The organism is Enteractinococcus coprophilus (genome assembly GCF_006716305.1).
GTDB classification, from domain to species: domain Bacteria; phylum Actinomycetota; class Actinomycetes; order Actinomycetales; family Micrococcaceae; genus Yaniella; species Yaniella coprophila.
In genome coordinates, this window is the sequence record NZ_VFOU01000004.1 from 288,358 (window position 1) to 337,490 (window position 49,133).

The 49,133-nt window shown below is 56.0% G+C and carries 55 protein-coding genes (1 of these 55 running past the window's edge); 8 read left to right on the forward strand and 47 right to left on the reverse strand.

Going from position 1 to position 49,133, the window contains the following annotated elements:
* Positions 1-873, reverse strand: partial view of an EamA family transporter RarD gene (gene rarD, locus FB556_RS12620; protein ID WP_141868264.1) — the 5' portion only. The gene continues 120 nt to the left of window position 1, outside the view; 873 of the gene's 993 nt are visible here — the first part of the coding sequence; it begins with the start codon at positions 871-873; its stop codon lies beyond the left edge, outside the window.
* Between the two features lie 82 nt (positions 874-955).
* Between rarD and coaA the strand changes: the two genes are divergently transcribed.
* From coaA to mscL, 3 genes are read left to right on the forward strand one after another with little or no spacing between them, the layout of a single operon-like run.
* Complete coding sequence (gene coaA, locus FB556_RS12625; protein WP_141868266.1) at positions 956-2,032, forward strand: type I pantothenate kinase; 1,077 nt, start codon at positions 956-958, stop codon at positions 2,030-2,032.
* 2 nt (positions 2,033-2,034) lie between these two features.
* A complete protein-coding gene (locus FB556_RS12630) occupies positions 2,035-3,075 on the forward strand; it encodes a D-alanyl-D-alanine carboxypeptidase family protein (RefSeq protein ID WP_141868267.1) in 1,041 nt (346 codons plus the stop codon).
* A gap of 58 nt (positions 3,076-3,133) precedes the next feature.
* Positions 3,134-3,523, forward strand: coding sequence for a large conductance mechanosensitive channel protein MscL (mscL, locus tag FB556_RS12635; RefSeq protein ID WP_141868269.1), 390 nt, complete (start codon positions 3,134-3,136; stop codon positions 3,521-3,523).
* 65 nt (positions 3,524-3,588) lie between these two features.
* Here the strand turns inward: mscL and FB556_RS12640 are convergent, their stop codons facing one another.
* Both FB556_RS12640 and glmM read right to left on the reverse strand, forming a co-directional pair.
* Positions 3,589-3,876 carry a hypothetical protein gene (locus FB556_RS12640; protein WP_141868271.1) on the reverse strand — a complete coding sequence of 96 codons (288 nt, stop codon included), beginning with the start codon at positions 3,874-3,876 and terminating at the stop codon, positions 3,589-3,591.
* Positions 3,873-5,216, reverse strand: a complete 1,344-nt coding sequence (glmM, locus tag FB556_RS12645; RefSeq protein ID WP_141868273.1) for a phosphoglucosamine mutase — start codon at positions 5,214-5,216, stop codon at positions 3,873-3,875. Before glmM ends, FB556_RS12640 begins: the two co-directional genes overlap by 4 nt.
* A 689-nt stretch (positions 5,217-5,905) precedes the next feature.
* Between glmM and FB556_RS12650 the strand changes: the two genes are divergently transcribed.
* Together FB556_RS12650 and FB556_RS12655 are read left to right on the forward strand one after the other, a co-directional pair.
* Positions 5,906-7,366 carry an ABC transporter substrate-binding protein/permease gene (locus tag FB556_RS12650; RefSeq protein WP_141868275.1) on the forward strand — a complete coding sequence of 487 codons (1,461 nt, stop codon included), beginning with the start codon at positions 5,906-5,908 and terminating at the stop codon, positions 7,364-7,366.
* Positions 7,366-8,142, forward strand: coding sequence for an amino acid ABC transporter ATP-binding protein (locus FB556_RS12655; RefSeq protein WP_141868277.1), 777 nt, complete (start codon positions 7,366-7,368; stop codon positions 8,140-8,142). The genes FB556_RS12650 and FB556_RS12655 overlap by 1 nt, the downstream gene beginning before the upstream one ends.
* 62 nt (positions 8,143-8,204) lie before the next feature.
* On the opposite strand, the gene FB556_RS12660 is transcribed toward FB556_RS12655, so the two are convergent.
* From FB556_RS12660 to rplM, 7 genes are all read right to left on the reverse strand, one after another.
* Positions 8,205-9,512 carry a D-arabinono-1,4-lactone oxidase gene (locus tag FB556_RS12660; RefSeq protein WP_141868279.1) on the reverse strand — a complete coding sequence of 436 codons (1,308 nt, stop codon included), beginning with the start codon at positions 9,510-9,512 and terminating at the stop codon, positions 8,205-8,207.
* A 15-nt stretch (positions 9,513-9,527) separates the two neighbouring features.
* A complete protein-coding gene (locus FB556_RS12665) occupies positions 9,528-10,748 on the reverse strand; it encodes an alanine racemase (protein WP_141868281.1) in 1,221 nt (406 codons plus the stop codon).
* 8 nt (positions 10,749-10,756) lie between these two features.
* Positions 10,757-12,199, reverse strand: coding sequence for an aldehyde dehydrogenase family protein (locus FB556_RS12670; RefSeq protein ID WP_141868283.1), 1,443 nt, complete (start codon positions 12,197-12,199; stop codon positions 10,757-10,759).
* 198 nt (positions 12,200-12,397) lie between these two features.
* The gene (locus tag FB556_RS12675; RefSeq protein WP_141868285.1) at positions 12,398-14,017 is read right to left on the reverse strand and encodes a hydantoinase B/oxoprolinase family protein; all 1,620 of its coding nucleotides are present in this window, start codon (positions 14,015-14,017) and stop codon (positions 12,398-12,400) included.
* The gene (locus FB556_RS12680) at positions 14,014-16,050 is read right to left on the reverse strand and encodes a hydantoinase/oxoprolinase family protein (RefSeq protein WP_141868287.1); all 2,037 of its coding nucleotides are present in this window, start codon (positions 16,048-16,050) and stop codon (positions 14,014-14,016) included. Before FB556_RS12680 ends, FB556_RS12675 begins: the two co-directional genes overlap by 4 nt.
* A gap of 170 nt (positions 16,051-16,220) precedes the next feature.
* A complete protein-coding gene (rpsI, locus tag FB556_RS12685; RefSeq protein ID WP_141868289.1) occupies positions 16,221-16,718 on the reverse strand; it encodes a 30S ribosomal protein S9 in 498 nt (165 codons plus the stop codon).
* A 22-nt stretch (positions 16,719-16,740) separates the two neighbouring features.
* A complete protein-coding gene (gene rplM / locus FB556_RS12690) occupies positions 16,741-17,184 on the reverse strand; it encodes a 50S ribosomal protein L13 (RefSeq protein ID WP_141868291.1) in 444 nt (147 codons plus the stop codon).
* A 361-nt stretch (positions 17,185-17,545) separates the two neighbouring features.
* On the opposite strand from rplM, the gene FB556_RS12695 reads away from it, so the two are divergent.
* Entirely contained in the window at positions 17,546-18,448 is a 903-nt protein-coding gene (locus tag FB556_RS12695; protein WP_170200474.1) for a LysR family transcriptional regulator, read from the forward strand.
* Here FB556_RS12695 and truA read toward each other — a convergent pair.
* The 35 genes from truA to FB556_RS12870 form a co-directional block, all read right to left on the reverse strand.
* Positions 18,426-19,289 (reverse strand): tRNA pseudouridine(38-40) synthase TruA, encoded by an 864-nt coding sequence (gene truA, locus FB556_RS12700; RefSeq protein WP_141868295.1) that lies wholly within the window; start codon positions 19,287-19,289, stop codon positions 18,426-18,428. The two genes, FB556_RS12695 and truA, sit on opposite strands and share 23 nt — an antisense overlap.
* Positions 19,290-19,378: 89 nt before the next feature.
* Entirely contained in the window at positions 19,379-19,933 is a 555-nt protein-coding gene (gene rplQ / locus FB556_RS12705) for a 50S ribosomal protein L17 (RefSeq protein WP_141868297.1), read from the reverse strand.
* Between the two features lie 60 nt (positions 19,934-19,993).
* The gene (locus FB556_RS12710; protein WP_141868299.1) at positions 19,994-20,986 is read right to left on the reverse strand and encodes a DNA-directed RNA polymerase subunit alpha; all 993 of its coding nucleotides are present in this window, start codon (positions 20,984-20,986) and stop codon (positions 19,994-19,996) included.
* Positions 20,987-21,121: 135 nt separating this feature from the next.
* Positions 21,122-21,520: a 30S ribosomal protein S11 gene (gene rpsK, locus FB556_RS12715; protein ID WP_141868301.1), complete on the reverse strand. Its 399-nt coding sequence runs from the start codon at positions 21,518-21,520 to the stop codon at positions 21,122-21,124.
* A gap of 57 nt (positions 21,521-21,577) precedes the next feature.
* Positions 21,578-21,946, reverse strand: a complete 369-nt coding sequence (gene rpsM / locus FB556_RS12720; protein WP_141868303.1) for a 30S ribosomal protein S13 — start codon at positions 21,944-21,946, stop codon at positions 21,578-21,580.
* Positions 21,947-22,172: 226 nt separating this feature from the next.
* Entirely contained in the window at positions 22,173-22,286 is a 114-nt protein-coding gene (gene rpmJ / locus FB556_RS12725) for a 50S ribosomal protein L36 (RefSeq protein WP_082911783.1), read from the reverse strand.
* Positions 22,287-22,322: 36 nt separating this feature from the next.
* Positions 22,323-22,544, reverse strand: coding sequence for a translation initiation factor IF-1 (gene infA, locus FB556_RS12730; protein WP_029629545.1), 222 nt, complete (start codon positions 22,542-22,544; stop codon positions 22,323-22,325).
* A 196-nt stretch (positions 22,545-22,740) separates the two neighbouring features.
* A complete protein-coding gene (gene map / locus FB556_RS12735) occupies positions 22,741-23,565 on the reverse strand; it encodes a type I methionyl aminopeptidase (protein ID WP_141868305.1) in 825 nt (274 codons plus the stop codon).
* 173 nt (positions 23,566-23,738) lie between these two features.
* Entirely contained in the window at positions 23,739-24,356 is a 618-nt protein-coding gene (locus tag FB556_RS12740; protein ID WP_141868307.1) for an adenylate kinase, read from the reverse strand.
* 48 nt (positions 24,357-24,404) lie between these two features.
* Positions 24,405-25,712, reverse strand: a complete 1,308-nt coding sequence (gene secY / locus FB556_RS12745; protein ID WP_141868309.1) for a preprotein translocase subunit SecY — start codon at positions 25,710-25,712, stop codon at positions 24,405-24,407.
* A gap of 194 nt (positions 25,713-25,906) precedes the next feature.
* Entirely contained in the window at positions 25,907-26,368 is a 462-nt protein-coding gene (rplO, locus tag FB556_RS12750) for a 50S ribosomal protein L15 (RefSeq protein ID WP_141868311.1), read from the reverse strand.
* The gene (gene rpmD / locus FB556_RS12755; protein ID WP_246057484.1) at positions 26,368-26,592 is read right to left on the reverse strand and encodes a 50S ribosomal protein L30; all 225 of its coding nucleotides are present in this window, start codon (positions 26,590-26,592) and stop codon (positions 26,368-26,370) included. The genes rplO and rpmD overlap by 1 nt, the downstream gene beginning before the upstream one ends.
* A 2-nt stretch (positions 26,593-26,594) precedes the next feature.
* Positions 26,595-27,329 carry a 30S ribosomal protein S5 gene (gene rpsE / locus FB556_RS12760; protein WP_141868315.1) on the reverse strand — a complete coding sequence of 245 codons (735 nt, stop codon included), beginning with the start codon at positions 27,327-27,329 and terminating at the stop codon, positions 26,595-26,597.
* Positions 27,326-27,700: a 50S ribosomal protein L18 gene (gene rplR, locus FB556_RS12765; protein WP_141868317.1), complete on the reverse strand. Its 375-nt coding sequence runs from the start codon at positions 27,698-27,700 to the stop codon at positions 27,326-27,328. The genes rpsE and rplR overlap by 4 nt, the downstream gene beginning before the upstream one ends.
* Positions 27,700-28,233, reverse strand: coding sequence for a 50S ribosomal protein L6 (rplF, locus tag FB556_RS12770; protein ID WP_141868319.1), 534 nt, complete (start codon positions 28,231-28,233; stop codon positions 27,700-27,702). The genes rplR and rplF overlap by 1 nt, the downstream gene beginning before the upstream one ends.
* 18 nt (positions 28,234-28,251) lie before the next feature.
* Complete coding sequence (gene rpsH / locus FB556_RS12775; protein ID WP_141868321.1) at positions 28,252-28,650, reverse strand: 30S ribosomal protein S8; 399 nt, start codon at positions 28,648-28,650, stop codon at positions 28,252-28,254.
* A gap of 73 nt (positions 28,651-28,723) precedes the next feature.
* A complete protein-coding gene (rplE, locus tag FB556_RS12780) occupies positions 28,724-29,305 on the reverse strand; it encodes a 50S ribosomal protein L5 (protein WP_141868323.1) in 582 nt (193 codons plus the stop codon).
* Positions 29,305-29,646, reverse strand: a complete 342-nt coding sequence (gene rplX, locus FB556_RS12785) for a 50S ribosomal protein L24 (protein WP_141868326.1) — start codon at positions 29,644-29,646, stop codon at positions 29,305-29,307. Before rplX ends, rplE begins: the two co-directional genes overlap by 1 nt.
* 3 nt (positions 29,647-29,649) lie before the next feature.
* Positions 29,650-30,018: a 50S ribosomal protein L14 gene (gene rplN, locus FB556_RS12790; RefSeq protein ID WP_141868328.1), complete on the reverse strand. Its 369-nt coding sequence runs from the start codon at positions 30,016-30,018 to the stop codon at positions 29,650-29,652.
* Between the two features lie 398 nt (positions 30,019-30,416).
* Complete coding sequence (gene rpsQ / locus FB556_RS12795) at positions 30,417-30,701, reverse strand: 30S ribosomal protein S17 (RefSeq protein ID WP_141868330.1); 285 nt, start codon at positions 30,699-30,701, stop codon at positions 30,417-30,419.
* Positions 30,702-30,718: 17 nt separating this feature from the next.
* Positions 30,719-30,991: a 50S ribosomal protein L29 gene (gene rpmC, locus FB556_RS13780; protein ID WP_141868331.1), complete on the reverse strand. Its 273-nt coding sequence runs from the start codon at positions 30,989-30,991 to the stop codon at positions 30,719-30,721.
* 2 nt (positions 30,992-30,993) lie between these two features.
* Positions 30,994-31,410, reverse strand: coding sequence for a 50S ribosomal protein L16 (gene rplP / locus FB556_RS12805; RefSeq protein ID WP_141868333.1), 417 nt, complete (start codon positions 31,408-31,410; stop codon positions 30,994-30,996).
* Positions 31,410-32,183 (reverse strand): 30S ribosomal protein S3, encoded by a 774-nt coding sequence (gene rpsC, locus FB556_RS12810; RefSeq protein ID WP_141868335.1) that lies wholly within the window; start codon positions 32,181-32,183, stop codon positions 31,410-31,412. The genes rplP and rpsC overlap by 1 nt, the downstream gene beginning before the upstream one ends.
* The gene (gene rplV / locus FB556_RS12815; protein ID WP_141868337.1) at positions 32,184-32,555 is read right to left on the reverse strand and encodes a 50S ribosomal protein L22; all 372 of its coding nucleotides are present in this window, start codon (positions 32,553-32,555) and stop codon (positions 32,184-32,186) included.
* Between the two features lie 32 nt (positions 32,556-32,587).
* Entirely contained in the window at positions 32,588-32,866 is a 279-nt protein-coding gene (gene rpsS / locus FB556_RS12820) for a 30S ribosomal protein S19 (RefSeq protein ID WP_043058742.1), read from the reverse strand.
* 14 nt (positions 32,867-32,880) lie between these two features.
* Positions 32,881-33,720 carry a 50S ribosomal protein L2 gene (gene rplB / locus FB556_RS12825; RefSeq protein WP_141868339.1) on the reverse strand — a complete coding sequence of 280 codons (840 nt, stop codon included), beginning with the start codon at positions 33,718-33,720 and terminating at the stop codon, positions 32,881-32,883.
* Between the two features lie 31 nt (positions 33,721-33,751).
* On the reverse strand, positions 33,752-34,057 hold the full coding sequence (rplW, locus tag FB556_RS12830) for a 50S ribosomal protein L23 (protein ID WP_141868340.1): 306 nt from the start codon (positions 34,055-34,057) through the stop codon (positions 33,752-33,754).
* 11 nt (positions 34,058-34,068) lie between these two features.
* Positions 34,069-34,677, reverse strand: coding sequence for a 50S ribosomal protein L4 (gene rplD, locus FB556_RS12835; protein WP_141868342.1), 609 nt, complete (start codon positions 34,675-34,677; stop codon positions 34,069-34,071).
* Between the two features lie 4 nt (positions 34,678-34,681).
* On the reverse strand, positions 34,682-35,335 hold the full coding sequence (rplC, locus tag FB556_RS12840) for a 50S ribosomal protein L3 (protein WP_043058746.1): 654 nt from the start codon (positions 35,333-35,335) through the stop codon (positions 34,682-34,684).
* Positions 35,336-35,358: 23 nt separating this feature from the next.
* Positions 35,359-35,667 carry a 30S ribosomal protein S10 gene (rpsJ, locus tag FB556_RS12845; protein ID WP_022871386.1) on the reverse strand — a complete coding sequence of 103 codons (309 nt, stop codon included), beginning with the start codon at positions 35,665-35,667 and terminating at the stop codon, positions 35,359-35,361.
* 481 nt (positions 35,668-36,148) lie between these two features.
* Entirely contained in the window at positions 36,149-37,339 is a 1,191-nt protein-coding gene (gene tuf / locus FB556_RS12850) for an elongation factor Tu (protein ID WP_141868343.1), read from the reverse strand.
* A 270-nt stretch (positions 37,340-37,609) separates the two neighbouring features.
* Complete coding sequence (fusA, locus tag FB556_RS12855) at positions 37,610-39,727, reverse strand: elongation factor G (protein ID WP_281280500.1); 2,118 nt, start codon at positions 39,725-39,727, stop codon at positions 37,610-37,612.
* Between the two features lie 90 nt (positions 39,728-39,817).
* Positions 39,818-40,288, reverse strand: coding sequence for a 30S ribosomal protein S7 (gene rpsG / locus FB556_RS12860; protein ID WP_141868345.1), 471 nt, complete (start codon positions 40,286-40,288; stop codon positions 39,818-39,820).
* 3 nt (positions 40,289-40,291) lie between these two features.
* Complete coding sequence (gene rpsL, locus FB556_RS12865; protein WP_141868347.1) at positions 40,292-40,663, reverse strand: 30S ribosomal protein S12; 372 nt, start codon at positions 40,661-40,663, stop codon at positions 40,292-40,294.
* Between the two features lie 510 nt (positions 40,664-41,173).
* The gene (locus FB556_RS12870) at positions 41,174-42,445 is read right to left on the reverse strand and encodes a carboxylate--amine ligase (protein ID WP_141868349.1); all 1,272 of its coding nucleotides are present in this window, start codon (positions 42,443-42,445) and stop codon (positions 41,174-41,176) included.
* 83 nt (positions 42,446-42,528) lie between these two features.
* Between FB556_RS12870 and FB556_RS12875 the strand changes: the two genes are divergently transcribed.
* Both FB556_RS12875 and FB556_RS12880 read left to right on the forward strand, forming a co-directional pair.
* On the forward strand, positions 42,529-43,710 hold the full coding sequence (locus FB556_RS12875) for a lipid II:glycine glycyltransferase FemX (protein ID WP_246057487.1): 1,182 nt from the start codon (positions 42,529-42,531) through the stop codon (positions 43,708-43,710).
* 169 nt (positions 43,711-43,879) lie between these two features.
* The gene (locus FB556_RS12880) at positions 43,880-44,095 is read left to right on the forward strand and encodes a hypothetical protein (protein ID WP_141868351.1); all 216 of its coding nucleotides are present in this window, start codon (positions 43,880-43,882) and stop codon (positions 44,093-44,095) included.
* A 92-nt stretch (positions 44,096-44,187) separates the two neighbouring features.
* On the opposite strand, the gene FB556_RS12885 is transcribed toward FB556_RS12880, so the two are convergent.
* Both FB556_RS12885 and FB556_RS12890 read right to left on the reverse strand, forming a co-directional pair.
* Entirely contained in the window at positions 44,188-48,078 is a 3,891-nt protein-coding gene (locus tag FB556_RS12885) for a DNA-directed RNA polymerase subunit beta' (RefSeq protein WP_141868353.1), read from the reverse strand.
* 55 nt (positions 48,079-48,133) lie between these two features.
* The coding region (locus FB556_RS12890; protein WP_484068183.1) for a DNA-directed RNA polymerase subunit beta at positions 48,134-49,133 on the reverse strand (1,000 nt) is incomplete at its 5' end.

Genomic DNA, 49,133 nt, shown 5'->3' on the forward strand with positions numbered 1-49,133 from the left:
CAAAATAAAGCCGACCCAACGGCCCGTTGACATGGCCTCTTGAAAAACAAAGTACCCAAAAATGAACTGGGCGATTGGTGCGATGTATTGGAACATTCCCACCGTGGACAGTGGTAAGCGGGCAGCCGCCCCGGCGAAGAGCACCAGTGGGATCACCGTGACGAGCCCCACCACTGGCAGCGTGAGACTCTGGACGGTATCGAAGTTCTCAAAGACCCCGATGCCTCCGGCCGTACCCAACAATCCCATCGAAGCAAGGACCAACCATAGGCTCGAAGGCACCGTTAACCACATGGTTTCCACGGTCAGGCCGGTCAGCGAATCAACCGATGGGCCAGTCTTATTCTTCACCAAGCCATAAAAGGCAAACGACAAGGCCAGTGTCAACGAAATCCAGGGCAAACGCCCGTACTCTACGGTCAAGAGGATAACGGCAAGCAGTGAAACGATCACGGCTGCCCACTGCAGGGGGCGCAAACGTTCTTTGAGGATCACCACGCCCAACACGATCGTCATGACCGGGTTAATAAAATACCCCAGGGAGGCTTCCAATACACGGTTGGTGGCGACCGCGTAAATATATACGGCCCAGTTGATGACGATCAGATGCCCAGCCAAGATGAGTAACAGGTGATCGCGTCGGGTTTTCAGCGCGATGCCCAAACGTTTCCATGCTCCGCGCATACAGGAGATCGCGACGAGGGTGACCAACAGGGCTAGCACGACTCGCCAAGCCAGTAGATCAATCGGATGTGCTGTCATGTAGTAGGTGAATACAATGGGCAGCACGCCCCATAAAAAATATGCCAGGAACGCTTGGAGATATCCGCTGTTGCGTTGAGTCGTTCTCGACTGCTGCTGAAGGTGCGCCACCAAGTTTCCTTATCTCGAATTCTGCTATATACCCTTGCCAATAGCTAAGCTGGATACCAATAATTGTCTACTATCTGGCTTGATGAGTCATAATGATGAGGTGAATTTCCACATTCGTGATGCGACCAGCCCTCATCCCGGGACCCCAGATTCACCGAACACTCCGGTGAGCCCGGTCACCGAGCCCATCAATTTCGTGGGTTCACCGCCGGTCGAGCCACAGCAGTCTTACTCGCCGTTTATTGAACTTGACCGCGCTACGTGGTCAAGACTAGCCCACGAGCTAGAACAGCCTTTCGATCAGTCTGATGTCGAACGACTGCGTGGTCTTGGCGATCAATTGTCACTCACCGAGGTCGCTGAAGTATATCTTCCCTTGTCACGCCTGTTGAGTATCTATGTAGAGGCTTCCGCGAAACTTCGGGAGGCGTCCAATAAATTCCTTGGTGAAACCACGCGTCGCACACCGTTTGTTATTGGCGTTGCGGGATCAGTGGCCGTTGGCAAATCCACGATCGCCCGTGTCCTGCAAGAGATGCTGCGCCGCTGGCCGAACACACCGAGAGTCGAACTCGTGACGACCGATGGTTTCCTCTACCCCAACGCTGAACTTCGTCGTCGCGGCCTCATGGAGCGCAAGGGCTTCCCGGAATCATTTGACCGACGCCGACTGCTGCGTTTTGTCTCGGATGTCAAAGCCGGCGTCCCCGAAGTCCGCGCACCAATGTATTCACACCTCACCTATGACATCGTGCCGAACCAACAGATTGTCGTGCGTCGTCCTGACGTGTTGATTGTCGAAGGGCTCAACGTGTTGGCTCCACCGCGGCCGCGGTCCGATGGAACCTCGGGGCTATCGGTGTCGGATTTCTTTGACTATTCCATCTATGTGGATGCACCACACGAAGCCGTGCGGAGCTGGTATGTCAAACGCTTCATGAAACTGCGCTCGGGCGCGTTCGCAGACCCGGAATCGTATTTCCACCGGTATGCGGCTCTGACCGATACCGAGGCCATTAAAACCGCCACCGGTATTTGGGATCGGATCAATGGACCCAACCTCATCCAGAACGTCCTCCCCACTCGGGGCAGAGCTAAACTAGTATTGACAAAGAACGCCGACCATTACGTCAGACGCGTCCTGATGAGGAAAATCTAACCATGCCCCGTAACACCACTGTGACCATTACCGCAGCAGCGGTCACATTGGCCTGTCTCGGGGCAAGTATCTATGCCTCCCCGCCGGTGGTTGCCGAAACCATGGGACGCCAAGTGCAGGAATTTTCTCCGCTCAAACCAGAGACGTACCCCGTTGCGACCAACGTTCAAGACGACGTCGAACCGCCGCTGGCACAAGATCGCGACCAGTCGATTGCCGCAACTGCTGACCCCGGTGACGATCCAGCACCACAAACTTCAGAATCTGTCCCCCGGCATATCGATGAAATCACACTTACCCCGGTCACCGCAGACGATAAGGTGACAAATCCCCGAAGCAGGCGATCGTCCACGGCAAGCCCACACAAGCCGTCGGAAGCTGAAGTTACCCCGCCCGAGTCGGCTTCGGACGCCTCGACCGAAGAGCCTGCTCAAACCGAATCCCATATTCCAGAAGATCTCGACTCGCCGGATTCGCTCACGGTCATCGTCAACAAACAGCGCCACCTACCCGCAGACTACGAGCCGACTGATCTGGTGGAACTATCCGCTGAGTTCAGTTCTGGCTCACAGTTACTCCGTCAAGAAGCGGCTGAGGCAGCACACGCGATGTTTGAAGCCGCCCAGCAAGATGGCATCAGCCTCACAGCCATCTCGGCGTATCGTTCATATGACTACCAAGTCGAATTGTATGACACTTACGTGCGCCAGTATGGCGCCGCTACAACGAACCATATGTCGGCACGACCGGGATATTCTGAACACCAAACCGGACTTTCGCTTGACGTTGATACTCCAGATGGCCAGCACACCTTGAAACAAAGTTTCGGCGACACGGCTGCGGGTCAGTGGGTCGCTGAACACGCCCCGGACTTTGGATTTGTTATTCGATATCCCGAAGACGAACACGATTACACCGGATTCCAATACGAGCCCTGGCATTTGCGGTACTTCGGGGAACAATATGCACAGCATATTGCTGAGCACTCTGGCGTAGCGGAACGAGAATTCGCATTAGATCCTGCACCGGATTACCAAGACTAGTCCTGTCACAATGAGTATTGCATGCTCTTATGGCAGGTCTGACTTTATACTGTGAATCATGCTCAAAGGATTTAGAGACTTCTTAGCGCAGGGTAACGTGATGGACCTTGCCGTTGCCGTGATTATTGGGGCCGCTTTCACGCAGGTCGTTACCGCCCTGACCGACTCGGTACTCATGCCGCTGATTTCTGCGCTCGTGGGTTCACCAAACTTCGATGATTTCGCCAAAGTAACCCTCAACGGTAATGAAATCGCATTCGGGGTCCTGCTCACTGCGATGGTGAACTTCTTATTCGTGGCAGCTGCCGTCTATTTCTTCATCGTGACACCAATGAACAAACTCATCGCTCTGCGGAAGCGCGAAGAAGAAGACGCAGAAGAAACTCCAGAGGACATCGCCCTACTGCGTGAAATCCGCGATGCGCTGACCAGGAATCCCCGCATCTAGCTTCCCACACCAGAAAAACACGGCATCATCCGACAGCTTCCTTGAATGGACATCGCACTGAGCGCTTAGAAATTCGGAATGCACGGCATCCAATTGTATTGCGGATTCTCACAATCAGGGACAGCCATCAGCCCGATGGCCAGGGCTGTGGCCACAACACCCGCAAGCAGGAGAATGCCAAAAACCAGGAGCCGTCGTGCCGCAAGGTTCTTTGGCGGATCCGCGGAAACATCGCGCGGGTCCTGGCCTGCTAGAACATTTGCTTCCCGGTGGAACTCGTCAACATCGCGGCGAAAGTATCCTTCGGCCGCGCGTCGTTCCTCCTCGGTCGGCTGTTCGTCTGGTGTGGTCACAGCGCCAGGTTTTCTGACACGACATCCGCTAGACGTTGTGCGTGGCTTTCTGCGGTGTCCTTATCGGCGGCTTCTACCATGACGCGTACCACCGGTTCGGTGCCGGATGGTCGTAATAAGACGCGTCCCGTTTCACCAAGCTGGGTTTCGACCTGCGCAACGGCGTCGGCGACGACCCCGTTTTTGCTGACACCATCTCGATCCACGTCTTTGACGTTGATCAGTACCTGCGGCAGTCGTGTCATCACAGTCGACATTTCGGCCAGTGTCTTGGTGGTTTCTTTCAATCGCGCGGCAAGGTGTAGCCCGGTGAGGATACCGTCGCCGGTCGTGGCCCAGTCTGCGAAGATAATGTGGCCGGATTGCTCACCACCCAGCGAGTAGGCTTTTTCGTGCATGGCTTCCAGCACATACCGGTCCCCTACTTTGGTCTCGACCACGTTGATGCCGTGATCTTGCATGGCCAGTTTCAACCCGAGGTTACTCATGACGGTGACAACCAACGTGTCGTCTTTCAGTTTGCCCTGTTCCTTGAGCGCCAGGGCCATAATCGCCATGATCTGGTCCCCGTCCACGATCCTGCCTTTATGGTCAACGGCTAAGAAGCGGTCAGCATCCCCATCCAGTGCTACCCCAAGATCAGCACCGTGTTCGAGTACAGCGGCCTGCAAGTTTTCCATGTGGGTGGAACCGTAGTTTTGGTTAATGTTCAGACCATCTGGGTCCGCGCCGATCAACGCTACCTCGGCACCGGCATCCGTAAAGACCTGCGGTGCCACGGCAGAGCCTGCACCGTGGGCGGCATCGATGACAACCTTCATACCGTCCAGACGGTTGGGTAGAGATTTCAACAGGTGAATAACATATCGATCTTCGGCATCCGAGAACCGGCGAACACGACCCACTTCCGCGCCGATAGGACGCAATGGTGGTTGGCCCAGTTGAGCCTCTATGCGTGCTTCCTGCGCGTCGGTAAGCTTATCGCCACCGCGGGCGAGGAATTTAATCCCGTTATCGGGGGCTGGGTTGTGCGATGCAGAAATCATCACACCGAAATCGGCGTTGATGTCGTCAACCAAGTAGGCAGCCGCGGGGGTAGGCATGACACCAGCGTCGTACACGTCGACGCCGGAAGAGGCGAGACCTGCAGAGACTGCTGCAGCAATAAATTCTGAGGAGATCCGTGGGTCTCGGGCTACGACTGCCTTCGGGCGTGCTCCGTTGGAGTTCTCAAACCCCAGGACCACTGCCCCAGCTTGGGCGAGTTCAAGTGCGAGTTCGACGGTAATTTTTTCGTTGGCTATGCCTCGAACACCGTCAGTACCAAATAATTGTGACATTGTTACCAATTCTGTGTGACCGGCGAACCACCCCGATACGTGCCGGGATGATTCAGTTATAGATCTTATCGAATCAGCGGGAAGCTACCGCCAAAGTCGTCGCCATACTCCCTCAACATAGACGCCGAGTCACAATTGCATGATCCCGACAGACGTGCCAAGAAAGTGTTCCTACCAGCGTAAAGCACTTTGTTCTCCACACGGTGCATTGCTTCAATGTGTGCCCGAGCCTTTTCTCGTCAGCACACGATAGTTCGTGGCCACTACGGGGCAAAAGTAGAGAAAGCGGCACATGTGATCGAGAGGTTCATTCGGTCCATCACCGTCGAGTCGCGCGCACGGATCAATATTTATCGAACCAGGATCTCTCGACACTTCGCCTGATGTCATCGGCGGGTTACCCTGGTTGAGAAATACCGCACGATGCCGCACTCAGACCCGAATTCCGTACATTATCGGCATCTTTGGCATCGGTAGTCATGGGGCAAAGAAGCCGCAGGGAGCGTCTTCCAGCTGAGAGTGTATCCCTTGGCTGTCGCAGCATGAAGATGGTCGGCTACTGCCCCTCTGAGGGTGATATTGCTGGCAGGCCTGTGATCTAGGCAACTATTCACCATCAAAAGTGGTACAACTGTACCGTGCATACATTAGCTTTGATTTCGTAGGTGATGAGGTATGGGAGTAATGAGATGAGGCAGGGCAAAACCTTTTTGTCATTCGTCTTCGCTGGGCTCATTGCACTCTTGAGTTTCTTCATGGCACCGGCTGCCCTAGCCGATAATGCCGCAGAGACTGAAGGTGGCGACCCGGAAGGCGAGGTATACGTCATCGGTACAGACACGACGTTTGCACCGTTTGAATTTCGCGATCCTGCAGGCGAACTGGTGGGAATCGACATTGACCTGATGAAAGCCATTGCCGAGGACCAGGGCTTCCGGGTCGAATTCCGATCGATGGGGTTCAATGCTGCGCTGCAAGCATTGAGCGCTAACCAAGTAGACGGAGTCATCGCCGGGGCAGGGATTACGGAAGAGCGTCAAGAGGTCTATGACTTCTCCGATCCATACTTCACCGGTGAATTGACGATCGCGGCCGTCGAGGGTTCTGGCATTTCTGGGTGGGGAGATCTTGAGGGTGAATCAGTTGCCGTCAAGACGGGCTCGCTCTCTGAAGAGTGGGCTCGCGAAATGCAACAGGACCACGACTTCGAAATCAATGCCCTGGATCAAACAACGACCATGGTGGAATCGGTCAAGTCCGGCCACGACAAGGCCCTCGTTGATGACCTGCCGATCATCGCCTATGGAATCCAACAAGGTTCCGGTCTGGAATTAGTATCAGAGCCTGAGCCAACCGGTGACTACGGGTTTATGGTGAACAAGGGTGAGAACCAAGAGCTCTTAGCCATGTTCAACGAGGGGCTCAACAACCTGCAGGAGTCCGGTGAATATCAAGAGATCCTTGATCATTACATCGGCGGGGAGTCCGGCCCGGATCCATCGACTTTCTTAGGCCTGTTGGCTACCTCAATTCCGGCATTGATGGTCGGGCTACGAAATACGCTGCTCATCACTGGCATCTCGTTTGCGATCGCCATGGCACTGGGCTTGATGTTTGGTTTCATGAAACTCTCGTCGAATATTATTCTGCGCGGGATTGCCACCACCTTCATCGCCATCTTTCGTGGGACCCCGGTTCTTGTATGGGCGTTCTTTTTCTACTTTGGTTTGCCGCAAGTGCTCGGAACGCCGATTTCCATTTGGGTCGCCGGTGCACTGACGCTATCACTGAACGGGGCGGCGTATATTGCTGAAATCGTTCGAGGATCTGTACAGTCCGTAGATCCTGGGCAGGCCGAAGCCGCCCGTTCTCTGGCGCTGACGCAGGGACAGTCGATGCGCAAAGTGGTGCTGCCGCAGGCGTTCAAGATGATGACTCCTTCATTGATCAACCAACTGGTGATCATGCTCAAAGACTCCTCATTGTTGCTGGCCATTGGCTTTGGCGAGCTGCTCTACCAGGCGCAGCAGATCTATGCGGCCAACTTCCGCACGACCGAGGTGTTGCTCATTGTCGCTGCGATCTATTTTGTAGCAATCTGGTTGCTCACCGGTCTGGCGAACTACGCGGATAGAAGGGTAAATAAGTAATGCCAAATCCAAAAACTTCTACCATCCCATTAGTGACTGATGACGAGACGAACGTGATCCGCATTGAGAATCTGCGGAAATCGTTCGGCGACCACGAGGTACTCAAAGGGGTCAACGCCAACGTCAAAACGGGCGAAGTCGTCTGTATCATCGGCCCCTCGGGATCTGGAAAATCCACGTTGCTACGCTGCATCAATGGCCTCGAAACAATTACTTCGGGCGATATCTGGCTGGGTGGGTTCAGCCTGGCAGATAACAATGTCGATCTGAATGAGGTGCGCAAGCATGTGGGGATGGTGTTTCAGCATTTCAACTTATTCCCCAATATGACGGTGTTGGAAAACATCACACTGGCGCCCACTCAGGTGAAAAAATATTCCCAGGACCGGGCGCAGCAAGAGGCCCGGGAACTATTGCATCGCGTGGGGCTAGAAGATAAAGCCGATGCCCGGCCGGACTCACTGTCCGGAGGGCAGAAGCAACGTGTTGCCATCGCCAGAGCCCTGGCGATGAAACCAGAAATCATGCTCTTTGATGAGGCGACCTCTGCCTTGGACCCCGAAATGGTAGGTGAAGTTCTTGGTGTCATCCGTAGCCTCGCCGAAGAAGGTATGACGATGGTGTTAGTGACCCACGAAATGGGCTTCGCCCGTGAGGTCGCCGACCGGGTGGCTTTCATTGATTCCGGCGTGATCCAAGAACACGGTTCGCCGGAACAAATTTTTGGCAACCCCACCTCGGATCGGCTCAAAGATTTCCTGTCGAAAGTCCTCTAACCCAGTCCAATCACGAGCCTCGCGGGGTATAGACCGGTTTCGGTCTGCACCCCGCACTGTATTTAAGGGCCCAGTACGCGGGTCACATAGGGGTTGGCGAAAACGCGCTCCGGGTCTAACTGCTCACGGATGTCTGACATCTTCGCCCACATCGGATACAGCCCCGGGAAGTCGTCGGCGGCTAGGGTGTGGAGTTTGCCCCAGTGTGGACGCCCGTCTGCAGCACGTAGGATTGGCTCAATCTGGCCGAAGTAGTCGCCAAAGTCTTGCCGAAAGTATTGGTGGGCAGCGATGTAACCCGTGGCACGACCATGATTCGTGGCCAACCACGCAGTATCTGCTGCAGCAGATCGAATCTCCAACGGGAATGCGCTACCGAGGTTCTTACGCCAAAATAGCGCGCGCAGCTCACGTACTACTTCCGGGATGGCATCCAAGGGCAGCGCATATTCCATCTCGTTGAATCGTACTCGACGAGATGATGCAAAAGCGGACGACCAGTGGGCCGTGATGTCGGATCTGCCCCATGCTCGGGTGGCGTACCGGTTGAGTGCTGGCAGCCAGCGGCTAGAACGGCGACCGAGTTGACTGATCACTGCCAGGCCGCCGTTGGACACGAGCTCCTGGTTGACCCATTGTTGTGCTCTGCGCAGTGGTGATGGGGTGTGGCGCTGGATTGACTGGCGCCGCGAGCTTTTGGTTTGGACATTATGATCGTGTCCGAACCAAAAGAACTCAAAGTGATCATGCTGGTCGTTGAGTGCCTCCCAGTTTGTTAGCACCCCCTCGAGAGATGTCGGCGCTTCGACGGTTCGTAGATCGTATTCCGGCACCAGTTGCAGTGTCACGCTGGTCAAGATGCCAAGGGCTCCCATGCTGACGCGGAGCGCATCAAGGAGCTCGGGCTCGTGCTCCTGGGAGACGCTCAGGCTGTGCCCCGTGCCAGTGATGACTTCCAAGCCCACAACCTGAGATGCTAAACCACCGTATGCGGCCCCCGTCCCATGGGTCCCGGTGGAGATGGCACCGGCGATCGACTGTTGGTTGATATCCCCAAGATTCTGCATTGCCCAGCCACTACCGTCTACAAACTGGGGTATTTGCCACAGTCGGGTGCCTGAGCGCAGGGTAATTCGTCCGGTTTGTTGGTCGAAGGCCACCGTCCCGGTGTAGTTGTCTAGATTCACTTGGATATCCTCAGCGACCGCGACGCCGGTAAAGGAGTGCCCAGAGCCCACCGCTTTGAGGCGTCGTCCCTGGGTTAACGCCTGGTGGACCGTCGTTTCCAGCGCCGCAGTGGTCCAGGGAGTCGCTACCTCAGTGGGTGTAGCAGTGACCGTCTTCGACCAATTCGACCAGGAGTGCGCCATAACAATGTGCCTGCCTTAGAGAAATGCGTAACCATCACCGCGGTACGTGGACACGCGGGCGGTGATGGATTGCTGCGTGAGAATGTAGAAATGATTGACGTGTTCGGCCAGTTCCCCGGCTTTGGTGTGCCGAAACCAGACCCGCTGTCCGATATGAAGTCTCCCCTTGTGAGATGTCAACGGGGTTTGAACTTCACCGGCGCCCTCGGTGCTGGTATAGCGCAGTCCTGGCGGATAGGTCGGTTGCGGGAGCCGGTCGGCACCGGGTGGCCCTGACGCAATCCACCCGCCACCATGCACGGTGATCATCCGGGCTCGTGGTGCACGTACGGCGTCCAGCCCAAAGAAAGCGGCCGGATGGGGTGTGAACCTTGCATAATGATCGAAGAGGTACGGACCGTAGAGCCCAGAACCGGCGGCAAGTTCAGTGACGGACTCATCGGATGTCGTGAATTCAAGCGACCCTGTGCCACCGCCGTTGACGAATTCCAGTTCCGGTACCCCGCGCTCAGTTAGTACCGCCTGCACTGCAGCAACCATGCTCGGTCTGCGAGCGCTCAGTTCAGCCATCGCGATGCGTTTGAGCGCTCTGATGGCAGGGTTGGCATCCGTGAGCCCGGCAATGTGGGCTTCGTAGCCCATCACCCCCACGAGCTGAAACTGCGGGGAGGCGGTGATATATTCGGCGGCCGCGCGGGCTTGGGAGGCTCGATGGATCGGTGATCGACGAGCGCCGATGTGGAAGGGGCCAAACTTCAATGAGGTATCCAGATCCAGACAGATTCGTACCGGCGCCACGGGTGTGCCCACGTCCTGGATGGCTCGCAGTTGATCGGGGTGATCAATCATCAGAGTAATGGTCGATAACAGTTCGGCCGAACGTAGCAAGTTGCCCAGCGCATTGGATGCGACGGTTGGATATCCTACGACGACGTCGTCGGTGACCCCCATGTGCACCAACATGATGGCTTCATCCAAACTCAACGCCAAGACCCCCGCGAACCCCTCAAGAGCCAGCAAAGCTTTGAGAACTTCTACCGAGCGGATCGACTTCGACGAGATGCGCACTGGTTTACCCCGGGCGCGAGCAAGGAGATCATGCGCATTGGCTGATAGGGCGTGCAGGTCTAGTACGGCCATTGGGGCGTCCAGGTTGTGACAGGCTGCATCCAGCCGAAGATGCTGCTGGCCGGGTAGGGGTTGACCAGGTGGTAGGAGTCGAAAACTTGTATCCATGGTCGTGGTTATTTCGGTCCCAGGGTGCGGTAGTGCTGGGCCGTTTGCCTATCGGCGACTGGGTTTTTTCCGGCTGACAGGAAACGGCGAACCAGGCCATTGGCCCAGCCGGGTATTGGTTGCGTCATGAGTTTGATGGTGTCGAATCGGGTGGGTTTATCTAACACCGCGCGTTGGTGGGTGAAGGTTTCTAGGGACCAGCGGCCATGGTACTGGCCGCGACCTGATGCGCCCACTCCGCCAAAGGGTAGATGTGGGTTGGCGACGTGCATGACCGGAATGTTGATACCGATCGCCCCAGCCACCACCTGATCGCAAAAGGAGTCTTTGATGGCCTTGGATTCGGTGAACACATAAGCCGCCAGTGGGTGGGCTCGTTGATTGATGCGATGCACTGCTTCGTCGATTCCGGTGACCTTCATGATGGGCAGGACCGGGCCGAAGAGCTCGCGCGACATCAAGGCGTCGTCTTCGGTGGTGTCGGTAATGATCGTCGGCTCAATGAAACGTTGTACCGGGTTGCTGGTTCCGCCGTACACCACGTTGCCTTGTGTGTTGTCTAGCAGTTCGACAAGCCGGCTAGTGTGGTCTGGGGTGATCATCCGTGGATAATTCGGGTTGGTCTGCGGTTGTGTGCCAAACTGTCGCTGGACCTCGGCAAGGACCGCAGTCTGGAACTGGTCCGCGACGGCTTCGTGAACATAGACGTGATTTGGTGCTACACAGGTCTGCCCGGCATTGAAGAACTTGCCCCATACCAGGCGGGTTGCAGCAGCCTTGAGATTGACGTCGTCATGGACATAGACCGGGGATTGGCCGCCAAGCTCCAGCGTGTAATCGATATGGCGTTCGGCACAGACTTGGGCAATAATCGACCCGACCCGGGCCGATCCGGTGAAAAACACGTAACCCGGATCGGTCGTGAGCATTTCATGGACGATATCTGGACCGCCGGTGACCACACGAACAGCATGTGGGTCAAGGTATTGCGGAATCAGTTCGGCCAGGGCAGCTTCGACCGCGGTGGCGACCTCGGAGGGCTTCAATACCACCGCGTTCCCCGCCGCGACGGCTCCGGCCAGCGGCGACAAACTCAGCAATAGCGGATAGTTCCACGGCGAAATCACCAACACGACGCCACGTGGTTCGTGTTGGATCGAAGACGTCGCCGGCCAGAGTGCGATCGGGGTGCGGACGCGTCGCGGTTTGGCCCAAGAGATCACGTGTTTACGTAGCGCTTTAATCTCGTGAAGCACCTGGCCGATCTCGGATACCCACGCTTCGAAACTGTTCTTGCCAAGGTCGGCTCGCAGCGCTGCCTCGATAGTCTCGGCGTGGTCCTCCAGGAGTTGTTGTAACGCGGCCAATTGGCCCAATCGCCAAGCAACGCTTCGGGTTCGTCCTGTCCGGTACACGTGTTGAACGTCGGCAAGGGTCTGTGCAGCGGTCATGTCCAACCTTTCTGGTCGTTTCCCAGCGTACTGTTACTAGCTGGTAACGAGCAACGACCGGGCGGGGAATGCCACAAGCCCTGGTACCGTCGGCCGTTGGTTCCCAGCAACGCTGGGTGGGGTGCGCGTAACTCACGCCTTGGGCCAAAGGTGTCTCCAGGCGCACATATTCTTCGGTACCCCACGAAGATCTCCTGGCTAGTCTTCGGCGTGCTCGCGGAAAGAGCTCAGGTCATCCCAGGTCCCATACCCACCACCACCGGCGGTTTGAATGGTGATCCCTTCACCGGCTTGGACTTCGAAGCGTGTCATGGATTCACGAGCTTCATCACCGTCAGCGCCGTGGCGAATGACGTGACCTGGTGTGCCATCAGCGCCTCCGGCTAGACCCCATGGTGCGGTGGTCACTCGAGAGGTTCCGGCCACCACTTGGGCTTTGCCCCGAGTGAGTGTCAAATGTCGGATCAGCCCGTCGCCGCCTGCAAACTTTCCGCTACCACCGGTGCCATCAGCGATCTGGTAAGCCTCAACTCGCAGCGGGTATTCGCGTTCAATAACTTCACATGGGGTGTTGCGCGTGTTGGTCATGTGCGTGTGCAAGGCCGAGGCGCCGTCTTGGTCTGGCATCGCCCCTTGACCGCCTCCGTAGGTTTCGACGTAGGAAAAATACTGCCCGGTGGTTTCGTCGAAGCCGCCAATGGTCATGATCGACATGGACCCTGATGAGGCGGCTGGGACGTGTGCGGGAGCGAACTGGTGAAACGCTCCTAACAGGGCATCCACGATACGTTGCGATGTTTGGATATTGCCATTGGCCACCGGTGCGGGAAACACGGCGGCCACGAGGGAGCCCTCGCGAGTTTGCACGGTGATGGGTTCCATCAATCCTGCATTCGACGGCAGAGTTGGATCGGTAAGCAGCTTAATGACGTAGGCAACGCAGCCTTCTGTCACCGCCCACGAACAGTTCACCGACCCGGCGACCTGGTCATCAGTTTGGGTAAAATCCACCGTCAGCTTTTCACCGGCGACCTCCACGGTCACCGTAATTGAAATGGGGTGCTCGCGGTTGCCATCGTGTTCGAGAATATCGGTAAAAGTGCCTTTGCCATCCGGTAGTTGGGCAATCGCGGCTCTAGTCCGGCGAGCGGCATAGTCGACCAGCGCCCGGGTGGACAAGTCAAACCGGGCGCTACCCCATTCTGCTAAGAGTTCGTGGATGCGGCGCTGCCCCAAACGGTTGGCAGCGACTTGGGCCATGATGTCGCCGCGGGTTTTGTCCTGGGTGCGAATGTTCGTCAGCAGTACCGCCAACAGTTCCCGGCGCAACTGTCCTTGGGCGAAAAGTTTGACCGGTGGAATGCGGACGCCTTCTTGGTAGATCTCGGTGGCGTGGGTGGCCATTGACCCCGGGGTCATGCCGCCGACGTCCACGTGGTGGGCCAGATTTGCCACCACTGCGATCAGTTCCTTGTGCCAGAAGACCGGCGTGATGACGCACATGTCTGGAAGGTGAGAGCCACCCAGATAGGGGTTGTTCGTGATCAGGACATCGCCGTCGACAAGATTTTCAGTGCCGTAGGCGGCCAGGGCGTTTTTGATCATGGTTGGCATGAGTCCCAGATGCAATGGGATGTGTTCTGCCTGTGAGATGAGCATCCCGTCCGGTCCGTAGATCCCGGCCGAGCAGTCGCGGCGATCTTTAATGTTCGGCGAGTAGCTGGTTTGGATCAGGGCGGTGCCGACTTCTTCGGCGATCGATTCTAAACGGTTGCGAGCGATCTCTAGTTCTATCGCGTTCAACGGCGTCTGATTCATGATTGCTCCTGGTCTGCTGCCAAACGAATATGCAGAAAATCGTAGGTGTCATTCTGCGCGAGCTGATCGGGACGAATATACGTGGTCGAGTCGAATTGTTCGATGATTGCAGGGCCTTCCACTACGGTGCCATCTCCGAAGGTGGTGCGATCATAGACCTGCACTTCGCGCCAAGCGCCATCAATGTATACGTCGCGGTGGTCTGTGGGTGTGACCTCCGGGCTGAGGGAGGCGACAGATTCTAGGGCGCCGTGTTCCACAGGTTGGGTCACCACGAGGCGGGCCACAACGACTTCCATGACCGCATCGGGATCAGCAAACCCATAGTTTTCCTCGTGGGCGCGATCAAAGATCTGACGCTGAGTGTCCCAGTCGGCATCCCAAGCGACCGTGAGTTCATAGGACTGGCCGATGTAGCGAGCATCGACCAGGAACTCGTAGTGGGTTTCGGCCTCCGGATGATCCAAATCGGCACGAGCCTGGGCTTGCATCTCGTGGTAAGTGACTTCCAAAGCGGCCAATGCGTCTGGAGCGTTGACGTTCACACTGGTCGCATAATCGTAGCGGATCGGTGCATCGAGCATACCCACGGCTGAGGCGATCCCAGGCCGTGGTGGAATAATCACCGAGCGCATGTTGAGCTCCCGAGCGAGATCGGCACCGTGCAATGGACCGGCACCACCAAATGCCATGAGCTCACAGGCCCGAAGGTCCACTCCGCGTTCGACCGAGACTTTGCGAATGCCTCGAGCCATGGTTGCGGTAACGACTTTCAGGATGCCCTCTGCGGTGTCTTCGGCCGACAGGCCAAGCTGTTTGCCCCAGTCGGTCATCGCCGCCCGTGCGGCCGGAACATCTAACGTGAATTCGCCACCGAGGAGTTCGTCGCCAAGCCGACCTAGCACGGCGTGGGCATCTGTCACGGTGAGGTGCTCGCCGCCGCGCTGATAACTTATGGGTCCAGGATCAGCACCGGCGGAATGCGGTCCCACCCGTAATCCACCACCGGAATCTAACCAGGCAATCGAACCGCCGCCGGCACCGATCGTGTGGACATCCACCGACGGCAGCTTCATAGGCAGCCCGGCGATCTCAGAGGACAGTGTCTCATCTGGGATCCCATCGCGGATCAGGGCGATATCGGTTGAGGTGCCACCAATATCAAAGGAGACGACTCGTTTCAGGTTTAAATGTTTCGCCCAGTTCGCGGCACCGACCACTCCCCCGGCCAGTCCCGATAGCACGGTGCGTGCGGGGTGTTCAGCTGCATCGCTCGGGCTGAGCAGTCCGCCCGAGGATTGCATGATGCGCCAGCCGGTTTGCACGCCAGACTCGGTCAGGCCGTGTTCCAGTTGGTGCAGATAATTCGATATTCGCGGCGACACGTAGGCATTAATAGCCGCAGTCGAGGTGCGCTCATATTCGCGCATTTCGGCAGACACATCGGTCGCTGCCACGACTTGTTGCGCGACCCCAGCTGCCTGAATAATCGTAGCTGCTCGGTGTTCGTGTTCGGGATTCACATAGGCATTGAGAAACGAGACGACGATGACATCGAGCTTGAATGTTCGCAGCTGTTCGATGGTGGTACGCAGCGCCGTCTCATCGAGGTCCACGATCACCTGTCCGGTGGCGTCCATACGTTGGTGCGCTTCAACGATGAATTTTCGGTCAATCAGGGGCTCTGGTCGTCGTTGGTGTTGATCGTAGATGGATGGGCGGGCTTGTTGCGCGATTGCCAGTACGTCGCGAAACCCTTTCGTCGTGACCATCCCGACGCGTGCGCCGTCGCGGGTAATGACCGTGTTGGTGGCTACGGTACTGCCGTGTACGAAACGGGTGAGGTCTTCCGGTGCGCCGCCGACACGGTCCAGGGCGCCTTTCAGTCCGGCGATGACCGCCTGTTCCGGTGCCTTTGGAGTGGAGGGCAGCTTCCAGACGTTCATGGTGCCATCGGCTGCGCGCACTGCCACATCGGTGAAGGTGCCGCCGGTGTCGATAGCCATGTGTAAGGATTGTTCGGTTTGACTCATGGGTGCTACATCTCATCTGTGCCGATCGGATCGTTCACAGTCGATCGTAGCCGTTTTGATGAGACCTGTGACACGGTTCCCCTGCGCGTGGTCAGGAGGCTGGCGGAGGGTGGTTAAAACAAAACATCCGCCAACATATGTTGGCGGATGTTTTGAACAGTTCGGGCGAATTAACGCTTCGAGTACTGTGGAGCTTTACGGGCCTTCTTGAGACCGGCCTTCTTGCGCTCAACTGCACGAGCGTCACGAGTCAGGAAACCAGCTTTCTTCAGCGGGCCACGGTTGTTCTCGCGGTCGATTTCGTTGAGTGCACGTGCAACGCCCAGGCGGACAGCACCGGCTTGACCGGATGGGCCACCACCGTGAACGAGAGCGACGACGTCGTATGCGCCGTTGAGCTCGAGTAGACGGAATGGGTCGTTGACTTCCTGCTGGTGCAGTTTGTTCGGGAAGTACGCTTCAAGGTCGCGACCATTGATTTTCCATGTTCCGGTGCCTGGTACCAGGCGAACACGGGCAATGGCGCGCTTGCGACGACCAACGGCCTGACCGGATTGGGTCAGTGCTGGGCGTTCGGTAGCTTCTTCTGTAGCAACTTGGGTGTCAGATTCCGAGGTGTAGCTGGTCAGCTCCTGGTCCTCAGCGATCTCATTGACGTTTTCAGTCATGGGTTCTCCTTGAACTCAGGGCCTACTGGGCGACCTGGTCGATGATGAATTCTTTTGGCTGCTGGGACGCGTGCGGGTGATCGGAACCTTCGTAGACCTTCAGTTTTTTAATAACCTGGTCGGACAGACGGTTCGATGGCAGCATGCCCTTGATGGCTTTTTCAACCGCGCGAACTGGGTTTTTCTCCAGCAGTTCAGCGTAAGTGGTTGAGGTCAGGCCACCTGGGTAACCGGAGTGACGGTAAGCCTTTTTCTTTTCCAGCTTGGCACCGGTCAACGCTACTTTCTCTGCGTTGAGGATGATGACGTAATCACCCATGTCCATGTGCGGTGCAAAAGTGGGCTTGTGCTTGCCGCGCAGCAGCGTTGCCACCTGGCTGGCAAGACGTCCCAGCACCACATCGGTGGCGTCAATGACGTGCCATTGACGATCGACGTCGTCTGGCGTTGGTGTAAACGTACGCACTATGTATTAGCCTTCGTATGTCGGTGTTCGGTCAGTGGAGTCGGATGACCGTGAGAGCCACTAGCTCGACTCCTCTGTTAAGTTGACAGTGCATCTCCGGTACACCAGGTGAGGGCTGGCGTGAAGCCGGGTCCGATCTTCCCGGTGCCGCAACGACCCTAACGACGATGCAACTGCGTCGGGTGCTGCTGCGCTTGCGATCCGGGAGGACACGCACAACAGCTACCCATGTTACTACGGATCACTTACCATCGCAAAACGACTGTGATCAGTCATGCATTACTGTCCCCACCAGCTGTGATGCTGCTGGGTATAGAGTTGGAGTGGTCGGTCTGATGGGCTCCGACCAGAAGGAATGATCGTGGAATTACGTCAACTGGAATATTTCATGGCAGTCGCCGAAGAACTGCACTTCGGCCGGGCCGCAGCGCGCCTCCATATTTCTCAGCCGCCGCTGACCGTACATATCAAGCGGTTGGAAGAAGAGCTGGGTGTTTCACTGTTTGATCGAACCTCTCGGCGCGTCTCACTCACCTCCGAAGGCTCCCGTTTCCAAGATCTTGTCCGACCAATCTTGCAGGACTTGGACGAAGCTGTTGAAGATATTCGGGAGATCAAAGCCGGACGACGGGGTCGGGTGCGGGTCGGCTTCGTGTCTTCGGCCAGTTACGAACTCATTCCGGCAAGCGTCCGAGATATGCGTCTCCAGCATCCGGGCATCCACCTGGACCTGCAGCCCATGGCCACGGGCGAACAGGTTGAGGCCTTGTTAGAAAACCGTTTAGATATCGGTATTATGCGCGATGCTCCCCTACAATCAGGGCTGCAATTTACCACTTTACTGACCGAGCAGCTGGTCGCCGTTCTGCCATCCAACCACGCGCTAGCCTCCCAGGATGAAGTTTCTTCTGAAGACCTGATCCAGTTGCCGTTAGTGCTGTTTCCGTTCCAGTCGATGCCCGGCTACGTTACGAACATTATGGAGATCTTCCATCACCTGGGACGGTCACCGAGAATCGTGCAGCGTGCCGTCAATCAAGAAAACGTCATGGGATTGGTCGCTGCAGGCGTTGGCGCGTCCATTCTGCCGGCGTCGTTCTCGTCTTTTTCATTTCCCGGTGTGGTGACCAAACCAATAGCCTCGCGCCCCACGACCCGGTTAGAACTTGTGACCGACCAACACGAAGTGACTGCCAATGCTGCTGCAGTTGTCACGGTCATTACTGAAGCGGCCCAGCGCATTAGTCGCAAGTCAGCATCCTAGGGTCACGCTTCGCGCGAGTCTGTATGGCGCGTTGGGCAACTTGATCGTCCTCTGGGTACGTGACCCGATCAAGGATCAGACCGTGTGCTGGGGCGATGACCATATTCGAATCCCGCACCGGGTTGGCCAACCGGTTGCGCAGCCAGCCTGGCTCGCGTGCCCCATCTCCTACCCGCAACAGCGCACCCACCAGTGCGCGAACCATGTGATGACAGAAAGCATCGGCGGTGAGATGGATCGTGAACACTGCCTCGTCTTGGTCGATCCGAAATTCTTGCAGTGTCCGAATCGTTGTGGCACCGGGCCGAGGTTTGCAAAACGCTCGGAAATCATGCAGGCCTGTCAATCCGTCGATCTCTTCGACCATGCGATCCACGACCAAAGGTTTACGGTGGTGATACGTAAAGTGTCTGGTGAGTGGATCAGGCTCACCAAGTGCCACAAGGTAACGATAGCGGCGTGAGATGGGCGAGAATCTGGCGTCGAAGCCCTTGGGTGCCACCCGGGCGCTCCTGATGCGGATGGCGCCAGATTCTTTGGCGAGTACGCCATTGAGTTTCGAGACCAAGGCCGCTTCTGCAGGTCGTGAAGGATGATGACCAGGTAGCTGTGCCCACAGTTCAGTGGGGATGTCGAAATGTATTACTTGATTGGCCGCATGCACACCGGCATCCGTTCGCCCCGCGACCGTGGTGGCTACCGGCTGTCGAAAGATGGTGAACAGTCCGTCTTCGATCGTTGCTTGGACGGTCGGTAAGCCGGGTTGTCTAGCCCACCCGTGGAAACCGGTCCCGTCATATGCCAAATCGACCCTGATCCGGTGCATGCTCTGGTTGTGCATACGTGCCAGTGTAGTCGGTGCCGTGACCGTGTTAAAAGTAGAAGCCCCGCACAACAGTGCGAGGCTTCTACGGATTCCGTCACGTGGACTTACTTGTCTTCTTCGTCAGCCTTTTCAGCTGCTTCAGGAGTTTCTTCGGTCTCTTCGGTTTCTACGGCGTCATCAGCTTCAACAGCTTCTGGAGTCTCAACAGTTTCTTCTGCTGGTGCTTCTTCTGCTGCGCTGCCAGCGACCGCTTCTGCTTCAGCTACAACGGCCTGCTTTGGCGAAACTGGTTCCATGACCAGTTCGATGACAGCCATTGGAGCATTGTCGCCGGCACGGTTGCCGATCTTGGTGATGCGGGTGTAACCACCGTCGCGATTTGCCATTGCTGGGCCGATCACGGTGAACAGTTCGTGCACAACGGATTTGTTGGTGCGCGAGTTCCCGGCGATCAGGCCCTGTACCTTGCGACGAGCCGGCAGGTCACCCTGTTTTGCGAAGCTGACCAGGCGCTCAGCATAAGGCTGTAGGCGCTTTGCTTTGGTCAGCGTGGTCTTGATGGACTTATGTTCGAACAGGCTGACCGACAAGTTCGCCAGCATACGACGCTGGTGTGCCGGGCCGCCGCCCAGGCGCGGTCCTTTGGTTGGGGTAGGCATGAATTCTCCTTGTATGATTTCCCGGCACTAGGTCCCGGGAATCAGTGGTTCAAATATGACTTATAGCCCGTACTCGCTTGACTCCTGGGAGTCAAAGGGCGAGTCGAAGCTTCCGGGGCCACCGTCTTTGAGCGACAGACCGAGGCCTTCAAGTTTTTCCTTGACCTCGTCGATGGATTTTGCGCCGAAGTTGCGGATATCCATCAGGTCGGTCTCGGAGCGTGCTACAAGCTCACCAACGGTGTTGATGCCTTCGCGTTTCAGGCAGTTGTATGACCGGACGGTAAGTTCCAGGTCTTCTACTGGCAATGCCAGGTCTGCCGCAACACTGGTATCGACTGGCGATGGGCCGACTTCAATACCTTCAGCTTCAACATTGAGTTCGCGGGCCAGGCCAAATAGTTCAACCAAGGTCGAACCGGCTGAGGCTAGTGCGTCGCGTGGTGCCATGGATGGCTTGGTTTCAACATCGATGGTCAACTTGTCGAAGTCGGTGCGCTGTTCCACGCGGGTAGCGTCGACTTTGAAGGTGACGGTCAATACTGGTGAGTAGATCGAGTCGACCGGGATACGGCCGATCTCTGCATCTGGTGATTTGTTCTGTGCAGCGGTGACATACCCACGGCCACGTTCGATGGTGAGTTCCATATCGAACTTGCCTTTTTCGTTCAGTGTGGCGATGTGCAGATCCGGGTTATGGACCTCGACACCTGCCGGTGGGGTGATATCAGCTGCGGTCACGACACCTGGTCCCTGCTTGCGCAGGTAAGCAACGACTGGTTCATCGTGGTGCGATGAGACCGAAAGCTGCTTGACGTTTAAGATGACTTCCGTGACGTCTTCTTTGACACCCTGGATGGTGGTGAACTCGTGCAGCACCTGATCGATACGAACCGAGGTGACAGCGGCACCTGGGATCGACGACAACAGGGTGCGACGCAGTGAGTTACCAAGGGTGTAGCCGAAGCCCGGTTCCAGTGGTTCGAGGACGAAACGGGACCGGGTTTCCGAAACGGGTTCTTCAGTCAACGTGGGGCGCTGTGCAATGAGCACTGACATTTCCTTTCGGCGCGCGATCCGCCATTTGATGCGCGCAGTTGGGGGAAACGATGGAAATTATTTCTAGATTGATCCACGACCGTTGGTCAACATGGCTGTTGAGCGTTGGTTGTGGTGTGCTCAAAAGCCTTAGACGCGACGGCGTTTGGCCGGGCGTGCACCGTTGTGTGCAACTGGAGTCACGTCCGAAATGGAGCCGACTTCCAGGCCTGCAGCCTGCAGGGAACGGATCGCGGTTTCGCGTCCGGAGCCTGGACCTTTGACGAAGACGTCAACTTTACGCATCCCGTGCTCCTGGGCGCGCTTGGCAGCATGCTCAGCCGCGGTTTGAGCAGCGAACGGGGTCGATTTACGGGAACCTTTGAAACCCATCTCTCCGGCCGAAGCCCAGGAGATGACGGCACCGGTGGTGTCGGTAATCGAAACGATGGTGTTGTTAAAGGTTGATTTAATGTGGGCTTGGCCCTGAGTAATATTCTTCTTGGAGCGACGTCCCTTACGTGGGGCCGCACCGCGTGGCTTTGCCATTGAATGCTCTCCTACAAAAAGCTTAAGTTAGTAAATACTGGGTGGGAGCAGAAGTGACTACTTCTTGCGTCCTGCAACAGTCTTCTTCGGGCCCTTACGGGTACGAGCGTTATTTTTGGTGCGCTGGCCGCGGACTGGCAAACCACGACGGTGGCGCAGCCCCTGGTAGGAACCAATTTCGACTTTGCGACGAATGTCTGCTGCAACTTCACGACGCAGATCACCTTCGACTTGAAGGTTGCCTTCGATGTAGTCACGCAGTTTGACCATTTCGTCATCGGTTAGATCTTTGACGCGAGTACTTGCGTCAACGCCGGTAGCTTCCAGAATCTGGTTCGCGCGGCTGGTGCCAACACCGTAAATGTAGGTGAGAGCGATGACGACACGCTTTTCACGTGGAATATCAACGCCTGCTAGACGTGCCATATGGCCGTTCTCCTGTTCTTTATGACAAAGGTCTTCAACAACACGTCCTTACCCGGGAGGTTCTCCGGCCAAGTGGTGCAATGCGGGATATGAAGAACTCGACACATCCCAGACATTGTCCTTACCTGGCGGGTAAGTCTTCGGCCTTTGTCTTGTCCGAAGGTTGAGCTTGACGCTCTGTGTTGCTGCGGTCCATCGTGGACCTATGTGTAGTGCGCTAGGGGTTTTAGCCCTGGCGCTGTTTGTGGCGTGGGTTAGAGCAGATCACCATGACATTGCCGTGGCGGCGAATAACCTTGCAGTCATCGCAGATCCGCTTCACGCTTGGCTGAACCTTCATTGGGTTCCTCCTTGAGCGTTCCAGAGGTGGATAGTTTTATTTATAGCGGTAGACAATACGGCCTCGTTCGAGGTCGTAGGGGCTAAGCTCGACCACCACACGGTCTTCCGGGAGAATGCGAATATAGTGTTGACGCATTTTTCCAGAAATGGTGGCAAGCACGACGTGGTCGTTATCTAACCGGACCCGGAACATTGCGTTTGGCAATGCTTCAGAGACGGTTCCTTCAACTTCAATGACGCCTTCTTTTTTAGCCATGTCCTCCACAATCTGTTATCTTTTGTCACTGCACTGGTTCGTATCCGAGCCAAGCAATCACAGAAGCATGAGTTTATGCACTGAATTCATTCTTGAAGCTTTTATTCGGGCACGCCGATGAACTTAAAGGCAGAATCAGCCAAGGGTCTATGTTAGCGCATGTTGCCAAGTAATGCCAAACGCTCTTGACAGTGACCTAGTTTTGTGGGATCGGCACCGGGGTGACCCCGTAGCGAGCAAGATTCGCTGCTCCGCCATCTGGGCTCGTGATGACCCAGATCCCTTCCTTATGGCGCGCCACCGAGTGCTCCCACTGGGATGCATAGGAACCATCGAGCGTCACGACGGTCCAATCGTCATCGAGGGTTTTCGTAGCGATATCCCCGCGGACGAGCATCGGTTCGATTGCCAGCACCATACCGGCTTTGATTCGCGGCCCGCGCATGCCCGAGCGGTAGTTGAAAACATCTGGTGCCTGGTGCATGGCAGAGCCAATGCCGTGACCTACATAGTCTTCCAGAATGCCAAGTGGCTCTCCGGGTTGAGCTCGAACGTAGTCTTCGATCGCGTTGCCGATTTCACCAACGTGTTTGGCTTTGGCAAAGGCAGCGATACCTGCCCACATGGCTTCTTCGGTAATCGTTGAGAGGCGGACGTTGGCAGGATCTGGGGTGCCAACAAGCACCGTTCGAGCAGAATCAGAATGCCAACCGTCGACAACAGCACCGGCATCGATGGAGATGATGTCACCATTTTGTAGAACCCGCTCCCCCGGGATGCCGTGGACGACTTCCTCATTGACCGATGCACAGATGGTGGCTGGGAAGCCGTGATACCCCAGGAAATTGGAGGTTGCACCATGGTCTGCGAGCACGGTACGAAAAACCTGGTCGAGGTGGGCGGTGGTGATTCCGGGTTGTGCTGCTGCGACGACCGCGTCGAGTCCTTGGTGCAAGATAAGGCCGGCCTTATGCATAGTGGCCAGCTGCTTATTGGTTTTGAGTTCTATTTGTCGTGACATTCCTGATGCTGTTCTCTGTGGGTTCGGACAGGTCGTGACCTTGCGGTAGGCGCGGCTGAATATTCACCCAGCGTAGTGGGTTGCGTTAACGGTTGCCAATCCGTCCCGCACGTATTGTTGGGCAACGAAAAACCGACCCGATATCGGGTCGGTTTTCCAACACGCTTTATGGATTACTCACCAGAGCGAGGCTTGATCACCGGGAGGGTGCCGGTGCGAGCACGGATATTGTAGATGGTTTGTAGGAGACGCTCGGTGATGTCGTCGATGGCTCCGGTACCGTCAACCCGACCAACAATGCCCTGGTTGACATAGCCTTCGATCAGATCCGCGGTTTCCTGGTGGTAGAGGTCTAGGCGGTGCTGGATGACCTCAGCGGTGTCATCGGAACGGCCCTCTGTTTCAGCGCGCGCTAGTAGGCGTTCGATGATCTCCTCATCTGGTACTTCGAGGACGAGGACAGCCGTGAGGACCTCACCTTTGTCTTCCAGGATTTTGTTGAGCGCTTCTACCTGGCCTTGGGTGCGTGGATATCCGTCAAGGAGAAACCCGTTGGCAACATCTTTATGGTTGAGGCGGTCTGCGACCATCCGGTTGGTGACGTCATCGGGCACGAAGTCGCCAGCGTCGATGTAGGTCTTGGCTTCTTTGCCAAGTTCCGTCACTTCTTTGACGTTATAACGGAAGATATCTCCGGTTGAGATGGCGGGGATGGCCATTTTGTCTGCAATACGTACCGCTTGGGTGCCTTTGCCTGACCCTGGAGGGCCCATGATGAGCAAACGTGTCATAGATTGTCCTGTCCTTGTTCTTTGGGTCTCGTGTGGTTGTCTTCCAGCCTAGCGGAGCAAGCCTTCGTAATGGCGTTGTTCCATTTGTGCGTCGATTTGTTTGATCGTGGTCAAAGCTACACCAACCATAATCAGAATCGAGACGCCTCCAAATGGGAAGTTTTGGTCCGCACCGATCAGCACGAATGCTATCAGCGGGATCATCGCGATTACGCCGAGGTAGATCGCGCCGACGAAGGTCACTCGCGAGATCACGTATTCCAGGTACTGCACGGTGGGCCGTCCTGCACGGACACCCGGGATGAAGCCGCCTTGGCGTTTCATATTATCCGAAACGTCTTGCGGGTTAAAGGTAATGGTCACGTAGAAATACGTGAAGAAGATCGTCATCAGGAAGAAAATCGCCATGTATAGCGGGTGTGACCCGGTGCCGAAGTACTGCTGCAGCCAAACGATCCAGCCGGCCGGTTCACTACCGTCGGTGGGCATATTGAACTGGATGAGAATCTGCGGCAGCATCAAGATCGATGACGCGAAGATCACCGGAATCACACCGGCCATATTGACTTTGATCGGGATGTAGGTCGTAGTGGAACCCACGGAGCGGCGACCGATCTGGCGGCGAGCGTATTGCACAGGGATACGGCGCTGGGTGTCTTCGACGAACACAATGAACATCATGGTGGCGATGCCAACGACCATGACCAGTGCGAAGACTCGCCAGCTCTGGGTTTGCCAGATGGCAGCCAGGCCTGCTGGGAATCCGGCAGCGATCGACACGAAGATCATCAGTGACATGCCGTTTCCGACGCCGCGTTCGGTGATCTGTTCACCCATCCACATGATGACGATGGCACCCATGGCTAAGGTCAGAACCAATAGCAGGGTCGCCCAAATGCCGTCGTCATTGAGCAGCGAGACGTTACAGTTCAATAGGGCGCCCGAGCGTGCCAGGGTGGCGATTGTGGTCGCGTTCAGCAGTGCCAGGCCCACGGTCAGGTAGCGCGTGTACTGAGTCAGGCGCGCTTGACCTTCGGCACCTTCTTTCTGAAGTCGCTCAAAAGCAGGGATGACCACGCGCAGCAGCTGGGTGATGATCGACGCGGTGATGTAGGGCATAATGCCCAGTGCGAAAATAGAAACCTGCAGTAGCGCACCGCCGGAGAACATGTTGACAAAGGAGTAGAGCCCACCGGTGGTATCACCTTGGGCCAAACACATTTGCACGTTGCCGTAGTCGACACTTGGTGCGGGGATGAAGACGCCGACCCGGTAGATGGCGATGACAGCCAACGTAAACAGGATCTTAGTTCGCAGATCTGGGGTTTTGAACACCCTGGCTATCGTGCTGAACAAGTGTCCTCCTGACAGTAGTGCGAGACTGCACTTTGGTAGATACGACAGAACGTCGGATCTTTCGTACACGGTGGTGCCAAGAAAAGGCACGGTTTGCATTCTAACGTTAAAACCAACGGCCCTCGACCTGTGACGTGTCACGTCAATGATCGAGGGCCGTCTAACAGCTCACGCTGTTCTCAGTCAGAACAGGGTTATGCAGTAGTGGTTGAGCCTCCGGCTTCAGCAATCTTGTCGACAGCTGATTTGGAGAATGCATCGGCGGTCACATTGACTGCGACACCGATGTCACCCGAGCCGAGAACTTTGACCGGCTGGTTCTTACGAACGAGCCCCTTGGCCACGAGGTCAGCAACGGTGACGTCGCCGCCTTCTGGGAAGGATTCGGTCAGTTTGTCGAGGTTGACAACCTGGTAGTTGATTTTGGCAGGGTTTTTGAAACCGCGCAGTTTTGGAAGGCGCATGTACAGCGGAAGCTGTCCACCTTCGAAACCTGCTGGTACCTTGTTGCGAGCACGGGTGCCCTTGGTACCGCGGGTTGCGGTTTTACCGCCCTTGCCACCTTCACCACGACCGTAACGCAGTTTGCGTTTGTTCGAGCCTTTTGCTGGACGCAGGTCGTGAAGTTTGATCGCTTCTTGTTGTTCTTCAGCCATTAGTCGACCTCCTCGACCTTTACCAGGTGAGACACAGCGTTAACCATGCCCACCGTGGCGGCGTCGGCGTTGCGAGTAACGGACTTGCCGATACCACGCAGCCCGAGCGACCGCAGCGTTTCAACGTGTTTTGGCTTGCGTCCGATAACCGAGCGTACCTGCGTGATGGTCAGGGTTGCGTCGGATGGCACAAGGTTCTTCGGGGTTGATTCGAAGTTTGCCACGCTTATGCACCTGCCTTTTCTTCTGCACGCTTGGCACGGGCTTCTTCGATCGTGCGCAGCATTGCTCGTGGAGCAACTTCGTCAACAGACAGACCACGGCGCGCTGCGACCTCTTCAGGGCCTTCCAGCTGACGCAGTGCTTCTACGGTTGCGCGAACGATGTTGATGGCATTCGCCGAGCCCATGGACTTAGACAGCACGTCGGTAATACCGGCTGCTTCAAGTACCGCACGGACTGGACCACCGGCGATAACACCGGTACCCGGGGAGGCAGGACGCAGCAGGACAACGCCTGCGGCATCTTCACCCTGGGACAGGTGTGGGATGGTCGTACCGACGCGTGGGACGCGGAAGAAGTTCTTCTTGGCTTCTTCGACGCCTTTGGCGATTGCGGCTGGGACTTCTTTGGCTTTTCCGTAGCCGACACCGACCATGCCGTCGCCGTCGCCGACGACTACCAGTGCGGTGAAGGCGAACCGGCGTCCACCCTTGACGACTTTGGCAACACGGTTGATGGCAACGACGCGTTCTAGGAACTGGTCTTTGTTGTCATCGCGACCGCCACGGCGTCCGCCACGGTCTGAGCGTTCGCCACGTTCAGAGCGTTGGCCACGACGTGCGCCACGACCACCGCGTTGTTCGGTGTGCTGGCTGTCGGAGCCCTGCGAGGTTTCCGATACAGCCTCTTGAGTTGTTTCGGTCACCTGTGTGTCCTTTTCGTTGTTTGCTTCGGTCACAGCTTCAGTCCACCTTCCCGTGCACCGTCAGCGACGGCTGCGATACGTCCGTGGTATTTGTGACCGGCGCGGTCGAATACGACTGCGGTCACCCCGGCGTCTTCAGCGCGCTGTGCAATGAGTTCGCCTACTTTGCGAGCTTTTTGGGTTTTCTCAGCGTCGAGTGCACGAAGATCGGCTTCCATGGTGGAAGCAGATACCAGCGTGACACCGGCTTCGTCGTCGATAACCTGTGCAAAGATGTGGCGTGCTGAACGGTTGACAACAAGACGTGGGCGTGCGGCTGTTCCGTGGATCCGTTTGCGTACGCGTGCGTGACGGCGACGGCGGGCAGCGTTTTTGCCTTTGCCTTTGATACTGACAGTTGACATTACTTACCTGCCTTTCCGGCCTTGCGGCGAATGATTTCACCCTCGTAGCGAATACCTTTGGCCTTATAAGGTTCGGTAACGCGCAGTTTACGGATGTTGGCGGCAGTTTCGCCGACAAGTTGTTTATCGATACCTGACACGGTGATCGTGTTGCCTTCGATGACAAAGTCGATACCTGCTGGGGCATCAACCTCGACGGGGTGGGAGAAACCCAGCTGCAGTTCGAGACCGCTGCCTTTGGCAACCACGCGGTAACCGGTACCGTGAAGTTCCAATTTCTTGGAGTAGCCTTCGGTGACGCCGACGATCATGTTGTTGATCAGGGTACGAGTCAGGCCGTGGAGCGAACGAGATTCGCGTTCTTCATCCGGACGGGTGACGGTGATGACGTTTTCTTCGAGTTTGGCTTCAATCGGGCCGTCGATGCTCATGCCCAGCTCACCTTTTGGTCCTTTGACAGACACATCGGAGCCGTTGATGGCAACGTCGACGCCGGAAGGTACGGTGATCGGAAGCTTTCCAATACGTGACATTGATTCCCTTCCTTTCCGTTACCAGACGTAGGCGAGGACTTCCCCACCCACACCTTTCGAAGCTGCTTGACGGTCGGTCAGCAGACCAGATGAAGTCGATAAGATCGCAATGCCGAGTCCACCCAGCACATGTGGCAGGTTGTTGGACTTGGCGTAGACGCGCAAACCTGGTTTCGAGATGCGGCGCAGTCCTGCGATAGAACGCTGACGCTGTGGACCAAACTTCAGGTCCAGGACGAGGTCTTTGCCTACGCGTGCGTCAACTTCGTTGTAGTCGGCGATGTAGCCTTCGTTTTTTAAGATTTCGGCGACGCCGCGCTTCAATTTTGAAGACGGCATAGACACGGAGTCGTGATGCGCCGAGTTAGCGTTGCGCAGACGTGTCAACATGTCTGCGACGGGGTCGGTCATACTCATATATGGCTTTAGCCTTTTCTCGTTGTGGTTTCCTGACCCGGTACACCGGGCCAAGACCTATAACGTAGTTGGATTACTGGTCTGCCTTGAACGGGAAGCCCAGCGCACGCAACAGTGCACGGCCTTCGTCGTCGGTTTTGGCGGTGGTTACGAGGGTGATATCCATACCGCGTACACGGTCGATCTTGTCCTGATCGATTTCGTGGAACACGGACTGTTCGGACAGACCGAAGGTGTAGTTGCCGTTGCCGTCAAACTGGCGTGGGCTCAAACCGCGGAAGTCACGGATACGTGGCAGTGCGAGGGTGACCAGACGATCCAGGAATTCCCACATGCGATCGCCGCGCATGGTCACGTGTGTACCGATAGGCATGCCTTCGCGGAGTTTGAACTGTGCGATGGATTTCTTCGCGCGAGTTACCTGTGGTTTCTGACCGGTGATCGCGGTGAGGTCTTCAATGGCACCGTTGATGACTTTGGAGTCACGTGCGGCTTCACCGACACCCATGTTGACCACGATCTTTTCTAGACCTGGTACCTGCATGACGTTTTCATAGTTGAACTCGTTTTGGAGTTCTGCTTTGATTTCGTCACGGTATTTGGCTTTGAGCCGCGGGGTGACCTTGGAGGCTGCGTTTTCAGATACCTGTGTCATTACAGCTCCTTTCCAGAGGCCTTGGCGTAACGGACCTTGACGGTCTTGGTTTCGCCGTCTTCTTCGACTTCTTCAAAACGGTAACCAACGCGGGTTGGCTTTTCGGTTTCCGGGTCGACAACTGCAACCTTGGAGATGTGTAGCAGAGCTTCTTCTTCTACACGTCCGCCTTCGGTTGCACCGTCTGGTCCCTGACCGGCACGTACGTGCTTGGTTACCCGGTTGACACCTTCAACGAGGACTTTGTCTTCTTTCGGTAGAACACGCAGGACTTTGCCCTGTTTGCCGCGGTCTTTACCTGACAGAACCTGTACGAGGTCGTCTTTTTTGATCTTCGCCATAGGTTAGATCACCTCCGGTGCCAGCGATACGATACGCATGAATTGGTTATCACGTAGCTCACGGGCAACTGGGCCGAAGATACGAGTACCGCGTGGTTCGTTATCCTGACGAAGGATGACGGCTGCGTTTTCGTCGAACTTAATGTACGAGCCATCAGTGCGACGTACCGATTTCTTGGTACGTACGACAACTGCTTTGACGACGTCGCCCTTTTTGACGGCACCGCCTGGGATGGCATCTTTGACGGTAGCGACGATGACGTCGCCGATGGATGCATAGCGGCGTCCAGAGCCACCTAGAACACGGATGGTGAGAATTTCTTTCGCACCGGTGTTGTCGGCAACTTTGAGCCGCGATTCTTGTTGAATCACTTGCTTACTCCTGCATGTCTCGCTGGTTCTCAGCCCTCGGTTGGGTCGAGCCTTGCGGAACGGTCATGGAAATATTCTTGCTGTGCTTACCCCCAGCTAGGTGAGACGTATGTGATCAGATTGCGCACAGAGGCAAACTGATCTCACAGTGCTTTTGAGCCAGGGCCGAGGCACGTTGGTGCAAGATGTTGTGCTTACTTTCCGTCAGATACCCGGTGGATGGCCGAGCTATGAAAAGGGGCACAGCTACATTATGCTACCGCACGGTTGGTGTATTTGGAAAATCGTTGTTCACCATTATCGAAGCACAAGGTGCGGTGGCGGTGTTAAAGCACTGCATCCGCACCAGATATTTCTGATGCGGATGCAGTTGTTATTTGTTGTCGTAGTGCTAGCGCTTACTTGGCGCGCTCTACGATGTCGACCAGGCGCCAGTGCTTCCCTTTGGAAAGCGGGCGGGTCTCGGCCAGGCGAACGATGTCGCCGATACCGGCGGTGTTTTCTTCGTCATGGGCTTTGACGCGCTTGGAGCGACGCATGATTTTGCCGTACAGAGCGTGCTGTTTGAAGTATTCGATCTCGACGACGATGGTTTTTTCCATCTTGTCGGACACGACTACTCCACGAACATTTTTGCGGTAGTTACGCTCTGGTGCGGCTGCGGTGTCAACAGACTCAGTCACTGTGATTCCTCCTCAGCCTACTTGCGGCTTTTCTTTTTGTCTTTGATGTCTTCGTCGCTGGCTTCGACTTCTTCGCGGATACCGAGTTCGCGTTCGCGCAGCACGGTCATAATGCGTGCAATGTCGCGTTTGACGACCTTGATACGACCGGCGTTTTCGATCTGGCCGGTTGCCGCTTGGAAGCGCAGGTTGAATAACTCGGCTTTTGCTTTGTCGAGTTCTTCACGCAGGCGTGCGTTGTCGAAACCATCGAGTGCTTCAGTTGTTAGTTCAGGTGAACCCAATGCCATGGTTATTCACCACCCTCTCGGCGTACGATGCGAGCTTTGACTGGCAGCTTGTGGGCTGCTAGACGTAGAGCTTCGCGTGCGACCTCTTCACTGACACCAGACAGTTCGAACATGACACGTCCGGGTTTGATGTTGGCTACCCAGAATTCTGGTGAGCCTTTACCCGAACCCATGCGGACTTCGGCTGGTTTCTTGGTCAGTGGACGGTCTGGGAAAATGTTGATCCACACGTGACCACCACGCTTGATGTAACGAGTCATCGCGATACGAGCTGCCTCGATCTGACGGTTGGTTACATAGGCGCGAGTGGTTGCTTGCAGACCCCATTCACCGAAGGCTACTTCGGTGCCGCCTTTGGCCATACCTTTACGGCCAGGACGGTGCTGTTTACGGAATTTTACGCGACGTGGGATAAGCATTACGCGTTGCCTCCTTGAGCGCCAGCGCGGGCACCCTGTGGGGCGCCACCACGGCGACGGCGTGCACCACCACCGCGACCACCGCGGCCACCACGGCCTGATGGTGCGGCTGCTTCTTGTGCGGCCAGTTCTTTATCGGTCAGGTCGCCCTTGTAGACCCATACTTTGACGCCAATACGTCCGTAAGTGGTCTTGGCTTCGAACTGACCGAAATCGATGTTGGCGCGCAGGGTGTGCAGCGGAACACGGCCTTCGCGGTAGAACTCGGTACGGCCCATGTCGGCGCCGCCCAGACGACCGGATACCTGAATACGGATACCCTCAGCGCCTGCGCGCATGGCCGACTGGATGGAGCGACGCATTGCACGGCGGAATGCCACACGTGCGGTGAGCTGTTCGGCGACACCTTGTGCTACGAGCTGTGCATCGGTTTCTGGTTTCTTGACTTCTAGGATGTTGAGCTGAATCTGCTTGCCAGTGAGCTTTTCCAGTTCACGGCGAATGCGATCAGCTTCCGCACCACGGCGACCGATGACAATACCCGGGCGAGCGGTGTGCACGTCTACACGGACACGGTCGCGGGTACGTTCGATCTCAACTTTGGAAATACCTGCACGTTCCATGCCATCCTGCAGCAGGCTGCGGATCTGCACGTCTTCTTTGACGAAGTCCTTGTAGCGCTGGCCTTCGACGTTCGAGTCAGCGAACCAGCGGGATACGTGATCTTTGGTAATGCCGAGGCGGAATCCGTGTGGGTGAATCTTCTGACCCATTTAGTTGGTCCCACCTTTCTGATCTTCATCGGTCGCAACAATCATGGTGACATGACTGGTGCGTTTTTTGATTTCGAAGGCACGGCCCTGAGCGCGCGGCTGGTAGCGCTTCATGGTTGGGCCTTCGTCAACGAAGGCTTCACTGACAAACAGCTCTTCTTCGTTGAAGGCCAGGCCTTCGCGGTCTGCTTTTTCCCGTGCATTTGATACTGCAGAGGCGAGTACCTTGTACACCGGATCAGCTGCGCCCTGCTGGGCGAACTTCAAAATGGCCAGGGCTTCATTCGCTTGCTTACCACGAACAAGGTCGACGACGCGCCGGGCCTTCATTGGCGTAACACGCAAATAGCGTGCAATTGCCTTGGCTTCCATTGCTTAATCCTCTCTAAGATCAGCCACCGCTACTAGCGGCGGCCTTTCTGGTCGTCCTTGGAGTGGCCGCGGAAGGTACGCGTAGGCGCGAATTCTCCCAGTTTGTGTCCGACCATGGATTCGGTAACGAACACCGGCACGTGTTTGCGACCATCATGGACTGCAATGGTGTGACCCAGCATGTCCGGGATGATCATCGAACGACGTGACCAAGTGCGGATAACGTTTTTAGTGCCCTTTTCGTTCTCAGCAAGAACCTTGAGGTACAAGTGCTGATCTACGTAGGGGCCCTTCTTCAGGCTGCGTGGCATAAAGAGATCAGCTCCTATCGATTCTTCTTGCTTTTCGGACGACGACGCACAATGTACTGGTCGCTGGCCTTGTTCGGACGGCGTGTACGGCCTTCCTTCTTACCATTCGGGTTTGAAGGGTGACGACCACCGGAGGTCTTACCTTCACCACCACCGTGTGGGTGATCCACAGGGTTCATAGCGGCACCGCGGGTCTGCGGACGAACGCCTTTCCAGCGCATACGTCCGGCTTTACCCCAGGAAATGTTGATCTGCTCGGCGTTGCCGACTTCACCAACGGTGGCGCGGCAGCGGATGTCAACGTTGCGGATCTCGCCCGATGGCAGGCGCAGTTGTGCGTATTTGCCTTCGCGAGCAACCAACTGGATGGATGCACCAGCGGAACGTGCCATTTTCGCACCGCCACCTGGACGCAGCTCCACAGCGTGGATCACGGTACCCAGTGGGATGTTGCGAAGTGGCAGGTTGTTGCCAGGTTTGATGTCGGCATTTGGGCCAGACTCCACCATGTCGCCCTGCTTTAGACGAGCTGGGGCGAGGATGTAGCGCTTAGCTCCATCGACGTAGTGCAACAGTGCAATGTTGGCGGTACGGTTCGGGTCGTACTCGATGTGAGCGACCTTGGCCGGTACGCCATCTTTATCGTGACGGCGGAAGTCGATCAGACGGTACTGGCGCTTGTGTCCACCACCACGGTGACGTGATGTAATGCGTCCGAGGTTGTTACGGCCACCGGTTTTCGACAGTGGGCGCAGCAACGACTTTTCCGGCGCATTTCGGGTGATTTCTGTGAACTCGGATACCGACGAGCCGCGCTGGCCCGGGGTAACCGGTCTGTAATTACGAATTGCCATAGATATATTCCTCGATCAAGTGGTCTCCGACCTAGAGGGCCGGACCTCCGAAGATGTCGATGGAACCTTCCTTCAGCGTGACAACCGCGCGCTTGGTAGCTTTGCGAGTGCCGTAGCCGAAACGGGTACGCTGACGCTTACCCTCACGGTTCATGGTGTTGACTGAAGCCACCTTGACATCGAAAATCGTTTCGATAGCCAGTTTGATTTCAGATTTATTTGAGCGCGGGTCCACGAGGAAGGTGTAACGACCTTCGTCCATGTCCGCGTAGCTCTTTTCGCTCACGACGGGAGCAAAGATCACGTCGCGGGGATTCTTCTCGATGTTAGTTGACATGTGGTCTCCTCCTACTTGGCGCTTGCAGCGGCCACGAAGGCGTCGTATGCAGGCTTGGTAAAGACCACGTCGTCAGCTTTCAATACGTCATACGTATTGAGCTGATCAGCATACAGCGTGTGAACATGCTGCAGGTTACGAGTTGACAGTGCAGCGACGTCGTCGGCGCGGTCGATCACGACCAGGAAGTTACGACGTTCGTTCGATACTTCTGCCAGCGCGGTTTTTGCAGCTTTCGTCGACGGGGTGTCCTGATCAATCAGGGTCTCGACAACGTGGATGCGTCCGTTGCGGGCACGGTCAGACAGTGCCTGGCGCAGGGCTGCTGCAATCATTTTCTTTGGGGTGCGCTGGGAGTAGTTGCGTGATTGTGGACCGTGAGCGATACCGCCACCGGTCATCTGTGGTTCACGAATCGAGCCCTGGCGTGCGCGGCCGGTACCTTTTTGACGAAACGGTTTGCGTCCACCGCCGGATACTTCAGCGCGAGTCTTCGTCGCGTGAGTTCCTTGACGTGCGGCCGCAAGTTGTGCGTTGACAACTTGGTGCATGAGAGCAACGTTTGCCTCAACGTCAAAGAGTTCAGCTGGTAGATCCACCGATACTTTGTTGACAGCCATTGAACTAGGCTCCCTTCACTGCATCGCGAACCAGAACAACGCGACCGCGTGGGCCAGGTACTGCACCTTTGATGAGCAGCAGGTTGTTTTCTGCATCGATACCGTGCAGAGTCAGGTTCTGAGTGGTTGTTTTGACGTTACCCATGCGGCCTGGAAGCTTCTTGCCTTTGAACACACGACCTGGGGTAGCAGCGCCACCGACCGAGCCTGGTTTACGGTGGTTCTTTTTCGCACCGTGGGAAGCAAATGAGCCACCAAAGTTGTGGCGCTTCATGGCACCGGCGAAGCCTTTACCCTTGGAGTTCGCAGTGACATCAACTTTTTGTCCTGCTTCGAACAGTTCAACGGTCAGGTCCTGGCCGAGTTCGTAGTTGGCTACGTCAGCGGTACGGATTTCGACGACGTGACGACGCGGTGTTACACCGGCTTTGTCGAAGTGTCCGACCAATGGTTTGGAGACCTTACGGGGATCGATTGCCCCGTATGCAATTTGGACAGCAGAGTAGCCATCAACTTCTTCGTTGCGAAGTTGGGTGACTACGTTAGGCTCAGCCTGAACCACAGTAACGGGAATGAGGTTGTTGTTCTCGTCCCATACCTGGGTCATGCCGAGCTTCGTGCCCAACAGTCCCTTGATATTCTTCTGGGATGTGGTCATAGTTCTCTCAGCACCTCCCTAGCTTAGAGTTTGATTTCAATGTTGACGTCCGCTGGCAGATCAAGACGCATCAGCGAGTCAACAGCCTTAGGAGTCGGGTCTACGATGTCGATAAGACGTTTGTGAGTACGCATTTCAAAGTGCTCACGGCTGTCTTTGTATTTGTGCGGAGAACGGATCACGGCGAACACATTCTTCTCGGTAGGTAGTGGAACCGGGCCAACTACCTGTGCGCCTGCGCGTGTGACCGTGTCAACGATCTTCCGCGCTGAAGTGTCGATCACTTCGTGATCATACGACTTCAGCCGGATGCGGATTTTTTGTCCCGCCATGGCGTCTGCCTCATTTCCGTACTAGTTGAGTACCTGTCCCTGTGTACATGCGCCGCAGCCGAAGCTGGCGCATGTGTTATTTTCGCTCACATAACCGAATCCGTCATACGGGTTCCTCGACTATGTGAGATCATCAAGTTTTTTTTACTCGCCAGACTGCGCTTTAGGAACAATCTGGGAATTTGATGTGCGCTCTTGTGTAGGTGTCATTAGGTCGAAAATCCGTCCTAAGGGCACAGTTGTTTTGAGCAACCTGTCTATTATGACAGAAAAGCAGCCGCAATGCGAATCGAACGGTTGGCAATGCTTGACTACTTCAATACCGATCTCGTATCTCGTATCTCGTTTATCGTAGCAAGCTTTGCTTGCCGGTGCCGCTTAATCGCAGGTGCGAAGGCAATTAGAAACACAAAACCCCCGCCCAAGGCGGGGGTTTCATGTGCACCTAGCGGATCGCTAGGGTTGCAAAGGTAAGTTGAACTTACGCAATGATCTTGGTTACACGACCGGAACCAACGGTACGTCCACCTTCACGGATAGCAAAGCCGAGGCCTTCTTCCATAGCGATAGGCTGGATCAGTTCGACGGTCATTTCGGTGGTGTCACCTGGCATGACCATTTCGGTACCTTCTGGCAGGGTGATGACACCGGTTACGTCAGTGGTACGGAAGTAGAACTGTGGACGGTAGTTCGAGTAGAACGGGTTGTGACGGCCACCTTCGTCCTTGGACAGAATGTAGACGTTGGCCTCGAACTGGGTGTGCGGGGTGATCGAACCAGGTGCAACAACAACCTGACCACGTTCGACGTCTTCACGACGCAGACCGCGCAGCAGCAGACCACAGTTTTCGCCTGCCCATGCTTCGTCGAGCTGTTTGTGGAACATCTCGATCCCGGTGACGGTGGTCTTCTGGGATTCACGGATACCAACGATTTCAACTTCGGAGTTGATTGCCAGGGTACCGCGCTCCGCACGACCGGTTACAACAGTACCGCGACCGGTAATGGTGAAGACGTCTTCAATCGGCATCAGGAATGGCTTGTCGCGGTCACGAACTGGTTCTGGGATGTATTCATCCACAGCGTCCATGAGGTCCTCAACAGCTTTGACCCATTTCTCTTCGCCTTCGATAGCTTTCAGAGCGGAGACGCGGATAACTGGAGCGTTGTCGCCGTCGAAGTCCTGGGAGGACAGCAGTTCGCGAACTTCCATTTCAACCAGTTCCAGCAGGTCTTCGTCGTCGACCATGTCGGATTTGTTGAGTGCAACCAGCAGGGTTGGAACGCCAACCTGCTTGGCCAGCAGAACGTGTTCACGGGTCTGAGCCATTGGGCCGTCAGTAGCAGCAACAACGAGGATTGCGCCGTCCATCTGAGCAGCACCGGTAATCATGTTCTTGATGTAGTCGGCGTGGCCTGGGGCGTCGACGTGTGCGTAGTGACGCTTTTCGGTTTCGTACTCAACGTGGGAAACGTTGATAGTAATACCGCGCTGGCGCTCTTCAGGAGCACCATCGATATCGGCGTAGTCGCGCTGTTCGTTGTATTCCGGGTACTTATCGGCGAGTACCTTGGAGATCGCAGCGGTGAGGGTGGTTTTACCGTGGTCAACGTGACCGATGGTACCGATGTTAATGTGCGGCTTTGTCCGCTCGAACTTTGCCTTCGACACAGATTCCTCCTAGAACTGTTCGACTGGAGAAGGACATGCAGCCGCTTGTGGCGGTCTGACTTTGGTCCAGTCTACGTCAGATGTTGTTATTACTAGTTTCCCCGGTGGTTAGGACCGGTCCGTCGATTGCTAAACAACCTCGGCCGCCTGCGCGGACCGGACCCTAGTCCTGTACCAAACGTTGTGTTCGGGGCGACACACCGTCTGGCTGGTGGTGGGCTTGGCGGGCCAAACCCACCACCAAAAATCTAGCCAGCTAATAAGTCTAAATTATTGGCCGGAGTGTTTCTGAATAATTTCTTCAGAAACAGCAGATGGTACTTCACCGTATGAATCGAAGGTCATGGTGTAGACGGCGCGACCCTGAGTACGGGAACGCAGGTCACCGATGTAACCAAACATTTCGGACAGTGGGACTTTCGCCTTAACGACTTTGACACCTGCTGCATCGTCCATCGATTCGATGGTACCGCGGCGGGAGTTCAGGTCACCAATGACATCGCCCATGTACTCTTCTGGGGTACGCACTTCAACGGACATAATCGGTTCAAGCAGAACCGGTTTTGCGCGTTTGATACCTTCTTTGAAGACCTGGGAGCCGGCAAGTTTGAACGCCATTTCCGAGGAGTCGACGTCGTGGTATGCGCCGTCTTCCAGAGTAGCTTTGACGCCAACCATTGGGTAGCCAGCCAAGACACCAAACTGCATGGCTTCCTGGATGCCCTGGTCGACCGACGGGATGTATTCACGAGGAATACGTCCACCGGTGACGGCGTTTTTGAATTCGTAAATTTCGCCATCTTCGGTATCCAGTGGTTCGAAGGTCACAACGACCTTCGCGAACTGACCGGACCCACCGGTTTGTTTCTTGTGGGTGAAGTCGACGGACTCGACCTTCTGGCGAATGGTCTCGCGGTAGGAAACCTGTGGCTTACCCACGGTAGCTTCAACCTTGAATTCGCGCTTCATGCGGTCGACCAGCACGTCGAGGTGCAGTTCGCCCATGCCGCCGATTTCGGTCTGGCCGGTTTCTTCGTTTTGAGACACGGTGAAGGTTGGGTCTTCTGCCGACAGGCGCTGAATAGCGGTCGACAGCTTTTCCTGGTCACCCTTGGAGTTTGGCTCGATTGCAACCGAGATCACTGGTTCTGGGAATTCCATGGATTCCAGGATGATCGGAGCTTCTTTAGCCGACAGGCTGTCACCGGTCGTGGTGTCTTTGAGACCCACAACAGCGTAGATGTGACCCGCCTGTGCTTCATCAACAGGGTTTTCCTTGTTGGCGTGCATCTGGAACAGACGGGAGACACGTTCCTGTTTGCCCTTGGTCGCGTTCAGGACGGTATCGCCGGCCGAGATTTTACCCGAGTACACACGGATATAGGTCAGGGTACCGAAGAAGGGGTGAGCCGCGATCTTGAATGCAAGCGCAGAGAATGGTTCCTGCAGGCTTGGCTTGCGGGTCAGTTCTTCTTCTGGGTCCTTCATGGAAGTACCGGTCACAGACTCGACATCCAATGGGGAGGGCAGGTAGTCAATGACAGCGTCAATGATTGGCTGGACACCGCGGTTTTTGAAAGCAGAGCCACAGAAGACCGGGTAGGCTTCGTCAGCGATTGTCAGCGCGCGAACGCCTGCCTTGATTTCTTCGTTGGTGAGCTCTTCGCCGTCCAGGTACTTCATCATCAGTTCTTCCGATGATTCGGCAATGGACTCAACCAGCTCGTTGCGGTACTCTTCAGCGCGTTCTTGGAGTTCTGCAGGAATGTCCTGAATTTCGTAGCTAGCACCAAGGGCAGTGTCACCTTTGGCATCTTCTGGCCACACGAAAGCTTTCATGGTGACGAGGTCTACGACACCGATGAAGTCGCTTTCAGCGCCAATTGGCAGCTGCATAACCAGCGGCTTGGCACCCAGGCGAGACTTGATGGTTTCGACGGTGTTGTAGAAATCTGCACCGAGCTTATCCATCTTGTTGACGAAGCAAATACGAGGTACACCGTATTTGTCAGCTTGACGCCATACGGTCTCGGACTGTGGTTCTACGCCTTCTTTAGCGTCGAATACAGCAACTGCACCGTCGAGGACACGCAGGGAGCGTTCTACTTCAACAGTGAAGTCAACGTGACCTGGGGTGTCGATGACGTTAATCTGATTACCGTGCCAGAAGCTGGTAACAGCAGCGGAGGTAATGGTGATACCGCGCTCTTTTTCCTGCTCCATCCAGTCGGTGGTTGAAGCGCCGTCGTGGGTTTCACCCAGTTTGTGGCTTACACCGGTGTAGAAGAGGATACGCTCGGTCGTGGTGGTTTTACCGGCGTCAATGTGAGCCATGATGCCGATGTTACGTACTTTTGTGAGGTCGGTAAGCACTTCTTGTTGTGCCACAGGTTCTCCCTTGATTGTTGCCTGGTTCCGTGAGCCACAGACTCCTGGGTGAGGCAACGGCTCGGATCGAGTACTGAGTTGGTGTTTGGTTTACCAGCGGTAGTGGGCAAACGCCTTGTTAGCTTCGGCCATCTTGTGCACGTCCTCACGACGTTTTACAGCTGCACCCAGCCCGTTGGAAGCATCCAGAATTTCATTCGTCAGACGCTCAGTCATCGATTTTTCGCGGCGTGCCTTCGAGAAGGTAACCAGCCAGCGAAGTGCGAGAGCGGTAGCACGACCAGGCTTGACCTCGACAGGTACCTGGTAGGTGGCGCCACCTACACGACGTGAGCGGACTTCAAGTGCGGGACGAACGTTATCCAGAGCTTTCTTGAGCGTAGCTACTGGATCGTCGCCACCTTTTTCACGAGTACCGGCGAGGGCACCGTAAACGATACGTTCGGCGGTTGACTTTTTACCATCAACCAAAACTTTGTTAATCAACTGGGTGACCAAGGACGAACTGTAAACAGGGTCAACTACCAGTGGGCGCTTGGGCGCAGGACCTTTACGTGGCATGGTTTACTTCTCCTTCTTAGCGCCGTAACGGCTACGAGCTTGACGGCGATCTTTGACACCCTGAGTGTCCAGAGCACCGCGAACAATCTTGTAGCGGACACCTGGAAGGTCTTTCACGCCACCGCCACGAACGAGCACGATGGAGTGCTCCTGGAGGTTGTGGCCTTCACCTGGAATGTAGGCTGTAACTTCGATACCACCGGCCAGGCGGACACGTGCGACTTTACGCAGCGCGGAGTTTGGTTTCTTAGGGGTGGTGGTGTAAACACGGGTGCAGACACCACGGCGCATTGGGCGCGCGTCAAGCGCAGGCGCACCAACACGCTTAGATTTTGGCGTGCGGCCCTTGCGGACCAGCTGCTGAATTGTTGGCAAAATATTCTCCGTATGATTTATCTTCTTTCGGACGGTCCGAGGCGGGATGAAGCGCATCGGATCGAAAGAAAGCTTGGTCGTTTTTCGACGTCTGAGGCTATTCGACTTTAGACGTGCAAAAAGGTGGCATTTGTTGCGCAAGTTCCCCGCAACCCGGACAGAGTCCTACTGCCACTTTGAAACAATCGTTCTCAGTGTACCAGGTTCGGTCACATTGCCACAATTTGGCCAAGGAGTAGGGTTTGATCACTTTGCAGATGCGTAATGGCAGATATGAGCCTAGGTGACCGCTCGATCTCCATGCCATCGAGCATGCTGAAGATCAACTGTCGCTCGTTCAAAACCAACACTACAGCGGTCACCTCGGCGAACACACGCCTTGTGACAGCGGTAGGACGAAGCATTGACACTTGTGGGGGCCGGTGACCTCTGCTGTCAGACGCAGGGGCTTCGGTCCCGACAGAAGAAGCGAAGGTATGCCGCAAGCACAACGCGGCCTCACACCATCATCTAAGCGTTCATCGTGCCCGGGGTGTGAGCCACTTCGGCAGCGGCTTTGGTCAAGCGATATCGCTGATACAGGTCACGTTTGAGGTTGCGGTCTCGGCTGTACTGCAATGGCCATCCAATACGATTGGCACGCTTTGCAGCAGCAAGTTGCTGTTGCTGGTCAGGTGCAGCGTAGTGTTTGGCCAGCTTGAGAGGAATCGTTAATGAAGCGGCGGGTCCATCGGTAGTCACCGGTTCGCCGTGAGGTGTGGGATCGATGAATTCCCGGTAGAGGTAGGCGGCAGGGTTAGCTCCAGCTACCGTCAGGTAGTAATGATGGCGGCCCAGCCGAGGATTCATCTCCAAGAAGTAGGCCTCTCCTGTGGCCTCATGAATTTTGAGGTCAAACATGCCAAAGCCGTGCCAGTCCAATGCATCCATGAGTCGTGCACCTTGTTCTTCTACCTGGGCATCGGAGACTGCAACCACGGCTCGCGAGTTGCCTTCTAAACCCGGAGCGTGGTCTTCAACAATGACTTCGGCTAGACCGGTCAGCGAGTTCTGGCCGGTACGGTCACGGAAGTGTGTGAGGATTCGAAGGTTGGAATCCGGTCCCGGAATGAACTGCTGAATGATTAGCGAACCGCGGTAGCCCGCATTGATAGCTTGCGTGAGGATCTCCTGCAATTGGTTAGGCTCGTACAAGAAATGAACTTTACGACGGCCAGGGAAGCGAGTATTGGCCCACGCCGCGCCGTCTCCGGCTTTCAGTATCAGCGGGTAATCCAGCCCTACCTCGGTGACGGACTCTAAAAACTCATCCACTGCCTGGACGCCCTGTGAGCAGTCCATGGAAACAGTCTTTGGATATCTGACCCCCAGCTCGTCACACAGCGCATAAAAGTTTTCTTTCAGCGATGCGCGATCCAATTGATCGGTCGTGAGGTCTGGGAAGACATACCCCATAGCGCGAAGCTCTTCGCTGTGCTCTATGACAATCCGCACGAGGTGATCATAGCCGGCCAATAGGAGCAGCGGGCGCTCGCCGTCACGTTGCAGATGTTGAGCAACGCGCCCGAGATGTTCAACGACGCGCGCCGGTTCAAACATCGCGCCGGCAGGATGCAGGTGGGTAATTTTGCTACCGCCCACTACCAAGTTTTCTGCGGTGGGGACGATGGCTGATGTCACCCCGTATGCTTCATGAAATTCGCGGGCCAGCGTATAAGCGCCGAGGTCTCCCCCGGTAATCACCGGGACAAAGGTTTGGGCAGCAGGGATCTGTGAACTCATAATGGACGAGTTTAGCAACTGCCAGCCGTGACCCTGCTCGCCCTACCCCAGGGAACCTTCCACAGCTGGGGTACGCTGGAGACGTGACACAACATAAGACCCTGAATATTCAAGAGATTTCCACGGAAGAACATCAAAGGTTCCTCGCTGAGCAACCGCGCGCTTCCTTCTTACAAAACCCCTATTGGCCCCAGACCAAGCCAGCGTGGCGTAGCCAATCATTGGGTTGGTTGGACAATGATCGGTTGGTGGCCACAAGCTTAGTGCTATACCGTCCGATCCCGGTGCCTGGTCTAAGGGGCCGGAGCTTAGCGTATATGGCAGAGGGACCAGTTTTTGATCCTGAAACCATTGCCTTAGATTCTCTTGTAAATCCGCTGGTGCCATATATGCGCAGTCAGGGCGCGTTCTTGATCCGAATGGGCTTACCCTTCAATCTGCGCCGCTGGGAGGCCGAGACCATCCGGCGCACGCTATCTGCCAACGAACACGACATGATTCCAGATCTCCATCCGGCGGAGTCCAACCCCACGGCTTGGTCTTTGGAAGATTCCTTGGTGCGGCTGGGCTGGAAGAAGCCCGAAATGACTGAAGAATTCGGACCGGGTCAGGCCCAGTTCCAGGCGCGGATCCCTCTGCCGGAGCTCACCGCCGAACAACGCGCTGACCGCGAGTCCCCGGAATTTATCCAAGCGGTCGATGACGTGCTAGCCCGCATGGACAGTACTTCACGGCGTCAGACGCGTAAATCGATGCGCTCGGATTTACAGATCTCCGTAGGCGACATTTCGGATATTGACCAGTGGCAAACCCTGTATGAGGAAACGGCCGAGCGAGATGACTTCACTGGTCGTCCTCAAACCTATTTTGAGTCGATGTTCAATGCATTAAATGCTTCGGATATCGCTCAGTGCAAGGTCTTATTTGCCCACTATGAGGATCAGCTGCTTGCTTCTGCGATTTATGTGCAGCAACAAGATACCGGCTGGTATGTGTATGGGGCGTCGACGCGTGCTGAGTCAAAACGTTATGCTCCTCGCGCGCTGCAATTGGAACAAGTCAAGCTCAGCCTAGAAGCTGGCGCTCGCTGGTATGACTTGGGCGGAGTCTCCCCCACGTTGAAGAAAGAACACGAGCTTGCTGGTCTGACGCGGTTTAAAACGACCATGGGCGCAGACGTCATCGAGACGATGGGTGAATGGGACTACCCGATCAATAAGGTGCTGAGCCAGGCGTTCAATCGGTATCTTGCGCGCAGAGGTTAGTACTGCAGCTCTCTGGCATCCTTTAACGGCCGTGGTCCTGACTCGTCAGGGTCGCGGCCGTTGGTTTTCATGGACAGTGATCGCGTTAGCGGTTAGCGGTAACTGCGCGATAATGCTTAGGGTGAATATAGCGTTCTGATCGCTACTGATGAAGAGAGCTAGATATTTCATGACCAAGATCGATACAAAAACCCCTACCCTGCCCTCGACCGCGTTAGTTTTGCTGCTGACCGGTTTCGGGTCGTTGTTTATTATCGTTGGGATCATCACGCTCGTTGCGACGGACCCGACCAACTGGGTTGGCGTGGGGCTGAGCTGGTTCGTGGGGTTGTATAGCTTTGTCATGGCTCAGATATTTAAGCAGCGGCGTCAGCGCCAGCAATAGTTAATGTTTATTTAGTGAGACAACAAAGAGCCAGTGCGAAAATTCGCACTGGCTCTTTCTAGGTTGAGGGCCGGTTTTAGTGGCCTACGAGGTTAGCGGAAGTCGCCACCCATTCCGTAGTCCTCCAACGGGATAGCGTGGAAGTCGCCACCGATTTCGGTGTCCATGCCCGGGTAATCAAAATCCGGGAATGCTGCGGCACCGGTGAACATGTTGGCCTTGGCCTCATCGGTCGGTTCAACGGCGACGTTGGTGTAGCGGTCCAGACCGGTTCCGGCCGGGATGAGCTTACCAATGATGACGTTTTCCTTCAGGCCGAGCAGTGGATCGGCCTTGCCTTCCATGGCGGCCTGCGTCAGCACGCGGGTCGTCTCCTGGAAGGAAGCGGCCGATAGCCACGAGTCGGTTGCTAGCGAGGCCTTGGTGATACCCATCAGTTCGTCACGACCAACGGCTGGGCGTTTGCCTTCGGCAACGGCAGCACGGTTGGCGGCAACGAAGGTGGCGCGGTCAGCCAGTTCACCTGGTAGCAAGTCGGTTTCACCAGAGTCAATGATGGTGATACGACGTAGCATCTGACGGACGATGACTTCCACGTGTTTGTCGTGAATGCCAACACCCTGTGACTGGTAGACCTCTTGGACCTCGTCGACCAGGAATTTCTGGGCGGCGCGTGGACCAAGGACACGCAGGACCTGTTTAGGATCGATGGCCCCAGCAACCAGCTGGGTACCGACGTCCACGTGCTGGCCGTCTTCGACGAGCAGACGCGAACGACGCAGCACCGGGTAGGCCATTTCTTCGGAACCGTCATCCGGGGTGAGCACCAGACGAACCTGTTTGTCGTCTTCTTCGATGGTCACGCGACCGGCGACCTCGGAGATTGGGGCGACACCCTTCGGGGTACGGGCTTCGAAGAGTTCCTGAATACGTGGCAGACCCTGGGTAATATCGTCAGCCGATGCGACACCACCGGTGTGGAACGTACGCATGGTCAGCTGTGTACCTGGTTCACCAATCGACTGTGCTGCGATAATACCGACAGCTTCGCCAATGTCGACAACCTTGCCGGTAGCCATCGAGCGACCGTAGCACTTGGCACAGGTTCCAACAGCTGAGTCACAGGTCAGAACCGAACGGATGCGGATCTCAGTGACTCCGGCATCGCGCAAAATATCCAGCTTGGTGCTGCCGATGTCCTTGCCGGCTTCGACGATCACGTTGCCGTCAGCGTCTTTGGCATCGCGGGCCAGTACTCGAGAGTAAGCTGACGTTTCGATGTCGTCGACCAGTACCAGTTCGCCGTTCTCGTTTGGTTCGGCGATGACCGTGACGAGTCCCTTATTGGTACCGCAGTCATCTTCACGGACGATAACGTCCTGAGACACGTCGACCAAACGGCGGGTTAGGTAACCAGAGTTCGCGGTCTTCAACGCGGTATCGGCCAGGCCCTTACGAGCACCGTGGGTAGCGGAGAAGTATTCCAGTACCGACAGGCCCTCACGGTAAGAGGACTTGATCGGACGTGGGATAATCTCACCCTTCGGGTTGGCTACCAGGCCACGAATACCGGCAATCTGACGTACCTGCAGCCAGTTACCGCGAGCACCGGAGGTGACCATGCGGTTAATGGCGTTCTGTTTGCCCATACCGGCCTGCATTGCGGCGGCCACTTCGTCGGTGGCGTTGTTCCAGACGTCGATCAGTTCGGCGCGGCGTTCGTCATCCGAAATCAGACCGGTTTCGTACTGGGTCTGAACCTTCGTTGCCTGATCTTCATATCCTTCCATAATCGACGCTTTGTCGAAGTTCGAAGTGATGTCAGAGATCGCAACGGTGACACCCGACCACGTACCCCAGTAGAAACCAGCGTCTTTGAGGTTGTCCAGCGCACGAGCAGTAGAAACCAACGGGTAGCGTTCAGCGAGGTCGTTGACCAATTCGCCCAGCGTTCCCTTCGTGGCGACAACTTCTACCCACGGGTAGTCGGCTGGCAGCAATCGGTTGAACAACACGCGACCGATGGTAGTTTCCAGGTTGACGCGCTGTCCTGGTTCCCAACCTTCTGGAGCAGTTTGCACCTCGGATGGCACAAAGTCGTGCACACCGATGGTCACGGTTGCGTTCAGGTGTACCTTGCCGGCGTCCATGGCCATGATTGCTTCACCTAGCGAGGAGTAGGCGTTGCCTACACCAACGACGTCGTCGCGGACGTCGGTCAGGTGGTTCAGACCAATGATCATATCCTGTGATGGCACGGCAACTGCGCGACCATCGGATGGTTTCAGGATGTTGTTGGACGACAGCATCAACAGGCGCGCTTCGGCTTGGGCTTCGGGGCTCAGCGGCAGGTGAACTGCCATCTGGTCGCCGTCGAAGTCTGCGTTGAATGCGGCACAGACCAGCGGGTGCAGCTGGATAGCTTTACCTTCGACCAGCTGTGGTTCAAACGCCTGGATACCCAAACGGTGCAGGGTTGGTGCGCGGTTGAGCAGTACCGGGTGTTCGGTAATGACTTCTTCCAACACGTCCCAAACCTGTGGGCGAGTCCGTTCGACCATCCGCTTGGCAGATTTGATGTTCTGCGCGTGGTTCAGGTCGACCAGACGCTTCATGACGAATGGTTTGAACAGCTCCAGTGCCATCTGCTTTGGCAGACCGGCCTGGTGCAGTTCCAGCTGTGGACCGACCACGATGACCGAACGGCCCGAGTAGTCGACACGTTTACCCAGCAGGTTCTGACGGAAACGGCCCTGTTTACCCTTGAGCATGTCAGATAGTGACTTCAGCGGACGGTTGCCCGGTCCGGTGACGGCACGGCCGCGGCGGCCATTGTCGAACAGCGAGTCGACGGATTCCTGCAGCATGCGCTTTTCGTTGTTGACAATGATCTCTGGGGCACCCAATTCAAGCAGGCGCTTCAGACGCGAGTTGCGGTTGATCACACGACGGTAGAGGTCGTTGAGGTCGGAGGTCGCAAAACGGCCACCGTCGAGCTGCACCATTGGGCGCAGTTCTGGTGGAATGATCGGGACGGCGTCTAAGACCATGCCTTCTGGCTTATTGTCGGTGGTCAAAAACGCGTTGACCACTTTCAGTCGCTTCAGCGCACGGGTTTTGCGCTGGCCTTTACCAGTCTGGATGATTTCGTGAAGCTTTTCAGATTCACCTTCCAGGTCGAAGGTCTGCAGACGTCGCTGGATTGCTTCAGCACCCATCGAGCCTTCGAAGTATTCGCCGTATTTGTCACGCAGCGAACGGAAGACTTGTTCGTCGCCTTCCAGGTCGCCGACCTTCAGGTTTTTGAAGCGATCCCAAACTTCTTCCAACTGGGCGATTTCGGCTTCAGAGCGTTTGCGAACCTGTGCCATGGTTTTTTCGCCCAAGGATTTGGCTTTTTCGCGCTCTGCGGCTTTAGCACCGGATTGTTCCAGTTCGGCGAGCTCTTCTTCGAGCTCACGCGAAATGGCAGCAATGTCGGAGTCGAGCTGTTTTTTCAGGAAGTTGATTTCCTGGTCGTGCTCGGCCTGCAGGTTTGGTAGATCGGCGTGACGAGCTTCTTCGTCAACGCTGGTGATCATGTAGGCGGCAAAGTAGATGATCTTTTCGAGATCTTTTGGCGCCAGGTCCAGCAGGTAGCCAAGACGGGATGGGACACCTTTGAAGTACCAGATGTGGGTGACTGGTGCAGCCAGTTCGATGTGGCCCATGCGGTCACGACGAACTTTGGAACGAGTGACTTCTACACCACAGCGTTCACAAATGATGCCTTTATAACGGACGCGCTTGTATTTGCCGCAATAGCATTCCCAGTCGCGGGTTGGACCGAAGATGCGCTCACAAAACAGGCCATCTTTTTCTGGCTTCAGTGTGCGGTAGTTAATGGTTTCAGGTTTCTTGACCTCACCGTAGGACCACTCGCGGATTTGGTCTGCGGTGGCCAGTCCGATGCGCATGAGGCCGAATGAGTTTTCTGTGGACATTGTCCTATGAACTCCTGGTTCTAAAGTGGATGAAAGACTTTGTTGTGTGTGGAACTTAGACTTCTTCTACCGAGCTGGGTTCAGCCCGGGAGAGGTCGATGCCTAGTTCTTCAGCAGCACGGAATGAATCTTCATCCGAGTCACGCATTTCGATGGATTGACCGTCGGCGGAAAGTACTTCCACGTTCAGGCACAAGGATTGCATTTCCTTGATCAATACCTTGAACGATTCTGGAACGCCTGGTTCTGGAATGTTTTCACCCTTGACGATGGCTTCATAGACCTTGACACGGCCGTGGACGTCGTCAGATTTGTGGGTGAGCAGTTCCTGCAGGGTGTATGCGGCACCGTATGCTTCCAGTGCCCATACCTCCATTTCACCAAAGCGCTGACCACCGAATTGTGCTTTACCACCCAGTGGTTGCTGGGTAATCATCGAGTACGGTCCTGTTGAACGCGCGTGGATCTTGTCGTCAACCAAGTGGTGCAGTTTCAGCATGTACATGTAGCCAACCGAGATCGGCTCTGGGAATGGCTCTCCAGAGCGACCGTCGAACAGCTGCGCCTTCCCGTTAGTACCCATGAGGCGTTCGCCGTCGCGGGTGGGGTTGACGTGGCCCAGTAGGCCGGTGACTTCTTCGGCTTCTGCACCGTCGAAGACCGGGGTGGCAACGTTGACCGGTCCGGTTTCACGCGGCAGGTTCGGCAGCTTGGCCAGGAAGTCTGGTTCGCCTTCGATCTTCCAACCGTTGGCGGCGGCCCATCCGAGGTGTAGTTCCATGACCTGACCCAGGTTCATACGTCCTGGAACACCCAGTGGGTTCAGGATCATATCAACTGGTGTTCCGTCGGCCATAAATGGCATGTCTTCCATCGGGAGAATCTTGGCGATAACGCCCTTGTTCCCGTGGCGGCCAGCCATTTTGTCACCGTCTTGGATCTTACGTTTCTGCGCTACGTAGACGCGGACCAGCTGGTTGACGCCTGCTGGGAGATCGTCGTCTTCGTCGCGGTCGAAGATGCGAACACCGATGACGGTTCCGGATTCACCGTGT

Bases quoted from the DNA above. Each gene is read 5' to 3' on its own strand.
- FB556_RS12665 (WP_141868281.1), bottom strand. From the start codon at position 10,748: ATGGATACAAGTTTTCGACTCCTACCACCTGGTCAACCCCTACCCGGC.
- rplR (WP_141868317.1), bottom strand. From the start codon at position 27,700: ATGTCAACTGTCAGTATCAAAGGCAAAGGCAAAAACGCTGCCCGCCGT.
- map (WP_141868305.1), bottom strand. From the start codon at position 23,565: ATGTCACGACAAATAGAACTCAAAACCAATAAGCAGCTGGCCACTATG.
- rplP (WP_141868333.1), bottom strand. From the start codon at position 31,410: ATGCTTATCCCACGTCGCGTAAAATTCCGTAAACAGCACCGTCCTGGC.
- rpmJ (WP_082911783.1), bottom strand. From the start codon at position 22,286: ATGAAGGTTCAGCCAAGCGTGAAGCGGATCTGCGATGACTGCAAGGTT.
- rplE (WP_141868323.1), bottom strand. From the start codon at position 29,305: ATGACACAGGTATCTGAAAACGCAGCCTCCAAGGTCACCCCGCGGCTC.
- rpsC (WP_141868335.1), bottom strand. From the start codon at position 32,183: ATGGGTCAGAAGATTCACCCACACGGATTCCGCCTCGGCATTACCAAA.
- rplB (WP_141868339.1), bottom strand. From the start codon at position 33,720: ATGGCAATTCGTAATTACAGACCGGTTACCCCGGGCCAGCGCGGCTCG.
- FB556_RS12880 (WP_141868351.1), top strand. From the start codon at position 43,880: ATGACCAAGATCGATACAAAAACCCCTACCCTGCCCTCGACCGCGTTA.
- rplW (WP_141868340.1), bottom strand. From the start codon at position 34,057: ATGTCAACTAACATCGAGAAGAATCCCCGCGACGTGATCTTTGCTCCC.
- FB556_RS12650 (WP_141868275.1), top strand. From the start codon at position 5,906: ATGAGGCAGGGCAAAACCTTTTTGTCATTCGTCTTCGCTGGGCTCATT.
- FB556_RS12885 (WP_141868353.1), bottom strand. From the start codon at position 48,078: ATGTCCACAGAAAACTCATTCGGCCTCATGCGCATCGGACTGGCCACC.
- truA (WP_141868295.1), bottom strand. From the start codon at position 19,289: ATGCACAACCAGAGCATGCACCGGATCAGGGTCGATTTGGCATATGAC.
- FB556_RS12740 (WP_141868307.1), bottom strand. From the start codon at position 24,356: ATGACACGTTTGCTCATCATGGGCCCTCCAGGGTCAGGCAAAGGCACC.
- rpsJ (WP_022871386.1), bottom strand. From the start codon at position 35,667: ATGGCGGGACAAAAAATCCGCATCCGGCTGAAGTCGTATGATCACGAA.
- rpmC (WP_141868331.1), bottom strand. From the start codon at position 30,991: ATGGCATTGGGTTCACCTGAACTAACAACTGAAGCACTCGATGGTTTC.
- rpsS (WP_043058742.1), bottom strand. From the start codon at position 32,866: ATGCCACGCAGCCTGAAGAAGGGCCCCTACGTAGATCAGCACTTGTAC.
- FB556_RS12675 (WP_141868285.1), bottom strand. From the start codon at position 14,017: ATGAATCAGACGCCGTTGAACGCGATAGAACTAGAGATCGCTCGCAAC.
- coaA (WP_141868266.1), top strand. From the start codon at position 956: ATGAGTCATAATGATGAGGTGAATTTCCACATTCGTGATGCGACCAGC.
- FB556_RS12630 (WP_141868267.1), top strand. From the start codon at position 2,035: ATGCCCCGTAACACCACTGTGACCATTACCGCAGCAGCGGTCACATTG.
- rplX (WP_141868326.1), bottom strand. From the start codon at position 29,646: ATGGCGAAGATCAAAAAAGACGACCTCGTACAGGTTCTGTCAGGTAAA.
- rplF (WP_141868319.1), bottom strand. From the start codon at position 28,233: ATGTCACGTATTGGAAAGCTTCCGATCACCGTACCTTCCGGCGTCGAC.
- rpsI (WP_141868289.1), bottom strand. From the start codon at position 16,718: ATGACTGAAAACGTCAATGAGATCGCTGAGGACCAGGAGCTGACCAGC.
- glmM (WP_141868273.1), bottom strand. From the start codon at position 5,216: ATGTCACAATTATTTGGTACTGACGGTGTTCGAGGCATAGCCAACGAA.
- rpsK (WP_141868301.1), bottom strand. From the start codon at position 21,520: ATGGCAAAGCCACGCGGTGCGGCCCCACGTAAGGGACGTCGCTCCAAG.
- FB556_RS12680 (WP_141868287.1), bottom strand. From the start codon at position 16,050: ATGAGTCAAACCGAACAATCCTTACACATGGCTATCGACACCGGCGGC.
- FB556_RS12670 (WP_141868283.1), bottom strand. From the start codon at position 12,199: ATGACCGCTGCACAGACCCTTGCCGACGTTCAACACGTGTACCGGACA.
- rplC (WP_043058746.1), bottom strand. From the start codon at position 35,335: ATGACCACATCCCAGAAGAATATCAAGGGACTGTTGGGCACGAAGCTC.
- mscL (WP_141868269.1), top strand. From the start codon at position 3,134: ATGCTCAAAGGATTTAGAGACTTCTTAGCGCAGGGTAACGTGATGGAC.
- rpsH (WP_141868321.1), bottom strand. From the start codon at position 28,650: ATGAGTATGACCGACCCCGTCGCAGACATGTTGACACGTCTGCGCAAC.
- rplQ (WP_141868297.1), bottom strand. From the start codon at position 19,933: ATGCCTACCCCAACCAAAGGACCGCGCCTGGGCGGCGGCCCGGCACAC.
- rpsG (WP_141868345.1), bottom strand. From the start codon at position 40,288: ATGCCACGTAAAGGTCCTGCGCCCAAGCGCCCACTGGTAGTTGACCCT.
- infA (WP_029629545.1), bottom strand. From the start codon at position 22,544: ATGGCTAAAAAAGAAGGCGTCATTGAAGTTGAAGGAACCGTCTCTGAA.
- rplO (WP_141868311.1), bottom strand. From the start codon at position 26,368: ATGGCTGAAGAACAACAAGAAGCGATCAAACTTCACGACCTGCGTCCA.
- FB556_RS12660 (WP_141868279.1), bottom strand. From the start codon at position 9,512: ATGGCGCACTCCTGGTCGAATTGGTCGAAGACGGTCACTGCTACACCC.
- FB556_RS12870 (WP_141868349.1), bottom strand. From the start codon at position 42,445: ATGAGTTCACAGATCCCTGCTGCCCAAACCTTTGTCCCGGTGATTACC.
- FB556_RS12655 (WP_141868277.1), top strand. From the start codon at position 7,366: ATGCCAAATCCAAAAACTTCTACCATCCCATTAGTGACTGATGACGAG.
- rplV (WP_141868337.1), bottom strand. From the start codon at position 32,555: ATGGAAGCCAAGGCAATTGCACGCTATTTGCGTGTTACGCCAATGAAG.
- rpsM (WP_141868303.1), bottom strand. From the start codon at position 21,946: ATGGCACGTCTAGCAGGCGTTGATATTCCACGTGAAAAGCGTGTCGTC.
- rplD (WP_141868342.1), bottom strand. From the start codon at position 34,677: ATGGCTGTCAACAAAGTATCGGTGGATCTACCAGCTGAACTCTTTGAC.